Source organism: Thermoactinomyces sp. CICC 10521 (genome assembly GCF_016055135.1).
Taxonomy (GTDB): domain Bacteria; phylum Bacillota; class Bacilli; order Thermoactinomycetales; family Thermoactinomycetaceae; genus Thermoactinomyces_A; species Thermoactinomyces_A daqus.
Genome location: NZ_JAECVZ010000022.1, coordinates 1 through 49,226 on the forward strand (window position 1 = coordinate 1; position 49,226 = coordinate 49,226).

Annotated in this window: 45 protein-coding genes, 1 pseudogene and 1 riboswitch; of the genes and pseudogenes, 33 read left to right on the forward strand and 13 right to left on the reverse strand. The window is 48.3% G+C overall.

The features are described 5' to 3' along the window. Positions 1-139 precede the first annotated feature (139 nt). Positions 140-1,039 (reverse strand): LCP family protein, encoded by a 900-nt coding sequence (locus tag I8U17_RS13555; protein WP_198059546.1) that lies wholly within the window; start codon positions 1,037-1,039, stop codon positions 140-142. A gap of 295 nt (positions 1,040-1,334) precedes the next feature. Here I8U17_RS13555 and I8U17_RS13560 point away from each other — a divergent pair, with 295 nt between their 5' ends. From I8U17_RS13560 to I8U17_RS13595, 7 genes and pseudogenes are all read left to right on the forward strand, one after another. Next, positions 1,335-2,975 carry an acetolactate synthase large subunit gene (locus I8U17_RS13560; protein ID WP_198059547.1) on the forward strand — a complete coding sequence of 547 codons (1,641 nt, stop codon included), beginning with the start codon at positions 1,335-1,337 and terminating at the stop codon, positions 2,973-2,975. Continuing rightward, a pseudogene (locus I8U17_RS13565) lies at positions 2,972-3,297 on the forward strand (aldehyde dehydrogenase family protein); the annotation flags it as partial. The gene I8U17_RS13560 and the pseudogene I8U17_RS13565, both read left to right, overlap by 4 nt. 295 nt (positions 3,298-3,592) lie before the next feature. Next, a complete protein-coding gene (locus tag I8U17_RS13575; RefSeq protein WP_033100366.1) occupies positions 3,593-4,531 on the forward strand; it encodes an SDR family oxidoreductase in 939 nt (312 codons plus the stop codon). A gap of 221 nt (positions 4,532-4,752) precedes the next feature. Then, positions 4,753-5,397, forward strand: a complete 645-nt coding sequence (locus I8U17_RS13580; RefSeq protein WP_033100365.1) for a sugar transferase — start codon at positions 4,753-4,755, stop codon at positions 5,395-5,397. Positions 5,398-5,931: 534 nt separating this feature from the next. Beyond that, positions 5,932-6,041, forward strand: a riboswitch (SAM riboswitch). 78 nt (positions 6,042-6,119) lie between these two features. Then, positions 6,120-7,070: a methionine ABC transporter ATP-binding protein gene (locus I8U17_RS13585; protein ID WP_033100364.1), complete on the forward strand. Its 951-nt coding sequence runs from the start codon at positions 6,120-6,122 to the stop codon at positions 7,068-7,070. A gap of 6 nt (positions 7,071-7,076) precedes the next feature. Next, positions 7,077-7,730 carry a methionine ABC transporter permease gene (locus I8U17_RS13590; protein ID WP_033100363.1) on the forward strand — a complete coding sequence of 218 codons (654 nt, stop codon included), beginning with the start codon at positions 7,077-7,079 and terminating at the stop codon, positions 7,728-7,730. 15 nt (positions 7,731-7,745) lie between these two features. Then, the gene (locus I8U17_RS13595; protein WP_152568508.1) at positions 7,746-8,543 is read left to right on the forward strand and encodes a MetQ/NlpA family ABC transporter substrate-binding protein; all 798 of its coding nucleotides are present in this window, start codon (positions 7,746-7,748) and stop codon (positions 8,541-8,543) included. A 27-nt stretch (positions 8,544-8,570) separates the two neighbouring features. Here I8U17_RS13595 and I8U17_RS13600 read toward each other — a convergent pair whose 3' ends face one another. The 3 genes from I8U17_RS13600 to I8U17_RS13610 form a co-directional block, all read right to left on the reverse strand. Next, positions 8,571-9,215, reverse strand: a complete 645-nt coding sequence (locus tag I8U17_RS13600; protein WP_033100361.1) for a YigZ family protein — start codon at positions 9,213-9,215, stop codon at positions 8,571-8,573. 94 nt (positions 9,216-9,309) lie between these two features. After that, a complete protein-coding gene (locus I8U17_RS13605; protein WP_198059548.1) occupies positions 9,310-10,329 on the reverse strand; it encodes an LCP family protein in 1,020 nt (339 codons plus the stop codon). Positions 10,330-10,597: 268 nt separating this feature from the next. Next, entirely contained in the window at positions 10,598-11,668 is a 1,071-nt protein-coding gene (locus I8U17_RS13610) for an LCP family protein (protein ID WP_198055533.1), read from the reverse strand. Between the two features lie 218 nt (positions 11,669-11,886). On the opposite strand from I8U17_RS13610, the gene I8U17_RS13615 reads away from it, so the two are divergent. From I8U17_RS13615 to argF, 24 genes are all read left to right on the forward strand, one after another. Beyond that, complete coding sequence (locus I8U17_RS13615; protein WP_198059549.1) at positions 11,887-14,184, forward strand: S8 family peptidase; 2,298 nt, start codon at positions 11,887-11,889, stop codon at positions 14,182-14,184. 206 nt (positions 14,185-14,390) lie between these two features. Continuing rightward, on the forward strand, positions 14,391-15,590 hold the full coding sequence (metK, locus tag I8U17_RS13620) for a methionine adenosyltransferase (RefSeq protein ID WP_033100359.1): 1,200 nt from the start codon (positions 14,391-14,393) through the stop codon (positions 15,588-15,590). A gap of 183 nt (positions 15,591-15,773) precedes the next feature. Next, on the forward strand, positions 15,774-16,514 hold the full coding sequence (locus I8U17_RS13625) for a response regulator transcription factor (RefSeq protein ID WP_198059550.1): 741 nt from the start codon (positions 15,774-15,776) through the stop codon (positions 16,512-16,514). Between the two features lie 80 nt (positions 16,515-16,594). After that, entirely contained in the window at positions 16,595-17,023 is a 429-nt protein-coding gene (locus I8U17_RS13630) for a glycosyltransferase family 2 protein (protein WP_033100357.1), read from the forward strand. Positions 17,024-17,100: 77 nt separating this feature from the next. Further along, positions 17,101-18,771 (forward strand): DEAD/DEAH box helicase, encoded by a 1,671-nt coding sequence (locus I8U17_RS13635; protein ID WP_198059551.1) that lies wholly within the window; start codon positions 17,101-17,103, stop codon positions 18,769-18,771. After that, a complete protein-coding gene (locus I8U17_RS13640) occupies positions 18,752-19,495 on the forward strand; it encodes a ComF family protein (protein ID WP_198059552.1) in 744 nt (247 codons plus the stop codon). The genes I8U17_RS13635 and I8U17_RS13640 overlap by 20 nt, the downstream gene beginning before the upstream one ends. An 82-nt stretch (positions 19,496-19,577) precedes the next feature. Further along, complete coding sequence (locus I8U17_RS13645; protein WP_033100356.1) at positions 19,578-19,853, forward strand: HU family DNA-binding protein; 276 nt, start codon at positions 19,578-19,580, stop codon at positions 19,851-19,853. A 486-nt stretch (positions 19,854-20,339) separates the two neighbouring features. Continuing rightward, positions 20,340-21,113, forward strand: a complete 774-nt coding sequence (locus tag I8U17_RS13650; RefSeq protein WP_033100355.1) for a basic amino acid ABC transporter substrate-binding protein — start codon at positions 20,340-20,342, stop codon at positions 21,111-21,113. Positions 21,114-21,423: 310 nt separating this feature from the next. After that, positions 21,424-22,125, forward strand: a complete 702-nt coding sequence (locus I8U17_RS13655) for an amino acid ABC transporter permease (protein ID WP_033100354.1) — start codon at positions 21,424-21,426, stop codon at positions 22,123-22,125. Positions 22,126-22,132: 7 nt separating this feature from the next. After that, positions 22,133-22,855, forward strand: coding sequence for an amino acid ABC transporter ATP-binding protein (locus tag I8U17_RS13660; RefSeq protein ID WP_198055527.1), 723 nt, complete (start codon positions 22,133-22,135; stop codon positions 22,853-22,855). A gap of 215 nt (positions 22,856-23,070) precedes the next feature. Further along, on the forward strand, positions 23,071-23,268 hold the full coding sequence (locus tag I8U17_RS13665) for a cold shock domain-containing protein (RefSeq protein WP_033100539.1): 198 nt from the start codon (positions 23,071-23,073) through the stop codon (positions 23,266-23,268). A 251-nt stretch (positions 23,269-23,519) separates the two neighbouring features. Then, on the forward strand, positions 23,520-24,083 hold the full coding sequence (gene hpf / locus I8U17_RS13670; protein ID WP_198059553.1) for a ribosome hibernation-promoting factor, HPF/YfiA family: 564 nt from the start codon (positions 23,520-23,522) through the stop codon (positions 24,081-24,083). Between the two features lie 190 nt (positions 24,084-24,273). Then, positions 24,274-25,341 carry a non-hydrolyzing UDP-N-acetylglucosamine 2-epimerase gene (gene wecB, locus I8U17_RS13675; RefSeq protein ID WP_198059554.1) on the forward strand — a complete coding sequence of 356 codons (1,068 nt, stop codon included), beginning with the start codon at positions 24,274-24,276 and terminating at the stop codon, positions 25,339-25,341. 245 nt (positions 25,342-25,586) lie between these two features. Next, a complete protein-coding gene (locus tag I8U17_RS13680) occupies positions 25,587-26,807 on the forward strand; it encodes a glycosyltransferase family 4 protein (protein WP_033100350.1) in 1,221 nt (406 codons plus the stop codon). Between the two features lie 135 nt (positions 26,808-26,942). Then, positions 26,943-29,486: a preprotein translocase subunit SecA gene (gene secA, locus I8U17_RS13685; RefSeq protein WP_033100349.1), complete on the forward strand. Its 2,544-nt coding sequence runs from the start codon at positions 26,943-26,945 to the stop codon at positions 29,484-29,486. A 100-nt stretch (positions 29,487-29,586) separates the two neighbouring features. Continuing rightward, a protein-coding gene (gene prfB / locus I8U17_RS13690) for a peptide chain release factor 2 (protein WP_181735394.1) occupies positions 29,587-30,697 on the forward strand; the annotation gives its coding sequence in 2 pieces (ribosomal slippage) (positions 29,587-29,658 and positions 29,660-30,697; 1,110 coding nt in all). A gap of 36 nt (positions 30,698-30,733) precedes the next feature. Then, positions 30,734-31,522, forward strand: a complete 789-nt coding sequence (locus I8U17_RS13695) for an enoyl-CoA hydratase-related protein (RefSeq protein WP_033100348.1) — start codon at positions 30,734-30,736, stop codon at positions 31,520-31,522. A 65-nt stretch (positions 31,523-31,587) separates the two neighbouring features. After that, complete coding sequence (locus I8U17_RS13700) at positions 31,588-32,388, forward strand: hypothetical protein (RefSeq protein WP_198059555.1); 801 nt, start codon at positions 31,588-31,590, stop codon at positions 32,386-32,388. Positions 32,389-32,400: 12 nt separating this feature from the next. Beyond that, a complete protein-coding gene (locus tag I8U17_RS13705) occupies positions 32,401-32,724 on the forward strand; it encodes a c-type cytochrome (RefSeq protein ID WP_033100346.1) in 324 nt (107 codons plus the stop codon). A 333-nt stretch (positions 32,725-33,057) separates the two neighbouring features. Next, a complete protein-coding gene (argC, locus tag I8U17_RS13710; RefSeq protein WP_033100345.1) occupies positions 33,058-34,089 on the forward strand; it encodes an N-acetyl-gamma-glutamyl-phosphate reductase in 1,032 nt (343 codons plus the stop codon). Positions 34,090-34,156: 67 nt separating this feature from the next. Then, on the forward strand, positions 34,157-35,362 hold the full coding sequence (gene argJ / locus I8U17_RS13715) for a bifunctional ornithine acetyltransferase/N-acetylglutamate synthase (protein WP_198059568.1): 1,206 nt from the start codon (positions 34,157-34,159) through the stop codon (positions 35,360-35,362). Positions 35,363-35,389: 27 nt separating this feature from the next. Continuing rightward, complete coding sequence (argB, locus tag I8U17_RS13720; protein ID WP_198059556.1) at positions 35,390-36,190, forward strand: acetylglutamate kinase; 801 nt, start codon at positions 35,390-35,392, stop codon at positions 36,188-36,190. Next, complete coding sequence (locus I8U17_RS13725) at positions 36,159-37,340, forward strand: acetylornithine transaminase (RefSeq protein ID WP_198059557.1); 1,182 nt, start codon at positions 36,159-36,161, stop codon at positions 37,338-37,340. The genes argB and I8U17_RS13725 overlap by 32 nt, the downstream gene beginning before the upstream one ends. A gap of 55 nt (positions 37,341-37,395) precedes the next feature. Continuing rightward, positions 37,396-38,361: an ornithine carbamoyltransferase gene (gene argF / locus I8U17_RS13730; RefSeq protein ID WP_198059558.1), complete on the forward strand. Its 966-nt coding sequence runs from the start codon at positions 37,396-37,398 to the stop codon at positions 38,359-38,361. Between the two features lie 52 nt (positions 38,362-38,413). Here argF and I8U17_RS13735 read toward each other — a convergent pair whose 3' ends face one another. The 8 genes from I8U17_RS13735 to I8U17_RS13770 form a co-directional block, all read right to left on the reverse strand. After that, positions 38,414-40,615, reverse strand: coding sequence for a cell wall-binding repeat-containing protein (locus tag I8U17_RS13735; protein WP_033100341.1), 2,202 nt, complete (start codon positions 40,613-40,615; stop codon positions 38,414-38,416). Positions 40,616-41,435: 820 nt separating this feature from the next. Then, the gene (locus I8U17_RS13740) at positions 41,436-41,582 is read right to left on the reverse strand and encodes a hypothetical protein (protein WP_198055516.1); all 147 of its coding nucleotides are present in this window, start codon (positions 41,580-41,582) and stop codon (positions 41,436-41,438) included. Between the two features lie 729 nt (positions 41,583-42,311). Next, entirely contained in the window at positions 42,312-42,554 is a 243-nt protein-coding gene (locus I8U17_RS13745; protein ID WP_198059559.1) for a hypothetical protein, read from the reverse strand. Continuing rightward, positions 42,517-43,287, reverse strand: a complete 771-nt coding sequence (locus I8U17_RS13750; RefSeq protein ID WP_198059560.1) for a hypothetical protein — start codon at positions 43,285-43,287, stop codon at positions 42,517-42,519. The genes I8U17_RS13745 and I8U17_RS13750 overlap by 38 nt, the downstream gene beginning before the upstream one ends. Before the next feature lie 652 nt (positions 43,288-43,939). After that, complete coding sequence (locus I8U17_RS13755; RefSeq protein ID WP_198059561.1) at positions 43,940-44,206, reverse strand: hypothetical protein; 267 nt, start codon at positions 44,204-44,206, stop codon at positions 43,940-43,942. A gap of 52 nt (positions 44,207-44,258) precedes the next feature. Continuing rightward, positions 44,259-44,621, reverse strand: coding sequence for a ribonuclease G (locus tag I8U17_RS13760; protein ID WP_198059562.1), 363 nt, complete (start codon positions 44,619-44,621; stop codon positions 44,259-44,261). Between the two features lie 533 nt (positions 44,622-45,154). Further along, entirely contained in the window at positions 45,155-45,799 is a 645-nt protein-coding gene (locus I8U17_RS13765; protein ID WP_198059563.1) for a hypothetical protein, read from the reverse strand. Positions 45,800-47,051: 1,252 nt separating this feature from the next. Beyond that, positions 47,052-47,291 carry a hypothetical protein gene (locus tag I8U17_RS13770; RefSeq protein ID WP_198059564.1) on the reverse strand — a complete coding sequence of 80 codons (240 nt, stop codon included), beginning with the start codon at positions 47,289-47,291 and terminating at the stop codon, positions 47,052-47,054. 505 nt (positions 47,292-47,796) lie between these two features. Between I8U17_RS13770 and I8U17_RS13775 the strand changes: the two genes are divergently transcribed. Together I8U17_RS13775 and I8U17_RS13780 are read left to right on the forward strand one after the other, a co-directional pair. Next, positions 47,797-48,192 carry a hypothetical protein gene (locus I8U17_RS13775; protein WP_198059565.1) on the forward strand — a complete coding sequence of 132 codons (396 nt, stop codon included), beginning with the start codon at positions 47,797-47,799 and terminating at the stop codon, positions 48,190-48,192. Positions 48,193-48,280: 88 nt separating this feature from the next. After that, positions 48,281-48,592 (forward strand): hypothetical protein, encoded by a 312-nt coding sequence (locus I8U17_RS13780; protein ID WP_198059566.1) that lies wholly within the window; start codon positions 48,281-48,283, stop codon positions 48,590-48,592. A 275-nt stretch (positions 48,593-48,867) separates the two neighbouring features. On the opposite strand, the gene I8U17_RS13785 is transcribed toward I8U17_RS13780, so the two are convergent. Continuing rightward, positions 48,868-49,113, reverse strand: coding sequence for a hypothetical protein (locus I8U17_RS13785; RefSeq protein WP_198059567.1), 246 nt, complete (start codon positions 49,111-49,113; stop codon positions 48,868-48,870). Positions 49,114-49,226: the final 113 nt, after the last annotated feature.

Sequence of the window (49,226 nt, forward strand, 5' to 3'; positions counted from 1 at the left end):
TCTGGATGAATTCGTCCTGAACATAGAAACCTTCCTTCGGAATGTTTTTTTATACCTTTTCAACAAAAAAGGCTGTTGACCTTCTTTGTCAACAACCTCAGGATGCTTTCGGACCAAAGCATCCTTTTTGCATTTTGTGTCACTCGGTGTATTCCAATTGTTTGGCCAAAATATCGTGAACGCGCCGCACTTCCTGCTGGCTGATCTTAAAGTAATATACCCCGTTGATCATTGCGTCTTCTCCCCGGAAAGTGACGGTCTTGATCCGGTTTCCGGAGATTCCCGCATACAGGTTTTGCAGCTTGATCCACTCGATGGGAGGGATGTCCGTTTTGATATTGTCGCCCAATTTTTCCATGACGTTATCCAGCTTGGTCAGTGAACCCCAATTGGTTCCTTTTTGAAGGATGGCCCGGATCAATTCCTGCTGCCTTTTGATGCGTCCAAAATCCCCGTTCGGGTCCGCTTTTCGCATGCGCACAAAGGTCAGCGCCTGATTGCCGTTCAGGTGCATCGGCCCTTTGGTGAAATGAACTCCTTCATATGTAAAGTCAAAGGGCACTTCTACATCCACCCCGCCCAGTTCATCGACAATTTCCTTTAATCCCTGCATATTGATTTTGACATACGCGTCAATCGGTAAATCGAGAAAATTTTCCACGGTGAGCCGGGTCAGCCGGGCACCTCCGTAGGCATAACTGTGGTTGATTTTCGTTTTTTCTTCCCTTCCCGGGATTTTTACCAAAGTATCGCGCGGGATATTGGTCAGAATCGCTGTTTTCGTTTGGGGATTAATGGCAGCGATCATAATCGTGTCCGATCTTCCGATGTCTCCTTTCCGTTCATCGACGCCCAGAAGCAAGATCGAAACCGGATCATTTGTCAAGGAGACGGCTTCTTGCCTTTTATTCGATTTGATGCGCGTCGAAGGATCATAGGCTCGTCCCATCGCCAGCCAGATCTGATAGGCATAATAGGCAAAAGCGATGACTATGGCGAAAATCAGGACGGAAAGAATGCGCAAAAATCGTCTTTTCAATGTGTTTTCCCCTCACTTGTCCAGATTGTGGCGGCAACGAAGACCGCGCTCATTTTCCATAACCCCACGATCCCACCGGCTGATTGGTTCTGTGCCGATGGCGTTTTATGGCGCCCCTCTTATCGTTATTTTCAATAAATTGAATTTATTTACAGATGGCTTTTTGCATTATAACAAATATTCAGCCAATGATCGAGGATGATTTTTGGAACCTGCATTGAATCCGATCCTGTGTTTTCCGGAAAGCGGCTTCGGAAACAACTAGTAAGAAAGACATCCCAAAGAGGTGTTGGCAATGAATATTGCGGAGGAAATGGTTCAGTCTCTGGAGGAAAAAGGGGTTCGCTATCTGTTTGGCGTTCCCGGGGAAGAAAATATTGATTTTCTGGAAGCGGTACGGAACTCCTCCATTCAATTTATCTTGACCAGACATGAACAAACCGCAGCGATGATGGCAGCGATGGTTGGCCGGTTAACGGGGATTCCCGGTGTTTGCCTGTCCACATTGGGGCCGGGGGCGGCCAACCTGGCGACAGGGGTGGCGACTGCCAATGCTGACGGTCTCCCTTTGATCGCGATTGCCGGGCAGGCGGAGACGAACCGACTGCATCATCCTTCCCACCAAATGGTGGATTTGCCTGAGTTTTTCCGCCCGATTACGAAGTGGAGCACGACGATTCGCCACTCGTCCGCGCCGCGGGAAACCATTGAGAAAGCATTCAACCTGGCCATGAGCGAGAAGCCGGGTGCCGTGTTTATTGAACTGCCGGAAGATCTGGCCGTAAAAGAAGGTGACAGCGTTACCGGGATTGCAAGTGCCCTGGGCAGGGTGGAAGCCGCGGAAATTGACATGAAACGGGCGGCAGAGCAAATCAATGCGGCTGAGATGCCGCTCATTTTAGCCGGAGCGGGCACTCTTCGCGGAAAGGCGAGCCGGGAAGTAGCGGCTTTATCGGAGAAGCTGTGTGCTTCTGTCCTGGAAACGTTTATGGGAAAAGGAGCGGTGTCATGGAGGCTGGACACGCATCTGGCCGCCGCCGGGACATGGGGGCGCGATTGGGCCGATGAAGCGATTGACAAAGCTGATCTCGTGCTGGCCATCGGCTATGATTATATCGAATATTCGCCTGTTCGCTGGAATAAGGAACGCAAACAGGTGGTTCATATCAACTGGCAAGAAGCGGAAGTGGATGCCCATTATCCGGTTGTTGCCAGCCTGATCGGAGATCTGTCATGCAATTTGGCACGCTTGACGGAGCTGGTAAGGGAGCGAACGGCCTTACCGGCTCCGTTTGCCGAGTTGCGGAGGAAAATTCGCCAAGAGTGGGAAGAGGCCGGACAGGACACGGCTTTTCCGCTAAAACCGTCCAAAATATTATATGACCTGCGCGCCGCGATGAATGACGATGATCTCGTTGTATGCGACGTCGGGGCGCACAAGGTCTGGCTCGGGCGGATGTTTCCCGTGTTTGCCCCTGATACGTGTTTCATATCCAACGGACTGGCAACGATGGGGGTTGCGCTTCCCGGGGCGATCGCAGCCAAATTGGTGAAGCCGGAGCGCCGGGTGGTGGCCGTTTGCGGCGACGGCGGATTCCTGATGAATGTGCAAGAGCTGGAGACCGCCGCCCGGCTAAAACTGCCGCTGGTGATTCTGCTGTGGAGAGACGGAGGTTACGGCTTGATCGAGTGGAAGCAGTTGGAAAAGTTCCGCCATTCTCACCATGTGACGTTTGGCAATCCCGATTTTGTCCATTTGGCGCGTTCCTTCGGAATAGAGGGCTGTCGGGTGGAGAAAGGGGAAGAGTTGCGTCCCCTGCTGGAGAAAGCTCTTCATGCGGAAGGGCCCGTTCTGATTGATTGTCCGGTCGATTACAGGGAGAATCTTAAGTTGGAAGAGAAAATCAGATTCGGTTGCGGAGATGAGACAAGATGAGGGAATTCGGATTATTTATCGAAGGCAAATGGGTGTCCGCGAAGTCCAACGCTTTGTTTGATCTGACCGGTCCGGCGACGGGGGAGGTGGCGGGCCGGGTGGTGGATGCCGCTCCCGAGGATGTGAAAAAAGCGACAATGACGCGGCTGATTTTCTTCTGTGGTACAGCGAAGAAGCAAAACGCATTTATGGAGAAACCATTTTGGCCTCCCATCCCCGCAAGCGCCTGTTTGTGATCAAGCACCCGGTCGGAGTTGTCGTGGCAATCACCCCGTGGAATTTCCCGGCGGCGATGATCACTTGCAAGCTTGGCCCGGCGCTGAAGGAGGCCGGCAGGGCCTTGAGGAGCATTTGGGAACGAAATACATCTCCGTCGGGGGAATTTGAGATTATGAACTTGAATATCGGAAAAGGGGAGCAAAAGACTGACCGTTTGCCGGCGGTTGGTCTTTTTTGCGTCCGGGCGAATGGCTGTTGACAGAATTGTAAAGCTTCTATTTATAAGCTCCCTTTGCTTATTATTTGTCCAGTTGGTAAGATTATTTACAGACAAAGGGAGTGTTTTCCGCTTTGTCGAGGGAGAAAAACCAACCTAATTGGAGAGGGGTTTATTGTCGATGAAGGTGTTAGTGACCGGCGGTGCCGGTTTTATCGGTTCGCATATTGTTGATCAGTTAGTGGAAAAAGGGGATCAAGTGGTTATTGTTGACAACATCTCCTCCGGAAGAAAAGAAAATATAAATGAAAAAGCCCGCTTTTACCAAATAGATATCACCGATTCCGATCTGTTGAATGTGTTTGAGCGCGAACGGCCCGAAGCGGTCATCCATCAGGCGGCGCAAATCCATGTTCATACCTCGGTGAAAGAGCCGATGTTTGATGCAACCGTGAACATTTTGGGAACCATTAATCTGCTTGAAGCCTGCCGAAAAACCGGTGTCAAAAAAGTGGTTTATGCTTCCTCGGCAGCGATTTACGGAAATCCCGAATACCTGCCCATCGATGAAAAGCACCCGGTCGCTCCGTTGTCCGGCTACGGCGTGTCGAAATATACACCCGAGCACTACTTCGCGATTTACCGTCAACTTTACGGATTGAATTACACGATTTTGCGCTACGCCAACGTGTACGGCTTGCGACAGGACCCGCGCGGGGAAGGCGGTGTTATCTCCATCCTGGTGGATAAATATCTGCGCCGTGAATCGTTCACTGTTTTTGGTGACGGGGAGCAGACCCGCGATTACATTTACGTGGGAGATGTGGCTCGAGCCAATATTATGGCCCTGTCACAAGGAGATGGTGAAGTGTTCAATGTGGGCACGGGTGTCAGCACATCGCTTAATGAAGTGGTAAAGCGCTTTAATGAGATCGCTGGGTATGAAAACAAGGTGGAATACGGCCCCGAACGGGAGGGGGATATCAAGCACAGCTATTTCAACAATGGAAAAATTCGCCGGGTACTCGGCTGGCAGCCGGAAGTGACACTTGAGGAAGGATTGCGTAAAACCTACGAATATTACCAGGATATCTACCGTAAAATGGACAAAGAAATGTAGAAACTAAAGAGGAATCCGGAGGACACAATTTCGCAACAAGCGGCCCGAAATCCATTCTTTTTTAACAAATCGGCTATTGTTTTTCAGGGCCATCTACAGTATACTTGGTTACAGTAATCGTTGAAACATTACTGTAATGTTACTGTCATTTTTGTAAACTTAACTTACGGACATAAGGGAACTGACCTTTGATCACTATACACAGCAGGAGTGGATAGCGGATGCGTTCAAAAATGGCCTATGAGAGCAATTCGCGCGCGTTTTCGGGCAAAGTTTCCACCTCTTCTTCACTGTACCCCGCTTTTAAGCGCGGTTTTGAGGTTTTCTTTTCGATTGCCCTGTTGATTTTCACGTTACCCGTATTGCTTTTGACCATGATCGCGATCAAGCTGGAATCGCCGGGCCCGGTTTTTTATAAACAAGAGCGTGTAGGGCTTAATGGAAAGACGTTTTACATTATCAAGCTGCGTTCGATGCGGACGGATGCGGAGAAAAACGGGCCGCAATGGGCAGCCAAAAATGACCCGCGCGTAACCCGGGTAGGCAAATTTATCCGCAAGACGCGGATCGACGAGATTCCTCAGTTGATCAATATTTTGCGCGGCGATATGAGCTTGATTGGTCCGCGTCCGGAGCGCCCTGTCTTTACCGAGCAGTTTGCCGAGGAAATTCCCGGATTTAAAAAGCGTTTGCTGGTGAAGCCCGGTTTGACGGGATGGGCGCAGGTAAACGGTGGATATGAGGCTACCCCTGCTGAAAAGTTTGAGATGGATATGTATTACATTCAACATCAGTCTTTCAAAATCGATATGCAAATCCTGTTGCGTACCGTCTGGGTTGTACTTTCCGGTAACGGAGCGCGTTAGGCCAAAAACGGGTGCCAGTCAGGGGCAACCCGTTTTGCGTTTATATTGAACATGAATGATAATTGTCTCTATTTTAAGCATCAGGTGCACCAGCGGCGTTTAAAAACAGAGCCGCAAGCAGTAATAAATCAACAGCCATAACGGGATGCTCAAACAGGAAGCATTCAATATTCCGATCCAAAAGGCTTTGCCGACAACCAGAGTTGTTTCCATGTCGGGCACCTCCATTTAACGGAAGGATGTATCTATATTATACGCCACGAACATGAGGGCTAGTGAGAAAATGGCGTTTTGTTAACGAAATGTAATGTCAGAGTAACAGTTGAGATATGAATGAAAACAGTTATGTTGATTCGATTACCATGCGCGGATCAAATTCATTATTCTGTTTTATGGATCAGGTCCATTGCACCCGCTTGTCCGTTGTTTTCCTGATTTTAGGTAAAGATAAAATAATTTTATTTATTGACTAATAATGTTCTGTGTGATAATTTATATTTCAGTTTGATGATACAATGAAATCAACGCGAATTTCTCTTATCGAGAGAGGGTTAGGGAACAGGCCCGATGACCCCTCGGCAACCATCTGTCCCCGGACAGAAAGGTGCCAATTCCTGCAGGGCAATTGCCCTGGCAGATGAGAGAAGGCGATAACGGCGTTTATCCCCTTTCTGCATCTGCGTGGAAAGGGGTTTTTTAGTGTGATTAAAGGTGGTGAAAAAATGATCGAGATCAATAATGTGATAAAAGAATATCCGGCACGTGGCAAAGGGGCGGCCGTAACCGCTCTTCAGGGAGTTTCCCTCAAAATCGAACGGGGCGATATTTTTGGGATTGTCGGTTACAGCGGAGCCGGGAAGAGTACATTGCTGCGCCTGATCAACGGTCTGGAAACCCCGACGAGCGGAGAAGTCATCGTCGATGGCAAGAATATTTCCGCGTTGAAAACAAAAGAGCTGCGTCAGGCGCGCCAAAAGATCGGCATGATTTTTCAGCACTTCCATTTGCTCTGGTCGCGTACGGTAAGGGATAATGTCGCCTTTCCGCTTGAAATCGCCGGAGTGCCCAAGCAGAAGATCGATGAGAAGGTAAATCACCTGCTTGAACGGGTGGGTTTGGCTGACCGGGCGAATGCCTATCCGTCCCAATTGAGCGGGGGACAGAAGCAACGGGTGGGGATCGCGCGTGCGCTGGCCAATGATCCGGATGTCCTGTTATGTGATGAGGCAACATCGGCTCTTGACCCTGAGACCACGGCTTCGATTTTGCAGTTGCTCAAGGAGATTCACAAGGATACCGGGATTACCCTTGTTCTGATTACCCATGAGATGAGTGTGGTCCGTGCAATCTGCAACAAAATGGCCGTCATGGAAAGTGGCAGAGTGGTGGAGACCGGAGCGGTGGAGCAAATTTTTCAGTCGCCGTCCCATCCATTGACCCGGCAATTTATTTACGGTGTGGGCACAAGCGAAGAGCAGGCAGTCAAAGAAGGCGGCAGAACCCTGTTCGTTTCCTTGGACAAGTTGCCGCAACTGGCGCAAATCGCCAAAGACCGCGGTCTTACCTGCCAGGTGACCGGTGAAGTCAGCGAAGCGGAAGAGAGCATTCAGGTCACACTGTCCGGGGAGAACAAAGAGGTGGAAGAAGCGGTAAATTTGCTTAACCGGAGGTGACAATTTATGGAACAAATAGCCTGGGATCAAGTTTGGCAAGCTACAAATGAGACGTTGTACATGGTCGGGATCTCTACCTTGTTCACTTTTTTGTTGGGAATTCCGCTGGGTGTGCTTCTGGTGGTGACCGATCGCGGTTATTTTTGTGAGAATCGCTTTGTGCAACGAGTGCTGGGGCTCGTGGTAAACATTTTTCGCGCGGTTCCCTTTATCGTCCTCGTTCTTTTCTTATTCCCGGTTGCACAATTTTTGATCGGAACCACTTTGGGACCTACCGCGGCCACCATCCCGCTGATTGCAGGAGCTGCTCCTTTTTATGCACGCATGGTCGAAACTGCGATTCGCGAAATTGACAAAGGCGTGATCGAAGCGGCGCAAGCGATGGGAGCCAGCCGTTTGACGATCATTTGCAAAGTGTTGCTTCCTGAAAGTCTGCCAGCCATTGTTTCCGGCTTGACCGTTACCTGTGTCTCTTTGGTCAGTTTTTCGGCAATGGCCGGGATCGTTGGCGGCGGCGGACTGGGAGATGCCGCTTACCGTTACGGTTTTCAGGGATTCAATAACGGCATGTTGTATTCTTGCGGTCTCATTCTTGTTGTCATGGTGCAAATCATTCAAGTGATTGGCGATGCGATTGCGCGTTATCTGGATAAAAGATAAGGGGTGTGCTAGTTGATGAAAAGATTGTTTTCGGTGTTTCTTGCGGCTGTCCTTTCTCTGGTCGGGCTGACAGCCTGCTCGCAGCAGCAAGAATCGTCCAATACGTTAACCGTTGGTGCCAGCGCCGTTCCCCATGCGGAGATTCTGGAGCACGTAAAACCGATTTTGGCCAAGGAAGGCGTAAATTTGAACATCAAAGTGTTCCAGGATTATGTCCTGCCAAATAAAGCAGTGGAAGAAGGCGATTTGGACGCCAACTATTTCCAGCACATCGTCTGGATGGACACGACCAACCAAGAGAAGGGTTATCATCTGGTCAAAGTCGTCGGGGTTCACATTGAGCCGATGGGGGCATATTCCCATAAGATTAAAAATATTAAAGAGCTGAAAGACGGAGCCACCGTCGCCATTCCGAACGGAACCAGCGAAGTTACCCGCGCACTGCTCCTGTTGGAGAAAAACGGCCTGATCAAATTGGACAATGACAAAGGGGTAAAAACAGTAAACAATATTGTTTCCAACCCCAAAAAGCTGCAATTCAAACCGTTGGAACCGGCAATGCTGCCCCGCGTGATCGATGATGTCGACTTGGATGTAATCAATACGAACTATGCCTTGCAAGCCCATCTGAATCCGACGAAAGACGCCTTGATCATTGAAGGCAAGGATTCCCCGTATGTGAATGTGCTGGCTGTGAAGAAAGGGAAAGAAAACGACCCGCGCATTCAAAAGCTGGCGAAAGCCCTCACTTCGCCTGACACCAAAAAGTTTATTGAGCAAAAATATAAAGGTGCCATCATCCCGGCATTTTAAAGTCTGAGTAACAGAAGAAAGACGCTCTCACTTCTCGTGGGGGCGTCTTTCTTCGCGTTCTTTAAATTCTTGTTTTCCCAGGACGATCTTTGCCTGGCCGTGTGTCCAATCGGTCACTTTTGCAATCAACTGCTGTTCTTCGCCTGCAGGTGTCCAGACGGGCCAGGTGACCACGTCGGTAAATTGCGGCGTTTCCAGCAGATACCCCGTTTTGTGCAGTTCGTGTTCCATCTTTCCCATAAAGGAGTAATCAAAGGTGAGCAGAACTTCCTGGTGCATGATGCGTTCGATGATTCCTGCCGCCTCGATCGCCGCGGCCGCTCCCTGGCTGTAGGCGCGAATCAGTCCGCCGGCCCCCAGCTTGATGCCGCCAAAATATCGGGTGACGACAATGGCCGTGTAGAGGAGGTCTTTGGCATGGATCACTTCCAATATGGGCCGTCCTGCCGTTCCCGCCGGTTCCCCGTCATCGGACGATTTTTGTTGAAGCTCAGTGACCAGATAAGCGTAGCAATTATGGGTGGCATCCCAGTGCTGTTTGGATATGTCATGAATGAATTGAACTGCTTCTTCTTCCGATTCCACCCTTTTCGCCCGGCAGATAAAGCGTGATTTTTGAATGATGATTTCCGTTTCGCCAAAAGATCCAATGGTGCGATATTTTTGGTTCATTTTGTTCACTACCTTCCATAATTTATTATAAAGAGAAAAATGGCCATAAAAAAGAGTGGCGGGTTTTATTTGCCGCCACTTTCTTCCGTACCGTTCACCCCTGTAGGGAGCCTTCAGAGTCAATTGCCGCATTTCCGTCCGGTTCGGGATGAAAATTCAATTGGTCTTGCAAGATCGTGATCACGCGTTGCCGTTCGGATGAATGCAAAATGTCGACATCCCCCACACCGGGAATCCGGTCAAAAGTGACTTTCATTTCAACCGTTTCGATGTTCTCCTTGGGGATTGTCCGATACAGGTTGATCAGGCCCGGGATGTCCGACAGATTGAAACTCATTTCAAAATTGTTCCCGACCGCCTTCATCACATCACCAAAATTTAATAAACCATTGGTGCTGGCAATTTGATCGATCAAGGTTGCGATCACTTCCCGCTGCCGTTCATTCCGCCCCAAATCGCCCCGCGGGTCCTGATGCCGCATACGGACGTAGGCAAGAGCCTCCGCGCCGTTTAAATGATGTTTCCCTGGTTCAAAGTAAACCATCTTTCCGCCGATGGCCCGCTGGTGAAAAGGAAATTTCACATTCACGTCCACCCCGCCAAGGGCATCAACAATGTTTTCAAACCCTTGAAAATTGATCTTGGCATAGGAATCGACCGGAACCTGCAACAGGTTTTCGATTGCTTCTCTCGTGTTTTCGACCGGCCCCACTTTTGTGCCGTAGGCTGCAGACCAGTTGATTTTGCCTTTCATGCCATTAGTGTTGGGGATGGTAACGTACAAATCCCGTGGGATGCTTACCACCTTTACGGACTTATTCTCGGGATTGACGGCGGCCAGGATGAGCACATCGGTGCGCCAGTCCTTGGAGTGCCCCCGCTGGTCGGTGCCGATCAGCAGAACGGTGAACGGATCTTTTTTCATCTCCACCTGTTTTGTCCGCATATCGGATTTGGGCAACTTTTTTCCGCTGTTGGCCGCCAGTGCCCCCCACATCTGCCAGGCAACACTGAATCCCAAAGCGACGCAGACAAGTATGACAATAGAGAGAAGTGTAAGAAAAATACGTTTCCCTTTCTTTTTTTTGACAGGAGACTTTATCTGGTCAGCCATTTCTTTTCCCACCCTGTCTGAGAAGCGAAGTATGAATCCGCATAATATAGATCATTCTATATTATTTATTCGAAAGGTGGCCGGATTTTATATAACTTTTTTCAAAATAAAATGTTACAGTTCGATAAAAGCTTGTAACCCGGAAATGATCCGTCTGCGTGGGGGGAGCGAAATCAGGATGGGAGGGGGCTTCGCTGACCGGTCATCAGGAATCCGGCCTACAACATACGTTCACGAAAACACAAATTTACAAGCAAAAAGCGACAGCTCAATAGCTATCGCTTTCACCGGTTGATTGACCGTTTGACTGATTGGAATCATCGGTGCCAACTCCGGCTCCGGTGGTACCGCCGGGTTGCGGTTTGATTCCCAGTTGCTCAGACATTATTTTATTGATGCGATCCCGTTCGGCCTGGTTCAGGATATCCACATCACCGACACCGGGGATTTTTTCAAACGTTACATTTGCCTGCAGCGTTTCAATGTTTTGTTGGGGAATGCTGCGGTACAGTTCGATCAGGGCAGGGATATCGGTGGCCTGGAAACTCATTTCAAAGTTATTGCCGACTGCCTTCATCACATCGCCGAAATTGAACACGCCTTCTGCACTGGCCATCTTGTTGATCAGTGCGGAAATAACTTCCCGCTGCCGTTCATTTCGTCCCAGATCGCCTTTGGGGTCCTGATGGCGCATCCGGACGTACGCGAGCGCTTCGGAGCCGTTTAAATGGTGTTCTCCAGGTTCAAAGTAAACCATTTTCCCGCCAATGGCTGCCTGGTGAAACGGAAACTTCACATTGACGTCAACCCCGTTGAGAGCATCGACGATATCCTCAAATCCCTGGAAATTGATTCTGGCATAGTAGTCGACGGGAATGTGGAGAACGTGCTCGATCGCCAGGCGGATATTTTGCACCTGACCGACGCCCGATTTGTAACCATAGTAAGGAGCAGCATTGATTTTGGTTTTGACTCCGCCGGAATTGGGAATCTCAGTATAGACATCCCGGGGGATGCTGACCAGTTTGATCGACTTCGTTTTGGGATTGACCGCGGCGAGAATCAGGACATCGGAGCGCCAGTTTGCTGTGTGTCCTCTCTGGTCTGTCCCGATCAGCAACACGGTAAACGGGTCTTTTTGAAACTCAACTTGGGACGTCCGCAAGTCCGATTTGCTCAATTTTTTGCCGCTGTTGGCAAACGCGCCCCAAATCTGCGTGCCGAAGTATGCACCGACACCTAAAATAAGAAGAATAAAGACTGTAAGAATACGAAAAGTCCACTTCTTTTTTCGCTTTTTCCGCACGCGATGAATGCGGCTTCTTTCTACTCTTTCCATTTTAATTCCTCACTTGCCGAAATTTTTTCATACGAACACATTTCACAATGGAAATGATAAAGACAAAGTTCACAGAGGGAAAAAGATTGGAAGAAATGCTTGTAAGGCTTGTAGTAAAACAGAGGTCTACGTTTTTTTATTTTATATAATAAATTCGTAAGTATCTATACATTTCTGCGTATTGTTTTTGAAAATAATAGAACAATTGGTGAGATGATATGCCTTTTATACGTGCTCTCCTAAGCATCCTTCTGCTGGCAGGGTGCTTTTTCCTCCCTGTCACCCGTTACCCGGATTTTGGGAGAAGCCAAACTGAAAAAGTTTGGCAGGAAAACTGGATTGTTGCCTGGCAGCAGAAGGCAGATCCCGCATTTTGGCATCAGGCGGTTTTATTGCGGAAATTTGTGTTGGCAGGCAGTGAAATCGACTTGGTTCGTCCCAAAAAAGGCGTGGATGTGAACAGCTGGCACAATAGTTGGAGCGCTGCCGCCGACGTACGGTACATGCAGCGCGACCGATCTTATCAGCTGAATGAAGGAGGATTGGAAGGAAGAGAACGGGAATCGTCCTTGTCTTTCAGTTACCTGGAGCAAATTCGGGCGTCAGAAGCCTGGAGCAAAGTTCCACCCTCCTCCCCTTCAGACCGTCCGGTGATCGTGGCGGTCATCGATACCGGCGTCGATTTGCATCACCCCGACCTTTCTCCTTTGCTCGTGCCGGGAGTCAATATTCTCAACCGGCAGGAAGCGCCTCAGGATCACTTTGGGCACGGGACAGAAGTGGCCGGGGTGGTAGCGGCGACGTGGGGCGGACTGCGCCGGGAGGGAGCGGTCGGAGCGGGGAAAATCATGCCGATCAAGGTGATGGAGAACGGGAGCGACGGAGAAGTATATTATACAGTTGAGGGGATGGAAGCGGCCATTAAGCGGAAGGCGGATATCATCGTTCTGGCACAGGGCAGCTGGACCTATTCCAAGCTGATGGAAGAGGCGGTGCAGGATGCGGAGAAAAAAGGAGTGTTGGTCGTTGCTGCTGCCGGAAATGCAGAATCCGATCTTAATGGCAACACCGTCTACGATTCGCCTCTTTATTATCCGGCGGCATTTCCCACTGTTCTGGCAGTCGGTTCGGTCAAAAATAACGGGTTGCATGAACCGACCTCCAACCAGGGGGATGGTCTCGATTTGACTGCTCCCGGAAACCGGATTGCCACTACCCGGTTGGGCGGGGGCTTTACCACGGATTCCGGCACGTCATTTGCGGCTCCGCAAGCAGCGGGAGTGGCCGCTCTTCTTTGGCAGCGGCATCGGGATTACACTCCCGGGCAGATCCGGCAACTCCTTAAGCAAACGGCACAAAAGAAACCGGGGGAACCGCGATGGGACCGGCAAAAAGGGTTCGGGATTTTGGATGCTGCCCGGGCGCTTTCCGGCAAGCTGAAACGGGATCCCTATGAACCGAATGATGAGCGTCATCAGGCGATGTCCCTGTCCCTGGATCAGGAGATGGATGCCGTTCTGCGTCCGGGTGACCGGGACTGGTTCCGCCTGGAGTTGCCCTGTCCCGGAACGCTGGTGATTCATCTCAGGCAGAATCGCGGGCATTTTCAAAAAACAAGGTTGTTTGTTGAAAATCCGCAAGAAAAGGATGTCCGCTCCTATCAGTTGCAAGGGATGAACCAGTTGCGGGTACCGGTTGAGAGAAATGACGTCTTTCTGGGATTCTCCTCCCCGGCCGGCGATGTCCCTGTCTCGTACAGCTTTCAGGTAAATTTCATTCCGCGGGCGGATCGTTATGAACCAAATGACCGATTGGCCCAGGCGGCACAGTTGGCGCTTCCGGGGAAGCAGGAAGTCATCGAGGCAACTCTTCACAAGCAGGGGGATCAGGATTGGTACCGGCTACCCCTGCCCCGTTCCGGTGAAGCGGAAGTGAAAGTGGAACCGTTGACTCCGAGGTTTGACCCCGTATTGCTGCAAATGCCGCAAGACGATTGGCACAATTGGAAAATAGATCAACATGGAGCCGGTGAAGCGGAGAGCCTGCGGGTTCCCGGAGGGAAAGGAGATCTGCTGTTTTCCGTTTCCGACTACGGGGGGAATATCATCAGTGAACCTTATCATCTGGTGATAACGGTCCGGCCGGCAATCGGGGATGGAAAAGATCACTCCACTCCGGACAAAGCGGCTTTACTATCTTCGGCCAAGTGGGTGAAAGGGGCATTGGCAGGTGGCGGAATCCCGGACTGGTATGTTATAAGCAGCACCAGAGAAGAGACAGTCACCTTTCTCTATCAGGCGGATCAGCCGGTAAAAAGGTTGGAATGGGCTGTTTATGATCACCATTTCTACGCTCTGTCCGGCGGGACCGTGACGCTGGCGAAAGGAGAGCGATTCAGCCAAACGCTGTCCCTCCCCTCCGGGCGGCATTATATCCGGGTGCGAACGGAAGAGGGTGGCCCGGTTCTCTACCAGATCCAACTCAAAAACAAAAAGTGGAAGAAAAACAGAAGGTGAATCCCCAAAGCAACAGTTGTAATTCCCTATTCTTTAGGTTATTCTATTGATGATGTAGAGACAGGTTCCCTTCACTTGGATAAAGCTTTATTCCAGGCTGGTTGACGGTCTGGCGGGGAGTTTCGAGGATGAACTGATAATCAAAAACCTTTCCTCGATGGGAAGGGTTTTTTATTGCGTCATTTTGCTAGCAAGGAGGAGAATGAATGGGAGAACAAAAACGCAGCCTGTTCACTTCAGAATCGGTTACGGTTGGTCATCCGGATAAAATCTGCGACCAGATTTCCGATGCCATTCTCGACGCCATTTTGGAAAAAGATCCGAATGCTCGCGTCGCTTGCGAAACTTCGGTCACTACCGGTTTGGTGCTTGTGTCGGGGGAAATTTCCACCCAATGCTATGTTGATATTCCGAAGATTGTGCGCCAAACGATTAAGGATATTGGCTATACCCGGGCAAAATACGGTTTCGACTCCGAAACCTGCGCCGTTTTGACCTCTATTGACGAACAATCGCCCGATATTGCAATGGGTGTAGATGTTGCATTGGAAAAACGCGAAGGTTCGATGACGGAAGATGAGATTGAAGCGATCGGCGCCGGGGACCAGGGACTCATGTTCGGGTTTGCTTGCAATGAGACACCGGAATTGATGCCGCTCCCGATCTCATTGGCCCATAAACTGGCACGCCGTCTCCATGAAGTGCGTGTCGACGGTACGCTGGAATACCTGCGTCCGGACGGAAAAACGCAGGTAACCGTTGAATATGAAGGAGATCAACCTGTACGCATCGATACGGTGGTTGTTTCCACCCAACACTCCGAACATGTCGCTTTGGAGCAAATCAAGAAAGATCTCATGGAACATGTGATTTTGCCGATTGTTCCCAAAGAGATGCTCGATGATAATACCAAGTACTTCATCAATCCGACCGGACGATTCGTCATTGGCGGTCCGCAGGGAGATGCCGGTTTGACCGGACGTAAGATCATCGTTGATACTTACGGAGGTTATGCCCGTCATGGAGGCGGTGCCTTCTCCGGCAAAGACCCGACCAAGGTTGACCGCTCAGGAGCCTATGCCGCCCGCTATGTAGCGAAAAACATCGTTGCTGCCGGACTCGCTGACAAGTGCGAAGTGCAGCTTGCTTACGCCATCGGGGTAGCCCGTCCCGTTTCCATCCGCATTGATACGTTTGGCACCGGGAAAGTAAGTGAAGACAAATTGGTCGAATTGACAGAGAAATTCTTTGATCTGCGCCCGGCCGGCATTATCCGCCAATTGGATTTGCGCCGCCCGATCTACCGTCAAACGGCTGCCTATGGTCACTTTGGCCGCACGGATGTCGATTTGCCGTGGGAACGCACGGATCTTGCCGACACCTTGAAAAAAGAAGCGGGGCTTTAAATTTTAGGGCTGAGAAACGAAATCTCAGCCCTTTTTCTTTTTTGATGACTTTTTCTGCCAAATTCCCCGTTCATTCTCTCTTTTTCCTTTCTTCTCGCCTTCTTTTTTGTTTCATAACTGTTTTGTTCGTGGTAAAATTTGAATAAGGGTGAATATTGCGAGAAAGGAGTGACCCCTTTGCCCATGAGGAAGCCGGAGACAGGCCACCTCGAAGGAAGTGAATTTTCAGGTACGGACATCCAACCGCTGATCCGGGTTTTACTGGCAGACCCCGACACCGAATACCGGGAGCAAATTAAAACAGCCATCAAGAGGACAAAGAATATGGTGATGGTGGGGGAGTGTACGGACGGAATTGATGTCCCGCTTCTTTGCGGATCGACCAAACCGCATGTTGCCGTCATCAATCTGTACCTTCCGCGGATCGACGGAGTGGAAGTAACGAACCGTCTTTGTCAAATGGCTCCTCAAACCAAGGTGTTAATCCTTTCTGAGCATGCTGACCCTTATGTTATTGAAACGATTCGTTCCGGCGCTGCCGGGTATATGTTAAAAGATATGAAAGTAGAGCCCATCATTGAAGCGATTCGCGTGATTGCACACGGGGGCGTGTATATTCACCCGATCATGATGGGAAGACTGGTGAACGAATTTCGAAGATTGAGCCGAATGGAAGGGAGTATTTGTTATCATTACGCTTTGACTCCTTCCATCCCGTGGCAAGAGGTTCTCACCTATCGGGAAATGGAAGTTTTACGATTAATGTCACAGGGTAAAAATAATCGAAGTATCAGTGAACATTTATTTATCAGCGAAAAAACTGTTAAGAACCATGTCAGTAATATTCTTTATAAACTGAATGTTCAAGATCGGACGCAGGCGGTTTTGCTCGCGATGAAGTATGGATGGGTTCAATTGATTTGAAAAGAGCCTGTTATCAGTCGAGGTCTGTGTCACAGTCCCTACCTTTTTGGCATAAGATATAAAGAAGGAGGGGCAATACGATGGAACTTTGGGTTCTGTGGAGTGTAGCCCTTTATATTGTCATGTTTTATCTGGCAAAAAAGTTGTCCCATTATTTCGGTAATTATTATCACAACAAAGCCGTGCACTTGGTCATGATCACCAAAAACAGCCAGCATTCCGTCGAGTGGATGATTCGCTCTTACCATGTTTCCAACAAGTCAAAAAGGAAAAAAGCAGGCAAAATTACCTGCATCGACGTGGGCTCGACCGATGATACGCTGTTGATCCTCGAGCGGTTAAAACAGCGCTATCCCAATCTGGAGATCGTTCGCATCACCCCTGGTGAAGGAGCGGAAGAGCGAATCAAGGAATGGCTTGAGTCGAAGAGGAACAGTACGGAAAAATGGCTTGTGCTCGACCTGCGGGATTCGGATTCCTCACAGGATACGGAACGGAGTCTTGCCTGAAAAAAAGCCCCGGGGATGTGATCAGCCGTCCCTTGGGTTTTTTTCTTGATGTCCACTGGAAAAAAGAGGGATTTTTGATGAGGTTCTGTTTTTACCGATTGGAAGGAGAAGCCGATGGAAGGATGAGTATCGCGCCGGAAGTCGACTTTTTCCATTGGCAAGAGCAAGGAAAGCAAATCGCGGAAATGATTGAATCGTCATCGATTGGACAAGAATTTGCCGGGAACCGGGGAAGAAAGAACGCTTTCGGTCCGGCACTGCGGGAAGCGCCCATGATGGGAGAAGAAATGACCGCGGTGCGCGAACTGGCGGCAGAGATTCACCCGCTGCTGGCCGGAAGAGTGCTGCTGTGGGAAGAAGTGGAGCGCCTTCTTCGCAAATACGAAAAGTGGCCTGGCTCCTTCCTTATGCGCCGGGCCTTGCAATGGCTCAGCCTGTCGGGAATGGCGGACATCAGACCGGCTGTTCGCTCTGCGGGCCCGCCGGTCACCTGGAAGTGTGAACGGTGCGGATACCGGGGGCCGCTTCTCAGGCAAACTCCTTGTGCGATCTGTGGGGAAAGATGCGTCGTTTGCGAGCATTGCCTGTTGCTCGGTCGGGCGAGAACCTGCTTTCCGCTGTTTATCTTTTCTCCTCCGGACAATCGCACGTTTGCCGGTTCTGAAATCGCTTGCCGGACTGCTCCGCTGACAGAAGCCCAGGCCAAAACAGTGGAGAGAATCAGGGCGAACCTTAGCCAACACAGGCAGGTTCTGGTCTGGGCGGCCACCGGCAGCGGCAAGACGGAGATGATGATGACGATCGTGGCGGACTGGCTGAATCGGGGAAAAAAAGTGTTATGGGTTACTCCGCGCAAAGATGTGGTGTTGGAATTAAAGCCCCGTCTGGAAAAGGGATTTGCCGGCAGAAGGGTGATCGCTCTCTACGGCGGATCAGCCCAAACGCTGGAAACGGGTGAGTTGGTGATTGCCACGGCACACCAAGCCCTGCGCTTTTATCGGTCGTTTGAGCTTGCGGTGGTCGATGAAGTTGACGCATTCCCCCTCTATGGCAACAGGGCGTTGGAGGAGGGAATCGGACGGGCGCTTTCACCCGGGGCAAAGAAAATTTTGCTGACTGCCACTCCCCCGCCGGAATGGAAGGCGCTCGGGCGCAGAGAGATTTTACCGACAGTTTTGCTGCCGGTTCGCTACCACGGTTATCCTATGCCTGAACCGGCCTTGAAGCGGGAGTGGCGGCTTTGGCAGAAGATAAGCAAGAGGAAACCGATCCGTCCGCTTTCCGCCTTTTTGCGTCAGGTGGTGGAGCGGAAAGGACAAGCCTTTCTCTTCGTGCCGCGGGTGGAAGACGTCAGCCGGGTGTTGCGCTGGATGAAATGCTGTGAGCCGGACTTTTACCGAGAGGCCCGGGGTGTTTTCGCCGGCGATTTGCAGCGGGAACAGACGGTGCGCCATTTTCGGGAGGGCAAATGGCGGTTTCTGGTGACGACGACGATTTTGGAGAGGGGAGTGACGGTTCCCGCGATCCATGTTGCCGTCATCGGTGCAGATCATCCGGTGTTTACGGCGGCGGCGCTCGTTCAGATGGCGGGCAGAGCAGGAAGATCATCTTCCTACCAGGAGGGAGAAGTATGGTTTTTGACCGATGAAAAGACGGATGCCCAATTGCGGGCAAAAAGGGAGATTAAATGGTTAAATGATTGTGCGAAGAAAGAAGGATTTCTCAAAGATGGGGCGTATAATCTTTGAAGGAGTATGGTCGTCTCTCTTTTCCCAGCCTCCCACTTGCGAGTTTTGTACGGCATTCGTTCGCCGCCCGTCTCCGTTTGCTCCGGTGCGGGAGAGAATCTGTTCCACCTGTCTGGCGGGAGTTGAACTGATTTCCGGGCCGTTTTGCCCCGTTTGCGGGCGGAAGCAGGAGGCTGGTGCTGATCATCTTTGTCCCGATTGCCTGCGTCTTGCCGAAGAAGAGCGGATTGTAAACCGCAGTCCTGTGGTTTACAGCGGAAAGGCAAAAGAATGGGTGTCGTTGTTCAAATATCGGGGTAAAGAAAGTTTGGCGACACCGATGGGCCGGTGGATGGCAGAGGTGGTTCAAACCCATTTTGCTCATACGGGAATATCGGTGATCACCTTTGTTCCATTACATAAGGAGAAGAAAGCGGAACGCGGATTCAACCAGTCGGAACTTCTGGCCCGCGTGATCGGTGCAAGGCTTGGGTTGCCGGTTTTGCCTCTGCTGGGAAGAGAGAAAGATCTTGCTTCACAAAGCAGGCGCAATCGGCAGGAACGCCTGCTCGCTCTGAAAGGAGCATTTCAAATTGAAGGTGAAGGTTGTGAGAAATGCATACGGGACCGAACAGTTCTTATTGTTGATGATGTGTATACGACAGGCACAACGCTGAGGGAGTGTGCCAAACCGCTGCTGGTATCAGGAGCAAGCCGAGTTTACTCGGTCACGTTTGCTAGATAAAAAGAGTATAGAAAAGGAAAAACTCGTCAACACCAATAGATAGCATCCCTTTTAAGACTATCGGTTTGAAGGAGAGTTGAAAATGAATAAAACGGAATTGATAGAACGCGTTGCCGAGAGCACGGGCAAAACGAAAAAGGAAGCGGGAATTATCGTCGATTCGGTATTGCAGACGATCTCGGAAGCGCTTAGCAAAGGGGAAAAAGTAACCCTGATTGGCTTTGGAAACTTTGAAGTGCGCGAACGTGCTGCAAGAACCGGCCGCAACCCGCAGACCGGCGAGGAGATTGAGATCAAAGCCAGCAAAGTGCCCGCTTTTAAAGCCGGTAAACAGTTGAAAGACTTGGTGAACCAGTAAGATTCATCATTTGCTGAGGCCGCCGTTTTCGGAAGAAAACCGGAGACGGCGGTTTTTATTTGTGACTGTTTGATGAATTGCATTTAATACTGACATTGTTTTATAATAAATCTAAAACTTAATAATAGTTTGTACTCATATTTTTTGAAATTTAAGGTAATAAGAGAGAGGTTATGTGTACAAATCGGGATCATTCCCTTCCTTTAAGATGCGATATTACGGGATTGTAAAAAAGGGAGCATACAATTGCCGAAAGAGATCAAATTTAACGGCACTAATGACAAAATTTTCTAAAAATATTCCGGTTATTCTCCTTTGGCAAAGTAATTTTGCCTGGATCTGACGGATGAGGATGGGATCTCCTGAAATCTGGTAAATAAAAACGAATTGAATAAATATACATTTATACTTATAATAATTACATCATAATGAGAAATGATGATTTTTATTCCGGTAATGGTGAAAAGTTGAAAGGAGAGAAAAAACATGAAGAAGTGGCTTGGCATGTTGCTCGCGTCCGTGGTCGCCGTTTCCTTTGTCCTGACCGGGTGCACGAATAAAAATACGGATAACAGTGTGATTCAGATCGGGACGAATGCGGAGTTTCCGCCATTTGAAAAATTGGAGGGGGACGGGAAGATTACCGGGTTTGATGCCGATCTGATTCAGGCCATCGCCAAGGAAGAAAACCTGAAGATCAATTTTAAACATTACGGCTGGGACCAGATGCTTGACGGCGTTTCCCGCGGGAAGCTCGATGCCGGGATGGCGGCGATCACCATTACGCCTGACCGCAAGAAAAAATATGATTTCAGCATTCCTTATTTCGATGCCAAACAATTGATTCTGGTACCGACCTCTTCCCATGTATCATCGCTGAAACAGTTGAACGGAAAACGGATCGGAGTGCAAACGGCCACAACCGGAGAACAGGTTGTGCAGGAGATGTTCGGCAAAACCTATTCCGGGCTCAAGGGATATGATGATATTCCGTCTGCCGTTCATGATCTGGAGCTCGGGCGACTGGATGCGGTGGTCGTCGATAACGCCGTGATCATGGAATATATCAAAAAGCTGGGCCAAGGCAAATACAAGATTGTTGAAGATCCTTCAATCAAGACGGAACAGTACGGGATTGCCGTGCACAAAGGCAACCAGGCCCTGCTGCAAAAGCTGAACGACGGATTGAAAAAAGTAAAAGCGAACGGAACGTATGACAAGATTTATCAAAAATATTTCGGGACGGAACCGCAACAATGATTCGAAACGCTCGCATCTTTTGTCGGTTGGGAACTCCTGGCCGACCGTCAGGGCTCGGGAAGGTCAGGGGAACCAGCGATCTTACCTGGCAACAAATTTTTATATAAAAATGGAAACAAGTGCAAAATAAAGAATTCATTAAATATGAATGCATTAACACACCCCTTGTCCATTTTCTGTGGATAACTTGTGGATAAATAGTGGACAAATTGTGTATATCCCTGGGTTGTGGATGTTGTGGATAATGTGGATAACTTTGTGAATAACTCGAAAAACAATGATTTGCAGATAAAGGGGTTTGTGGATAACAATGGATCAACTTTTGAACGAACTCGATTGGTCAGTCATTGTCCAGTACAAAGATTTGTTTATCCGAGGTGTTGTGACCACAATCGAATTGACTGTGGTTGCCATATGCATCGGGCTTTTGATCGGACTCATTTTGGGTTTTATGCAGATTTCGGGAAAAAAGTGGCTGGTCATACCAGCGAAGCTTTATGTCGATTTGTTTCGGGGAACACCTCTTTTCCTGCAGATTCTTACCATTCATTTTGCCGTGTTGCCGACGTTGTTTGAAGATATTCTCGGCTTGGAGACGCCGGATGCCATGGTTTCCGCTTTCGTTGCCTTGTCGATGAATGCCGGGGCTTACATCTCGGAAATTTTTCGCGGCGGAATTCTTTCCATCGAAAAAGGGCAAATGGAAGCAGCGCGTTCACTGGGGATGACCTATGCCCAGGCGATGCGCCTGGTGATCCTGCCTCAGGCGGTCAAACGGATGCTGCCACCGCTCGGAAACGAGTTTATTGCACTGTTAAAGGATACGTCCCTGGTTACGGTCATCGCGGTCAATGATATTACCTATGCAGCATTTGTCACAGCGAAAAACACATTTGTGCGCTGGTCGCCGTATATCGCGGCCGGTGTGATGTATCTCGTCCTGACCCTGATTCTCTCCCGCATTGTCTTCCACTTGGAAAAACGGTTTAATACGAGCAGCAAGAAGGGATGATTGTCCAGTGATCACAGTAGAAAATCTGAATAAATATTTTGGCGACCATCATGTGTTAAAAGAGATCAATGTACAAATTCAGGAGAGAGAAGTGGTCTGTGTGATCGGGCCCAGCGGTTCGGGGAAAAGCACGTTTTTGCGATGCCTGAATCTGCTGGAACGGGTCAGTTCGGGGCGGATCGTGGTCAACGGGTTCGATTTGACCGATCCAAAGACGGATATCAATCGGGTTCGCACGGATGTGGGAATGGTTTTTCAGCAGTTTGAACTGTTTCCTCACAAAAAGGTACTGGATAATATCACATTGGCGCCGATTCACGTTCGCAAGATGGAGAAAGCCGAGGCGGAGAAAAAGGCCCTGGCTCTGCTGGAGAAAGTGGGGTTAGAGGAGAAGGCGGACGCTTATCCCGGAGAGCTTTCCGGCGGCCAGAAGCAGAGAGTGGCCATCGCGCGGGCATTGGCGATGGAGCCGAAACTGATGCTGTTTGACGAGCCGACTTCCGCCCTTGATCCGGAGATGGTCAAGGAAGTGCTGGATGTCATGAAACAGTTGGCGGGGGAAGGGATGACCATGGTCGTCGTCACGCATGAGATGGGATTTGCTCGGGAGGCGGGTGATCGCGTTCTGTTTATGGATGACGGAAAAATTCTGGAAGAGGGAACACCGGAGCAAATTTTTGAACAGCCTCGCCATGAACGGCTCAAATCATTTTTAAGCAAGGTGTTGTAGGGATGACTTTTGGCCGGGTTTTTGGTATAATTCTCACAGAGTGTGAAAACACTTAAAACTGTGATACGAGTGAAAACTCGTTAAACAGAAGGTTTGGACGGTATTTCCTTTCAGGAAGCTTGTTGCTGTTTCAGCGGCAATGCTGTTCTATTTTTCCCGGCATGAGCGTTTCTTATGCCGACCATTATCTGAATTTAAGAAGGGACTGTGTTTGCATGCAAGGCAAAGTCAAGTGGTTCAACGCGGAAAAAGGTTACGGGTTTATTGAGCGCGAAGGCGGAGAAGACGTTTTCGTTCACTACTCTGCGATTCAAATGGAAGGTTTCAAAACATTGGAAGAAGGACAAGAGGTTGAATTTGAAATCGTGGAAGGTTCGCGTGGACCACAGGCTGCGAACGTTGTGAAAAAGTAACATTCCAAACCGAAAAAAAACGCTCCCCGGATCTTGGACCTGGGGAGCTTTCATTTTTGCTGAAAGTGTGAAAATGCATGCGGTCCGGATCGTGTCACCCTCTCAGATTGCCGGGTTTTTAATCCGGATTATCCTGGTAAAAATTATGGTAATTTTTGGTGTAATTTTTTATCGAAGTTTGTAAAAAAAAGAGGAGGAATTTTTTTTAAATGAGGGAATAGATAGAGTACAAAGCGGAAGGAGGATTCTCTATGAGATATGTCATCCGTGGGAACAATTTCCAAGTGACTGATGCGCTCAAAGACTTTGCTGCACGAAAACTCGGGCGGCTCGAAAAGTATTTCGATTCCTCTCCGAATCAGGAAGCAGAAGCTCACGTTGCCATGAGTGTAATCAAGGATCAGCACAAAGTCGAAGTGACGATTCCGTATCCGGGCTTGCTTTGCCGCGCGGAGGAATCGAGCGAGGACATGTACGCATCGGTCGACTTGGTAGTTGAAAAATTGGAGAGACAGATTCGCAAGTATAAAACCCGAGTGAATCGTAAATCTCGCCAGGATGCAAGCTTCCGCAACAACTGGAAAGAAAGCGCATACAATGAAACGGCTGTCACGGCAGTGACCGAGGAAGAAAATGACCTGAAAGTGGTCCGGACCAAACGGTTTAACCTGAAACCGATGGGGACGGAAGAAGCGATTTTGCAAATGGACATGCTGGGTCATAACTTCTTCGTATTTACCAATGCTGACACAAACCTGATCAACGTGATCTATCGCCGCAAGGACGGCAAATATGGTTTGATTGAACCGGAGTGATTCAAATACGGAAAATTCACCCTGTCAGGGTCTAAGAAGGGAGTTGGGGAAAAGCCCCCAACTCTTTTTTGATGGAGTTCCCGTGAAGAATCGGTGATTTTTATTGCAGGGAGGCTTGCCTGTGGTATGATAACTTCGTATATAGATCAGGTCTCCTGGTGAACAGGAAAGGTGCAGGGGGTTTAACAAGATGAAAATATTGACAGTGGTTGGAGCAAGACCGCAATTTATCAAAGCGGCTCCGGTTTCCCGCGCGATTCGCAAACAAGCGGATGAGATATTGGTACATACGGGTCAACATTACGATAAATCAATGTCGGATGTCTTTTTTTCCGAACTCCATATTCCGGTTCCCGATTATCATCTGCATGTCGGTTCAAAATCCCATGGCGCGCAGACAGGGGAGATGCTGTCCCGGATCGAGGAAGTGATTCTGAAAGAAAAACCGGATTGTTTGCTCGTCTACGGGGATACCAACTCGACTTTGGCGGGAGCGCTCGCGGCCAGCAAGCTTCATGTTCCCGTCGCACACGTCGAAGCGGGTCTGCGCAGTTTCAACAAACGGATGCCGGAAGAGATCAACCGGATTCTCACCGACCATGTATCTGAGTGGCTCTTCTGCCCGACGCAAACGGCAGTCAACCATCTTGCCACCGAAGGCATCCGCCGGGGAGTTCACCTGGTTGGCGATGTGATGCTGGATGCGGTGCAGTACAACAGCAGATTGGCGAATGAAAAGTCCGGCATATTGAAAGAACTGAACATAAAGACCGGGGAATATATCCTGATCACCCTTCACCGAGCGGAAAATACCGACGATCCGGCCCGTTTGTCGCAAATCATTTCAGCGCTCAACGAACTTCCGCTGCCGGCAGTCCTTCCACTTCATCCCAGGACGAAGGGCAAAATGGCACAAATGGGCCTTGCCATTACCAATCCGAACGTCAAATTGATCGAACCTGTCGGCTATCTGGATATGCTGCAGCTGGAGGTCAATGCCAAAAAAATACTGACCGATTCCGGCGGAGTGCAGAAGGAAGCGTTTTTTGCCAAAGTTCCGTGCATTACCATGCGTGACGAAACGGAGTGGACAGAAACGGTTGAGCTGGGTGCCAACCTCCTTGTCGGGGCGGATCAGTCGAAGATTCTTGATGCAGTGGACAATTTCACCGTTGATTTTACCAGGATGAAAGACGTGTTCGGCGACGGGCGGGCATCGGAGAAAATCACAGATCAACTTCTGAAAGACCTTGGCTGACCGGAGCAGGCCGGGGCCCCATTTTTGACCGGGCCGCCGGCCTTTTTTTGGAAAAAGAATATCCGAAAGATTTCACTAATATTACATTGACCGTTTTTTGTTTCATGTTAATGTAATATAGTAACCGGAATGTTACAAGCAAGTGCTGTATTTGCAGGAATAGAAGAAGTCAACACGGCTGAAGTTTATAGCGATCTCATAAAATGAATCTAAATGGATTGTCCAGAAGTAAGGAAGTGAAGAAGTTGAGAATTTGGTTAGCGAATCATTATGCGGTTCCTCCCAATATCGCCGGGATTACCCGCCACTATGAATTGGCGCGGGAGTGGGCGACGGAAGAAAAAGCGGATGTCACGCTGTTTCTCTCCAAATTTGTCCATCCTCGCCGCACCTTCGTCACCGCAGAGGAAAAAAACGCCCTCGACAAGGTTCCGGGACTGAATCTGAACTGGCTTTGGTCCTATCCCCATAAAACCAACGATTTCAAACGGATCATCAATATGGGGAGCTTTGCCGCCATCTTTTTTCTGGCCGGATTGTTCAAACGGAGACCCGATGTGTTAATCGCTTCTTCGCCTCATCTGTTTACCGCATTTTCCGGATGGATGCTGGCAGCGTTAAAGCGGTGTCCGTTCGTTCTCGAGGTTCGGGATCTGTGGCCTGATTCGCTCATTAAAATGGGCGGCCTGAACAACAAACACGTCATCAAACTGCTCACTTGGATGGAATTGTTTCTCTACCGGAAAGCGGATAAAATCATCGTGCTGACCGAACATCAGCGCAAATTTATTGCTGATAAGGGCATTGATCCGGATAAAATCGAGCTGATTCCCAATGGGATCGTCGTCAGCTCCTGGAAGCCGGACCCGTCCAAGCGGGCAGAGTTCCGCCGGAAAATGGGAGTGCCTGAAGACGATTTTGTGGCCATTTATACGGGGGCGCACGGGCCGGCAAATGCCTTGCAATACGTGGTGGAAGCGGGCCGCTATCTCGATCCGGGCATTTCCATCGTACTGATCGGTGACGGCCCGGAAAAGGAGAAGCTGATCAGGCTGAAGCGCGAAAAAGGGCTGGATAATGTTTATCTGCTCGATCCTGTTCCAAAAGCAGAGATTTTCGATTATACGCAAGCCGCCGACGTGGGGATTATCTCCCTGGCTGACAATGAAGTGTTCCGCGGTGCCCGGCCCAACAAACTGTTTGATTACACCTTTATCGGATTGCCGATTGTGACCACGGTTGACGGAGAAGTGCGTGAAATCGTCGAGAAAAACCGGGTCGGGCTCTTCGCCGGGGCGGAGAATCCGGAAGGATTGGCTGAAGCCATTAAAACCGTGCGTTCGTATTCACAGGAGGAGCGCGAAGAGATTAAAAAGAACGGACGCGATTATATCGATCGCGAAGGGGATCGCAAGAAATTAGCACACCGTTTTTATACGATCCTGCAAAAGCTGGTGCGCCGCTAAACGCTTTTCCAGGCGTAAAAAGTGAAAAAACGGACGAAATTTGATAAACTAATTAATGTGGGCTTTTATATTCATCGAGATCATACAAGAATCTCTTGTTTCATATAAATCCAGCTTAGGTAGGAGATGATGAAGGTGTTGCAAGCCCTTCGAAAATTGCTTGATCCGCAAGAGAGGCAATTGAAGAAGTTTTTTGCCCTTGCTGATACGATCGATTCGTTGGAGCCGTCGATGCAGGTTCTTTCCGACGAAGAACTCCGGGCAAAGACGGATGAATTTAAGAATAGGCTGGAAAATGGAGAGAGCTTGGACGATTTGTTGCCGGAGGCGTTTGCCGTTGTGCGTGAGGCGGCGAAACGGGTGCTTGGCATGCGCCATTTCCGCGTGCAACTGGTTGGGGGAATGGTGCTGCACCAAGGCGATATCGCCGAGATGAAAACCGGGGAAGGGAAAACGCTGGTATCGACCCTGCCGGCATACCTCAATGCGCTCACCGGCAAAGGCGTGCACATTGTGACCGTCAACGATTACCTGGCCAAACGGGACCGTGAATGGATGGGACAGGTTTTTGAATTCCTGGGTCTTACGGTCGGACTCAATCTGCCGCAGATGAGCCCGGATGAGAAACGGGCCGCGTACCAGGCGGATATTACGTTTGGAACGAACAATGAGTTCGGCTTTGACTATCTGCGTGACAACATGGTGCTCTATCCCGAACAATTGACACAGCGCGAACTGAACTATGCGATCATCGATGAAGTGGACAGCATCCTGATCGATGAAGCGCGGACGCCACTGATTATCAGCGGTCAGGCCAACAAAGCGACAGATCTGTATTATACGGCCGACAAAGTGGTTCGCCGTTTGAAAAGAGACGAAGATTATACGGTGGATATCAAGACAAAACAGGTTGCGCTTACCGAAGACGGCGTGAAAAAGGTGGAGGGTTTCCTCGGTGTGGATAACCTCTACGATATGCGCAACATCACGCTGAACCATCATGTGCAGCAGGCGCTGAAAGCCCATGTCCTCATGAAAAGGGATGAAGATTATGTGGTCAATGAGGACGGGGTTGTCATCGTGGACGAGTTCACCGGCCGCCTGATGTACGGACGCCGGTACAGCGACGGCTTGCACCAGGCGATTGAGGCAAAGGAAGGTTTGCAGGTGCAGCGGGAGAGCATGACTCTGGCCACCATTACGCTGCAAAACTATTTCCGCCTGTACAAAAAACTGTCCGGGATGACCGGGACAGCCAAGACAGAGGAAGAAGAATTCCGCAAAATCTACAATATGGACGTTTATCCGATTCCCACCAATCGCCCGATGGCCCGCAAGGATTTGTCCGATGTTCTGTATAAGACGGAAGAGGCCAAATTTAATGCAGTCGTCGAGGAAATCGCCCGACGCCATGAAAAAGGGCAACCCGTTTTGGTCGGGACGGTATCGATTGAAAAATCGGAACGGCTTTCCCGAGCGCTCAAAAAACGGGGAATTCCGCACGAAGTGTTAAATGCGAAAAACCATGCGCGTGAAGCCGAAATCATTGCCCGGGCCGGACAGCGGGGAGCGGTGACGATCGCCACCAACATGGCCGGTCGGGGAACGGACATTGTTCTCGGCGAAGGAGTGGCCGAGCTTGGCGGGTTGCACGTGTTGGGAACGGAACGCCATGAAAGCCGCCGCATCGATAACCAGTTGCGCGGGCGTTCCGGCCGGCAGGGAGACCCCGGTTCATCCCAGTTCTTCCTCTCTTTGTCCGATGATTTGATGCGCCGGTTTGGGGCGGAGAACCTGGAAAACATGCTGGAGCGTCTGGGACTGCCGGATGATCAGCCGATTGAAGGAAAAATGTTCAGCAAGGCGGTGGCCAACGCACAGCGCAAGGTGGAAGCCAACAACTTTGATGCCCGACGCTGGGTATTGCAATATGACGACGTCTTGAATCAGCAGCGGGAAATTATTTATAAACAACGGCGGGAAGTGCTGACCAGCGATGATTTGAAAGATGTCGTTCTCGGCATGGCAAAATCGACGATTGAAAATGTCGTGGGCATTCATACCGCGGAAGAGCTGGAAGAAGATTGGGATCTGGAAGCGATCGTCGATTACGTTGAATCAAATCTGCTTCCGGAAGGACGCATTGATGAGGAAGACCTGGAAAACAAAGAGCCCAAGGAAATCATCGAACTCATCTATGACGAGGTTGTCCGCCATTATGAAGAGAAGAAAGAGGAAATGGGCAACGAGCGGTTGCAGGAATTCTCCAAAGTTGTTATCCTGCGTACTGTCGACCGCAAATGGATGGATCACATCGATGCGATGGAGCAGTTGCGTCAGGGGATTCACCTGCGGGCCTATGGCCAGGATAATCCGCTTCGGGCTTATCAATTCGAAGGCTTTGCCATGTTTGAGGAAATGGTGAAGGAGATTCAGGAAGAGGTTATCAAGTATGTCATGAAGTCCGTGATCCGTGAAGAAGAAGAGCTGGAGCGGGAAGAAGTGGCCATCAATGCCGTCGCGCATTCCGGGGGATCGGAAGAGGGAGTGGCGCCCAAAAAGCAGCCGATTCGCCGAAATGATAAAGTGGGCCGCAATGAACCCTGTCCGTGCGGAAGTGGAAAGAAATATAAAAACTGCTGTTTAAAAAACGAAAAAGCAGTTCCAGCAAACCGGTGAGGCAGGGGCTTTACCCTGCCTCTTTCGGTGATAGTGTTTTTTTCTTTTTCATATATAATAAAAATGTTTCAGGAACAGACTTGAGCATGAGGTGATTGATGTGGAAATGAGCGAAGTGAAACAGCATTTGTCCAATACAGCCAAGCAATTGGCGGATATCAGGGGGTCTCTTTGACCTCGATCAGAAAAAGGAACGATTGACTGCACTGGAAGAGAAAATGGCTTCCCCTTCGTTTTGGGATGATCAGGAAGAAGCCCAAAAAGTGATTGATGAAATGAAACAGCTCAAAGAGCTGACAGAAACGATGCAGAAACTGGAGGAAAAGCAGGAAGAGGCGCAGTTGATGCTCGAACTCTTGGCCGAAGAAGGGGAAGATGAGGCGATGGGCGAAGAGTTGGAGCGGGAATTGCGTGAGCTGAAAAAGGAGATCGACGCCTTTGAGCTCACCCTGATGCTGAGCGGGCCTTATGATCGCAATTCGGCCATCCTGGAACTGCATCCGGGGGCCGGGGGAACGGAATCGCAGGATTGGGCGGAGATGTTGCACCGGATGTACGTCCGCTGGGCGGAAAAAAGCGGGTACAAAGTGGAAACACTGGACTATCTGCCCGGTGAAGAGGCGGGAATCAAAAGTGTCACGCTGCTCATCAAGGGAATCAATGCTTACGGCTATCTGAAGGCAGAAAAAGGGGTGCACCGGCTTGTCCGCATCTCGCCGTTCGATGCGTCCGGCCGCCGGCATACTTCCTTTGTTTCTGTCAATGTGATGCCGGAGATTGACAATGATGTGGAAATCGAAATCCGTCCCGATGAGCTGAAAATCGATACCTATCGCTCGAGCGGGGCAGGCGGCCAGCACGTCAACACGACCGATTCGGCGGTAAGGATTACCCACATTCCAACCGGGATCGTCGTGACCTGCCAGTCAGAACGCTCGCAGATCAAGAACCGTGAGCGTGCGATGAAAATCCTTAAGGCACGTCTTTATGAACGCCAGATGGAAGAACAGCAGAAGGAACTGCAAGCCCTGAAAGGGGAGCAGACCGAAATCGGCTGGGGCAACCAGATTCGCTCCTATGTTTTCCATCCGTACAGCATGGTGAAGGATCACCGCACCCAGACGGAAACGGGAAATGTGCAAGCGGTGATGGATGGAGAACTTGATCCGTTTATTGAGGCTTATCTGCGTAAGTTGATGAACAAAGGATAAAAAGAGCCTGAAAAAGAATAGAGGGGTGACCGGTTCATGTCCGATTGGAAAAACGTCCAAGTGGAAAAAGGGGATGCCTGGGCACTTGTCACATTTAACCGTCCGAAAGTGTTAAATGCGCTCAACCGGGAATTGCTGGAGGAACTGGACGCTGTCATTTCTTGGATTGAGCAGGATGAGGAGATTCGTGTTTTAATTATGACAGGCAGCGGTGAGAAAGCATTTGTCGCCGGAGCAGATATCACGGAGCTGCGCCGGATCCCGTCCGCTACGGAAGCGGAGCGCCTGGCCGCATTCGGGCAACGGTTGTTCAGCCGGATTGAAAGCTTGCCGATTCCGGTGATTATGGCAGTGAATGGCTATGCTTTGGGTGGAGGATGTGAATTGGCGATGGCCGGTGATATCATCCTCGCTTCTGATCGTGCTCGCTTTGGCCAGCCGGAAATCAACTTGGGCGTTATTCCCGGATATGGAGGGACACAGCGTCTCGCCCGCCGTGTTGGCACAGGAACGGCGAAATACCTGTGCATGACGGGTGAGATGATCGATGCGCAGGAGGCCGCGCGCCTCGGTTTGGTGCAAAAAGTGGTTGCGGCCGATCAGCTTCTGGACGAGGCGAAGCGATTGGCAAAACAGTTGGCGCAAAAAGCGCCGATTGCTCTTCGGTATATAAAGAAAGCCATTGATATCGGAACAGAAACCGATCTTTCTGCCGGACTTCATTTGGAGGCTTCTTATTTCGGGTTGACCTTCAACACCGATGACCGGGCAGAAGGAATGGATGCTTTTTTGGAAAAAAGACCTCCCCGCTTTACGGGCAAATAGAGTTCGGCAGTTGGTTTCCCTGCTCGTCATTGGTCGGGGAGAATGGGAAAAGGAGGTAAAAGTCGATGGATTTTATTATGGAAAATCCGCAGATTGCGGGTGTAGCCGCCCTGGTAATCGTCCTGATTCTGATTGTCGTGATCAGCTTGATTGTCAGCAAAAAGCGAAAGCGGGAAGTGGCAGAACTGGAACAGATGTTTCCGGAAGGAAGTTTGGGCAGTGAAGATATGAAAATCTCCGTTGAACAAGTGCGCCGTTCCACGTTGAGACGGGAGAAGATGAAGAAGAAGCAGCAGTATATTCCGCGCGAACGGCCAACCGAGCCGCTGCCGGATGAAGATAAAGAAATCATTGTGCGTGACAGCCAAGTCCTGAGCAAGCAGAGCAAACCGGATCGGAAACGGGAAGACAGAGCGGAGAAAGAGAAAGTGGAACGAAGCCGGTCTTCCCGTCTGTCTTCTGTGTCAAAATCAGCGTCAAAAGAAAAAAGCGAAGAACAGCCGAAGCTGGACAAGCTCTACGAACAGGTTGAAGACAAAGAAAAGTCTTTTGCCATCCGGACGAAAACACGCAAGGCGAACCATGAAGAAGAAACGGAAAAACTGGAATCGCCCAAGAAGAAAAAACCAATGGCGCCGCAGAAAGCCGATTCCGAACAGAAGGGCGATTCTTTGGAAAACCGCCGTTTATACAAGCGGAGCCTGTTAAAACCCGATCGCGGGCGGGAAAGCAAAGATCTCGGCAAAGCGACCTTGATTGATACACAGATGTTTACGACAGACGAAATCGCTGCGGCGATGGATGAAAAAGAAAAAAGCTCCTCACGTTCCAAACAGGAATCAGGTAAAAAATGGTTCTCCAAGTAAAGGGTGAGTCGGGTGAAATATAAATTCCTTTTGGCGACAGGGGCAGCTGCAGCCCTCTTGCTGGCAGGATGCAGCACCGCCGGACAGGAACAGCAACAGCAAAGCAGCAGTGCGGCGGATACACCGCAGGAAGTGTTCGCCAATAACTGTTCTGCCTGCCATGGCGGCAACCTGCAAGGGGGATATGGCCCGAGCCTCCAGAAAATCGGCAGCAAATTAAGCAAAGAGCAGATTATGCACGTGATCGAAAACGGGCAAGGGCAGATGCCGCCGCAAACGCAAGTGCCCAAGGAAGCACGGGAAAAGCTGGCCGAATGGCTGTCGCAGAAAAAATGAGGATTTCACATAAGAGGGACCCGGGTCGGCCATCTGCCTGAAATACACAATCGTATTTTGAATTTCGAATCTGACGGCAAACAGAAGAAAGAGATCGGGGATGGCTGGCAGGGGCCGAACGCCGGCTTTTCAGTCGAAGGAGATCGGTGATATTCTGCACCGACCTTTGCGATCAAGGAGCCGGGAGCAAAGAGAATACCAACCGGACTTTATACATGTTGTACCACCTAAAAACGGTGGTCTTTTTTTATGGAATGGTTGAATAAATATTAATATGATTGTATAATGATACATAACTTGCAAAGGTCGTTCCAAAAAAAGAGGTGCAATCAATTGAAAACAGCAGTGATTGGCTCCACCGGCTACGGAGGAGTTGAGTTGATCCGCCTGCTGGCGGCACACCCCCATTTTGAACTGACGAAACTGATTTCAACTTCAAAAACGGGCGAAGCGCTGGATCAGGCGTTTCCGCATTTGCGGCATTTGGGATATGCCTTTTCCGGATTGAATGTGGATGAATTGGCGGAACAAGTCGATCTTGTCTTTTTTGCCACTCCCGCCGGCGTCAGCGGCAAATACGCTCCCGCCCTTGCGGAACGGAACGTGATCGTGGTCGACCTGTCCGGGGATTTTCGTCTGGGCGAGCCGGAGGTTTACGAAGCGTGGTATGGGAAAGAAGCCCCGCCCCGTACCTGGATGGAGAAAACGGTGTACGGTCTGAGCGAGTGGTTTGGCGACCGGCTGCCGGAAGCACAGTTGATCGCCAATCCGGGTTGTTACCCCACGGCTTCGCTGTTGGCGCTTCTGCCTTTGCTGAAGGAAAAAGTGATTGATCCGGCCATGGTCATCATCGACGGCAAATCCGGCGTATCCGGGGCAGGGAGAAAGCCGGGGCTGGCGACATTGTTTTGCGAAGTGAATGAAAATGTTCGGCCGTATAAAGCGGACCGTCATCAGCATACGCCGGAAATGGAGCGTTTCGCGGAAATCTGTGCCGATTCACCGGTGCGCATCCGGTTTGTTCCCCATTTGGTGCCGATGAATCGCGGAATTCTGATCACCCTTTATGCAACCAACTTGAATAATTATACAAACCGGGATCTGTTTGATTTGTATTGTGAGACCTACCAAAACCGGCCTTTTGTCCGTGTGTTGAAAGAAGGTTGGCCGGAGACCAAGGCGGTGCAGGGGAGCAACTTCTGTGACATCGGCTTCCATGTGGATGAGCGAACGGGAAGCATTGTTGTGATGGCGGCCATTGACAATCTGATGAAGGGGGCGGCCGGCCAGGCAGTGCAAAACGCCAATCTTCGTTGCGGCTGGCCGGAGGAGAGCGGGCTGACCGGGATTCCGCTGTATCCGTAAGAGAGAAGACCAGGAGAAAAGGAGGAGAAGAGAAGTGGAGACAATCAAAGAGCGCGTGCAGAAGCAGATGTTTTCCGTGGCTTCCGATGCAAAAATCACATTTCCAAACGGGTTTGTCGCTGCGGGAATGCATGCCGGCATCAAGCGGAAACGCCCGGATTTGGGATTGCTTGTTTGCGAAGTGCCCGCCTCCGTGGCCGCTGTTTATACGACCAACGCTTTTCAGGCAGCTCCGCTGAAAGTGACACAGGAGAGTCTCGGGGCCGGGCGGCGCATTCAGGCAATTGTGGTCAACAGCGGGATCGCCAATGCCTGCACGGGACGAAAAGGGTTGGAAGATGCTTATCAAATGAGGAAAAAGACGGCCGATTTGCTGGGGATTCCCGAGCATTTCGTTGCTGTCGCCTCGACCGGAGTGATTGGTGAATACCTGCCGATGGAGCGGGTGGAACAGGGACTGGATCAATTGGTTCCCCGGTTGCAAAAAGGGGACGACAAATTTGCCCAGGCGATCTTGACAACCGATACGTGCACCAAACAAGTGGCGGTAGAACTTCAGATCGACGGAAAGTGCGTCAGGATTGCCGGTGTGGCCAAAGGGTCCGGGATGATCAAGCCGAACATGGCCACGATGCTCGCTTTTATCACCACCGATGCCGTCATCGACTCCGATGTGTTGCAATCCCTTTTGTGGAAAGAGACCGATCTCTCTTTTAATATGATCACCGTCGACGGTGACACCAGCACCAATGACATGGTGATTACGATGGCCAGCAATTTGGCCGGCAATCAGCCCCTCGGCCGCAATCATCCGGAGTGGAACCAGTTTCGTGCCGCATTTGCCTATGTGTGTGAAGAGCTGGCCAAAATGATCGCGCGCGACGGAGAAGGGGCGACCCGGCTGATCGAAGTGAAGGTGGCGGGAGCCGGGTCCGATGAGACTGCGCGGAAAGTGGCCAAGGCGGTCGTCGGTTCCAATCTGGTAAAAGCGGCCATCTACGGCGCGGATGCCAACTGGGGACGGATCGTTTGTGCAGCCGGTTACGGTGCGCCCGATCTGAATGCAGACGCGGTGGAAGTGCGTCTGGGAGAGATTCCGGTTGTGCGTGAGGGACTTCCTCTTCCCTTCGATGAGTTGGAAGCGGAGAAGGAGCTCAAAAAAGAGACGGTGAGGATCATCCTCGATCTGCATCAGGGAAATGGGTGCGCGACCGCCTGGGGATGCGATTTGACCTATGAATATGTCCGGATCAACGCCAGTTATCGCACGTAGTCCGCAGGGAACGGAAGGAGAGTATCAATGGGAAAAGTGATCGTCGTCAAGGTTGGCGGAAGTGTTCTGGAAAATCTCGATCCCGGATTTTTTGCCGGCTGTGCCCGAATGCAGAAAACAGAGGGGCTCTCGCTCGTGATCGTTCATGGAGGGGGCCCGTTTATTTCCCGATGGATGGAGCGAATCGGCAAAAAACCCGCCTTTGTTGACGGACGCCGCGTTACGGATGGGGAAACGCTGACCATTGCTGAAATGGCCCTGGCCGGACAGGTGAACAAGGAACTGGTTTCGCGATTTGCCCGTGAGGGAGTGGCGGTGCTGGGATTGAGCGGAGTCGATTTAAACCTGTTACAGCTTGAACCGGAAGATCCGAAGCTGGGGTATGTTGGTAAGGTGACCGCTGTCCATGCGGAACGGCTGCAAACGATTTTGCAGCAAGGATGGTTGCCGGTCATCGCCTCTCTCGGAATCGACGGGCAAGGAAAGGTTTTGAATGTGAATGCGGATGAGGCGGCAGAGGCAATCGCCCGGGCGCTTGGGGCGGAACAACTGGTCATGGTCAGCGATGTGGATGGCGTCTACATCGAAGACACTTTGCTTTCCCATATGAATCCGGCGATGATCGAAACTTATATTGCCCAAGGTGCGATTACGGGGGGCATGATCCCCAAAGTGCGCTCGGCCGTTCGCTCTCTGGAGGGGAGTGTCAGGGAAGTGAGGATTGTCAGCGGCAAAAAAGCCGGCATATTTGACCCCGTTTCGGGAACGCGGATTTTGAAAGAGGGGGTGGACGAACATGTCGCTCTTTCCCACATACGTACGCCATAATGTCCGTTTTGTAAAAGGAAACGGGGCGGTTTTGGAAGATGATCAGGGGAAAACGTATCTCGATTTTGCTTCCGGAATCGGGGTTACCAATCTCGGGCATAATCATCCGCGGATCAAGCAGGCCTTGCTCGACCAGGTCGAAGCAGTTTGGCACACTTCCAATCTGTTTCAAGTGCCGGCACAGGAAAAAGCAGCGCAGCGTCTGACCCGCCTGACCGGTCTGGGAGCGGTTTTTTTCTGCAACAGCGGAGCGGAAGCAAACGAAGCGGCAATCAAACTAGCCCGGAAATGGGCGCAAGAAGCCAAAGTGATCAGTGAACCGGAGATTATCACTTTCCAGGGGTCTTTTCATGGCCGTACCCTTGCCACCTTGACGGCGACCGGCCAGGACAAGGTGAAACATGGGTTTTCCCCGCTCCCGCGCGGATTTCGCACTGTTCCCTTCGGCGATCTGGAGGCGGTGAAGCAGGCGACAGGAGCGACGACCGCTGCCGTTCTGCTGGAACTGGTTCAGGGAGAAGGTGGAGTGCGCCCGGCTGATCCCGATTTTATCGAGGGGCTGTCCGCGTGGTGCAAGGAGAAAGAGATCTTGCTGATGGTGGATGAGGTACAGACCGGAATCGGCAGAACGGGAGCGGCATTTGCTTTTCAGACGTACGGTCTGAAACCTGACGTGATCACGGCTGCCAAGGGATTGGGCAACGGCTTCCCGATCGGAGCGATGATCGCTAGGGAAGAATTGAAACCGGTGCTGGGCCCGGGAACACACGGTACCACATTTGGAGGCAACCCTCTGGCGACTGCGGTGGCCGCTGCCGTGCTGGCTGAGCTGGAGGAGACCCCGATCCTGGAAGAGACAAAAGCTAAGGGTGAACTCTTTGCCCGGCTTTTGACCGATGAACTGTCGGGGTTGCCGGGGATGGTTTCCGTGCGGGTGAAAGGATTGATGGCCGGGGTGGAGTTTGACCAGCCGGTGGCCCCGATCATCACAGCGCTTCTCGGAAAGGGGCTGGTCACACTTCCCGCCGGAGAAAAGGTGCTGCGCCTGTTGCCCCCGCTGATCGTTACGGAGGATCAGATCAGAAGAGCGGTTCATCTTATAAAACAAACCTGCCTGGAGAGGTTTGAGCCCGCAGGCAGCGGTCGATAAGCAAGATCACCGGAAGAGAGTGTGAGAAGCCAACGGAACGAGGAGGAAACAGATCATGTCATTTGCTTTGAAAAAAGACCCATTGGCACGGCTGAAGGGGCAGGATTTTCTCAGTCTGCTGGACTGGTCTCCGGACGAGGTTTCCGAACTGCTGAAGCTTACGCAGAATGTGAAGAAAAACAAGGAAGCATGGCTGGAACAGGCGCCGCTGAAGGGGAAAGGAATCGCGATGATCTTTGACAAACCGTCGACCCGCACCCGCGTCTCCTTTGAAGCGGCCGTTCACGGCTTGGGCGGATTCACATTGCAACTGCGCCAGGATGAATTGCAGCTCGGCCGTGGGGAATCCGTCGAGGATACCGCCCGCATTTTATCCGGATATGTGGATGCCGTCGTCATTCGCACGTTTTCCCACGAGATGGTGGAGCAATTGGCAGAAGCCGCATCCATCCCGGTGATCAATGCATTGACGGATCGGTTCCATCCCTGCCAGGCAGTGGCCGATGCCTTTACGCTGTTTGAACAAAAAGGGAAGTTTTCCGGGGTGAAACTGGCCTATATTGGAGACGGAAACAACGTTCTTCATTCCCTCATGATGGTGTCCGCGTTAACAGGCATGCACCTGTCCGTCTCCACACCGGCCGGATATGAGCCTGACACTGCCATTTGGCAAAAAGCAGAGGAGATCGCCCGATCCACAGGAGGAACCCTTTCATTCCATTCCGATCCGGCGTCCGCCGTCAAAGAGGCCGATGCCGTTTATACCGACGTCTGGGCCAGCATGGGGCAGGAGGAAGAAAAAGAGTTGCGCGCGGAAGTATTTGCCGGCTACCAAGTGAATGAACAGCTGATGGCCCAGGCGAAAAACGATGCAGTCTTTATGCACTGCCTCCCCGCCTATCGTGGTCTGGAAGTGACGGAAGCGGTGATCGACGGTCCGGCATCCATAGTCTTCCGGCAGGCGGAAAACCGTTTGCACGCCCAGAAGGCTTTGCTCATCGCCTTGTTGGGAAACGCATAGGACAAGAAAAAAGCCGCTCTCGAAGATAGAGACCGGCTTTTTTCATGAACGTTTACTGGTTGACCATATAGCTGGAGATTTTTTGCTCAACGGCGGTGGAAACGGATGCCGTTCCGCCGAGAATATATCCTTTTTGGAACACCGTTTGATGAGCAGACAGATAGTTGTCTACCGGGGTCGGCAATGAATTTGGCATGGTCAACAAGATCGGTGACTGGGTCAGTCCTGCAAGTGGCCCTCCGGACAGGGCGTCAGGGAATGAATCGCCGCGGGCAAAGACGATCGAGGACGGTTTGACATTGAAATAGTCGGCCAGGTTGACTCCCACCTCAAAGCGGTTGGCTCCGCCGATGCGCACAACCTGTTTGCCCATTTGCTCCAATTGCGCTTTTACATTATCCGAAACCGTTCCAGGACCGCCGACGATTATATATTCATTGATCTCCGGATGTTCGGAAATAAACGCTTTTGTCTCGTCGGGGATCGAATCGGTCAATACTTGCAAAATCGGCATGCCGTTTTGCCCGGCGATTCCCGATGCCGACAGCGCATCAGGGAAAGTGAGACCGCTGGCGATAAACGCTTTTGTTTGCGTTCCGCCGTCGACCACCTGATCAGCCACGGAAGCGGAAACTGCGAAGCGGTTTGGACCGGCAATCCGTTCAACATCAGTGATTCCAAGATTGTGGAGCTGTGTTTCCACATTGGCCGAAACGGAGCCCGTTCCACCCAGGATGATCACCTTGCCCGGTTTGCGCCTTTGTAATTCCAATTGAACCTGGGTTGGCAGAGAATCGGTTGTGGTCAGCAAGATCGGCGATTTGTTTTTGGCAGCCAACGGACCTCCGGAAAGCGCATCGGTATAAAGATCGCCGCGGGCCAAAAGCACCGTATCCGATGAAATGTTGAGAGCTGACAATTCTTGGCTGACATTGGACGACACTTCATAACGGTTTGCCCCGGACAGCCGTTTTAAGTTCGGGTTGACACTGGCGGCATCGATCGCTGCTTTCACATCCTTGCGAATGTTGGGAAGATCGTTATAAACATAGTCCCCTGGACATTCAGTGCCAGGTGTGTATTTGGAATCGCGGTGGCCGGCGATGTTTGGCATATTGTAGTCCACTTTTGGCACACTGGGGTCGTTGTAGGGATAATCCCGCACAAAATCCGATTTGCCCACCGGATTGATGTTGTTGATTGATGCTTCATAGGCAAGCAGTTTCACCAGCGAGTCGCGAATGTTTTTCGGAAGCGGTGCGTCCTGGTAGTTACCCATTAAAGAAACGGAGAAACCTCCGTAGTTAAAGGCATAGGTTCCTGCTCCGACAACGCCGTTGCTCAGCACTTCATCGTCTTTTCCTTTACGCCCTTCATAGATCCGTCCATCACTGCCGATGATGGCGTTATAACCGATATCGCCCCAACCGCGCGTGACAGTGTGGTAATAGTAAATGGAGCGAATACGTGCCGCCGGATCAGGATCATCGTTTGGCGTATCCGTATGGTGAACGAACAGGTGCGTCACCGGATGATATTCACGCGGCCAGGTCTCAACTCCGTCTTTAAAGCGCAGCGATTCGTCAGCCCCCCACTCTGCCCGGGAGACGACATCAGGCTTGTTCACTGCGGCATCGACTTTATCGAAGAGGATTTCCCAGAACGGCTTTTTGGATACGATTTTTTTGCCGTCGCGCGAGTTAATAAAGGTTACTTTGATATCCTTGATCCGTGGCAAAACTTTTTTGTTTCCGGTAAGATGGACTCGGTATTGCAGGTAACGTCCGTTTCCGGCATAAATCAAGTCGCTGAATGTTTCCTCCTGATTTGGATGAGGACCTACATCATCCGATACTTCGGCCACTTGCCAGTCGGACCATTTTTGCCCGTCCGCAGAGAAGCGAACCTCCACCTTTGTATTCCGGGCGCCAAGATCCTTGTTTTTCGACCGGTTTTTCCAGTGGATGCCTACATCGGTAAACACAATCTTCGACTTGATCACGGGCGAAGTATAGACGGCTGTGTCATCAGCTTGTCCAACTGTAAGTACCGCCTGCTTTCCTTCCGTTTCCATCTTGATGTTTTGCTTTTTCCCGTTGAAATCGCTCTGCAATTGATCCCGTACATCGCTCGCCATCACTTTGACCACCGGCGGATTAGCCCAAGTGGAAGGACAGACTGGAAGGGAAAAGGCAATTGCTGCGGCTACACCTGAAGCCAAAAGGATGCCCCGTCTGTTTTTCAATCCGGCCATAGCGTTCCTCCTCAGAGAAAAAAAGGATGTTGTACAAATAGATGGAATAGCCGAGCTGGAATAACACCAGTTGCAAACCCGAACTGTCCTCTATCTGCAGAAATGGAAATTTTCCATTGCAAAATATTATTCGAAAAACTTAAAAGAGAATCAGCGTCTTTTTAACCGCTATTTGTGAACAATTATTTAAGATTGATTTGTTTTTATTTCCGATATATTTTCAATACAAGAGCTGTTTATTCAGATTAATTCCGGCCGTGAAGACATTGGCATCCGTGCTACCCGTCAGGGCCGAGACATCTCCATGACTGTCTAATTGGTATAAATATGTTTTCCTACTAAATCGAAAATCATGGTTTTTAAAATCACTTTTAATTACTTTTGCTATTTTCTTTACTCCTTTTCTTTCGGATCAAATTAAACAACAAACGTTCATTAATTGCGATAATGAATACACAATGAACATGACAATAATCACTAATGCATGAAAGAGAGAAAGAAAATACTTTTGACCAGAAAAGCTCTTCACAAGATCTTCAACAGAGCTATATAACATTCGAATATAAAAAGGACCTAAAATAATTAACCTGATCAAAAGGTTTTTGCTCTTTTCCGCCCATTTCCAGAGGAGGATGGTGATCATGGCCGTAGTGATTAAAATTGTTATGAGTATTCCCGGGTGTTTAGACGTTGTGAAAATTTTGGGTCAAGTGTGCGCAACCTGATAAGAAGTACTAAAGCAAAATTAATTGAAAAACAGAAATGGTGTAGTACCAGTACACTTATAACAATGACTCATTTATTTTTCTATTTATCATTATTAAATAATCCCGGATTTAATAGGTTTTATAAGAAAGATTAGAATGGCAATCACGGCAAAGATGACCGCAACAATAAGGAATGTTTTTTTCTCTACTACTCTTTCCTCCATAATGTAATCTATTCCATAGCTAATGGCTGCTAACATGAAGTTGCTTCCTAATAAATAGTCAATCCATGGAGGTGTAGTATCAGTAATACTAAAATATATAAAAGTCAAGTAACAGGGTAAAAAGAGCCAATTCAATATTGTTTTTATCCTGGATAAATACATGAATGCATTACCTCAGTTGGGATTCTGATCCATGTACTAGCTTCACCCTTCCATGTATAAAGGGCAGTTATTGGCCATATTCCACAAAAACCTCTGACTTCTTTGCAGGCGAACAGTCAAACATATCAATCTGTACGAATGTCCTCCTTCAATTTCTTTATAAAAAATACCGCTAAATAAATTTCACTAAATAATAGGAAAAGGTCATCGAATAAAGAATTATATTCCTTTTTCGCAAAATAAAGCGATATCTCCATCCAGATATTCGAAAAACAAAGATAAAAGAGAAACCAAATATAATAGATCAGGACCATTATTATTCCTAAACGGGTTTTCAAAGAACCGGCAAAATATAAAATAATGATTACTGTCAAAACAATAATCCCTATCAAATATAGGAAGCTTACAAAAATGTCATCCATCATCAACGCTCACCTTACCTCGAAATGTCAGTTAGACACGGCCTGTTTTGGGCCGTGTCTAATCATTCGACTAATTGCCAGTCTAAGAATCCTCGATAGTACCCGGGCCATTGTTTTTTAAGGCAGCTATCATAAACTGATTGAAGCCTGTTTTCAGCCGCGCTACCAACGTAAAGTTCTACTATCCCTGCCGAAACATGGCGTATAGCGTATGCCAGGTAACGGCCAACCATCGAATGACCATTTGGATCAATATTGTATTTACAGGATGGTTTGCTGTATAAACATACTTAAACTCAACGGCATCGTAGCGGTAGCCCGCGTACGTATAGGGGTTTACCACTGCACCCGTCTGGTCGACGAGGTTGCCGTAGTTGCCATTGCTGTCATTGGTTTGGTACGTCGTGATGGCGTCCGGAACCACTTTTCACACTTAACTTTGATGTTACTGATGTGTCCCTTTTGCAAACTTTGGGACGGGATTTCATTGCGAAACGGTGTCTCAAACAATGAAGCTCATATTCTTTTAAAACCCATGGAAAATACAATTCAGCTTCCAATCCATCCATACTAGAAAAATACTCCGAAAGCTTGACAGCCTGTTCAAATGTAGAAATCAAACCTTCTGAATTAAGTATAATCCCAAAACGGGGAAGTTCTTCTTCAAGACCATTACATAAAAAAGAATGAAGGACGCATGAGTCATACCCCAAGACTTCATAACCCAGAAATTTCCCTTTATCATTTAGAAATCTTTTTCGAGCTAGGCATTTACTTATTCCTTCTCCATTAGATAAATGGTAATCGAGAAAATCTTTTACGAACTCAACTTTCAAACCAATTCCAATACATCTCAATTTTGGAAAAGGAAATAAAAATTTTCGATAAAATTCTCTTGCTGTTTCTAAATCAAAGAATACGTCTGGCCAACCCATTTGATCACTTTCCACTTTTATACCCATCCATTTCTTGCGAATTTCAATTATTTCTTTATTCATATCTTGATTGTATTTTGCAAACCAATTAAATCCATTAGGATAAGTAGTGCTAATGCAAGAGCTTACAGACAATATAGTGGATGGAACTATATCAGTGTTCACATAACTTGGCCTTGCCTGCTGTTCTATTAGAAAATATCCTCCACAATAATAACTCATTATTCACTGCTCCTTAAATTATTTAAGAAAAATATTTTTTGTTATAATCGGAGCCAGCGAATTAATAGTTGCTGGTCTAAAAGATTCATTTAGATTGCAAGTAATAAAGTAATACAAACCGGTTTCTTGGCATAACGATAACCTGCGTAGTATAGGGATTGACGACGGTGCCCGTCTGGTTGACGAGGTTGCCGTTGACGTCGTAAGCATCGTTCGTGAACGCAAAGATCTGCTATTTAAACCAATCAATTATTTTGCACATACACATAGATTTCCAATGCCAAGATCCCTATTCCCAGCAATATGAATAAGGCACGTGTCACATACCATGGCAGAAGGCTCAAAATGAAAATGATTAAGTCACCAAAAAAATTAATACCTTGTAGGCTTGGTATTTTTGTATTTTCGTCGAATTTAAATCCTATATATATATATATATATATATATATATATAAATAATATGCCTATTAAGAAGAAAAAAATATAGGCCCACATCCTGGCTCAAATCCCCTTTCGGATCTCGTCTATAGTGAGAGGGGCAACTCTTACCCCTTCTGCTACTTTCTTTTCCGTTCAATATTTGTGATTTTTTAGGGATCTTTACAGCTTAAAGAAGTGTACTATTATTAAATGAATCCTGATTTAATCGGTTTTACAAGAAGAATTCGATCACCGTTCCGTCCGATCGGGTTTCTTTGATCCGTTGGTCGAGAGCATCATATTCGTGAGACGTCGTTTTCGGCGGGTTGATGCTGTCCGTTTCGGTCACGGAGGTGATCCGGCTCTTGTTGTCATACGCATAAAGATAGCTGTAGAGCAAGGTGCCGTATTTGTCAAAGATGTCCCGTTCCATCAAGTCTCCGGCGCCGTTGTAGCGGTTGAAGGTCATGTTGCCGGCGGCTGTTTTGCGGCGGGCCACCTGGTCTTGCTTGTTGTAGTTGAAGTAGGATTATTGACACTTTTACAGGTGGCTAATTATGAGCATATTTTACTTGTGCAAAAAGAACATCAATAATAATCCATAGCATTGGAAGTAAAAATAGAATAAAAAGGATAATAAAAATAACGAAACCAGTCTTTTGCCACAGTTCCTGTTTTTCCTGGAATTCCTCCAGGTCTCGCCAATTGCCTTTTTCCCATGCCCATTTACTTCCTTTAGCTCCTAATATAAATGGAACCATAATCCAACCGATAACAGGGAAGAAAACCCATAAAGAAAAATAGACCCGATGGAAAATCCCACAAATAAATGTAAGAAAAAAAGCGCCCCAATTCCATTTTTTCAATGCAATCTTTAATTCATTGTCCGTTTTTTGACTTGATTCTATATGCATTTATAGTCCTCCATATTTAAATAGACATATAGCACTCATAGTCTTCCCTATGAGTGCCTAAAAATCTATATTCTTATTTGGAAGGTTCTTTGCAAATATCTTGTATAAAATCCAAGACCTGTAATTGAAATTGTAGCTGTGCCAACTTTTTGGTAACTTTACATTGGGCTAGTATCAAGTGGAGCAATTACAAACTTCTATCACTACGTACCAATTTGAGGTTGTTTTACATTGGCTCGTTGCCATTGTTCCTAATATAAGGAATACAGGATTTAATATTTACTGCTGATTTCTTTTATTCTGTAGTAAAAATTTTTTATCAATATAATAGAAATAATCGCAATGGGTTCCCATTGAAAAAATCTACTTGCAAAAATAAGCCATGAGCCAAATAAAATAACCAACGCCCATAAATATTGAACCGGCTTTATTCAATCAACCTTCAAATAAATCATTCGCACTCCTAGTGCTCAAATTTATTTGAAGACTTTAAAGATCTTTCCCTCTTAATTTTTGACCCCAAATCTTACGTATTAGCGTAAAAACTGGGGATTCATAACATCGATCAGTTGGTATTTCTTTTTTTCTTTGATTGAGTTATTTTTAAAATGTATCTTGATAGTTAAGTAATCCGTTATAGTGATCACCATTTCATTATTGGAAAAAAACAGCAAGGTCACTCCTCTGATTGACATTTTTGCCGTAATCTTGAACTCCTCGAAATTTTCAACAACGGCTCCTCTGTAATCTTTTCTTAAACTGGGCGGTTGCTGGATGATCTGATGACTCAACAACAGGTTTTCGTATTGCTCAAAATCGTATTTCATCCACTCATTTTCATCTGGATCATATCCATTGAAAAACCAATCCTGTTGTAAGGAAGGAGTGACGATCGCGGATCCGTCAGGAAACAAAAGATGTTTCCCGATATTCAACCAGTCAAAGAAATCATTTTCCAATCGAAGCCAGTCTTCCGCGGAAAATGAAGGATGAGCATGCGGATTATGAACAGCTTCAATCCCCCAGGAATGATAGAACTCTTCAACTTGGTGCTGTTTTAAAATTGCTTCAGGCATTCCCAATAATAATGGCTCTGTGCCATTTCCCTCATTGTCCCAATCAAAAAAGGAGTACCGGACCAAGTTTTTTAAAAGTGTGTTTGTATTTAATCCTTTCATTGCAAGTCTACCCACCTGTTAGTTAACAAAGAGCTAGAGTCGTTGTTAACTATTTTGATGAAATTTCCTTCGCCATCCAAAGATGCTGTCAATTTCTTATTCGGCATCTTGGTTTAATTTCAAGCCGGCTTTAATCATTTATTTTTTGACACTTTTAAATCCTTCATAAAATTAGATGGTATTGTTGGGTTCGAAAACAGTGATGAGTCAATACACAAAAATTACTATTCGTAAGAAGAATTTTATGAAACCAACAAGCGGCTTTTCATTACATCCTTGGTATCCAAGCTCGTTTGCGACAAAGCATGCTTTGCAAACGAGACGAGTTTCGTTATTCAGTTAGTCCAATGTTTGGTTAAACGCCTGCCTATTTTGGCAAACACAACTTCGAACTTGATCAATTTAAACCTTTTTAAAGCATTTGATAAATAATTATTTAATAAAACTAAAATGAAAGTAATGCTAAAAATAGCAAGTCCCAACAGACCTGCACCATAGTCCTCGGAATCTACAGGAGATAAAAAGCTAAGTAAATAAGTAAAAAGAAAATAATAGATTGGGTAAGAGAAGAGGGTCAGAAATAGTGTAAAAGATCGAGAAAATGATCGATCCCTGCATTTTTTTATTGTGTAGATGAAACAGAAAATAACAGGAATAATAAATATGCAGCAAGATAAATAAAAATTTTCTTACAATTCATAGATGTGAAAACTCGAAATAGCGGACAAACAGTACAGTACAGCAATTAGTTGAGTAGTCCATATGTTTTTCATATTATTATCCTTTAATTTTATATTGGTGTGGTTTACTGTCTACCGGTAAGCCACATTCTCTGTAATCAACTGGTCATCAGGTTTTCGTAAAAAAAGGAAATTACAATCCGCCAGACCTCAGTATTTGATTAATCAACACGAGAAGTATTGATCTTGGCGACAGTAATAAACCCGTTTTCCACTACAGAAGCGTTATCAACAGACTTGTATTTTGTTACTTGTATTTCTTAATAACGACAATCATCATCCATATGAATAGCCCGCAAAGAAAGAGGCTTACTAACATAGCGAAGAATTGAAAGATGATAGTACCCCAAGCAATACTCAACTGGTTCACCTCACCGTCATATTTTAATTGCCCACTGAATCATGGGTGGGTTGGATAATACGTCCTTCCGGATCAGGGGTCTTGGTTTCATAGTTGCCATCGCTGTCGTAGGTATGGTACGCAGATACTCTAATTTAGAAAAAATCTTTCATCATTCAAAATATACAATTACCCCCATTACTATTCCGAATAAAAAAAATAGCAAACCAATACCTATAAAATTATATCCTCCAAAAAAAACGTCTAACAAAAAACTGACTAATAACGGTAAGTCGTGTGAATCTTCATATTTTTTGTTGATCCTTGATCCAAACCCCCAAAATACAATTACACCTATAAGACCAATCGTAATCAGAGCAACCCCGATAATATGTAGTACAAATTTATTCATATACATTCCTTATCTTTTTGGATAACAAGACCTCATTTACCACTAAAACATTAAGGTAAATGAGGTCTTCTATTTTTACATTTATCGTCGCTGAGCTAATCGCAAATAGTAAATCCCTAAGTTAAGATGCTTTATGACTGAATATATCCGGACATACCTATAGACAAAAGATATAACAGTTAAGGCATCTAGAGTTGTAATTACATTAAAGGTTTCAGCAGAAATAAGAAGCGTAGAAGCCAAAAATCCCAAGGTCCATCTTACTGAGCGTTTACGAATATTAAGTTGCCAACCCCATACTATATTAAATAAATTCCATACTGCCAAAGATATATGCCAAAAACCAATCTTTGCTAATCTCCATGAAAATCTGCTATTTGGATCTATATTTAAAATAGGGTTGTTCTCTGTATAAACATACCTATTCAAACTCAACGGCTCATCATCAAACCCTTGGAACGTATCCCTTTCAAAAATCTCCCCGTATCCGGAAGATACGCCCGGCTTGTTCACGGATTATGCCGGAACCATCACACTGGAAGCCGGCAACAAGATCAAGGCTTGGCTCATTGACGGAGAAGAGGTCAAATCCTATACCGAGATCAAGCGTGAGGCGATTGAATACATCAGCCAAATGGCGGAAACGTATCCGCAAGTCGCTTCCCAGTTGAAAGAGTTGGAGCAGAAGAAAAAAGAGGAGATTGGGATTTGGACGTACCAAGAAGTGATGGATTACAAAGCGCGAATCGAGAAAGCGGAACCCGCTTTGTTGAGCAAAAAGATTATTGCCTTGGCGAAGAAACAGCCGGAAGTCGCCGACAAGGTGAAGCAGATGCAAGAAAAACTGGGCAAGAAGTTTGATCAGTTCACCTTGGAAGAAATGCGCCAAGTCTTAGCTTAAAAAAAGGGGAGGAAAAGATCTTATCCGTCTCCATGTTTCAGCCATGATCAACGGGAGGGGGAAACCCCTCCTCACTGGAGGTGACATCATGAAAGAGCGACTCAGCCGATACCTTCGTGAATCGGAGAAGAAGACGAAGGCGGAAGCGCTCCTGTGGCTGCTGCTTCATGTTCAGAATCAACCGCTTCTGATTCTGGATGAAGCATTGGCGCAGGAATGGGGCTGGACGGCAGAAGCGGTCATATCGTTTCTGGAGGAGCTCCACCCGGATTTCGAGGTGGATACAACCAGAAAAGGTTGGCTCGTGATTCAACAATTCGTTGAACAGAACCAGTTTGTATTCCCAACAACCCAAGCGAAGTTAACCAGGGGTAAGTTCGGAGATACGTGTAAAATATAAAGTTTGAAATAGAATTTTTTCCAAATCGCAATAACACCGGTTACCTTGACGTTTTACGGAAAAGGAACCGGTTATTTCATGCTCACTATGCCACGATGCCCATTGGCAAGATTAGTTGTGGTTTTGAGGGCTCGGGTGCGTTGTCCATGTTAATTATATAGTCACCAAAGCGCTTAATGTGACTGGTCATGTAAGAGCTTAAAGCGGCCACAGCTTCACTTTCAATGCCGTATCCTTTAATAGGGTAAGGGTGCTTTTTTGTAATTCGTTTGGATTTACTTTTTTTGGCCTTTGAATAAAAGATAAAGTGTATCGATAAGCTGCATAATTACAAACACAGCAATATATTTTCCGATTGACCATAAAGTAATATATACTACTACTGAACCAATTAGCACACAAATAACCAGTGTCCAAATAGATTTTTTAATAAAAGCCCATATAGAGATGGCTATTGAGATTGCAAAAATTATTAATGATAAAGGACCAGCGATGTCCCAAAAGTCATACCCATAGCCCATGCCCTCAACTCCTAGATCAAGTCCAAAATTATGTGTAAATTTCCACGGTCAGAAAAAGTCGGCGTTCAACTTATGCGTGTGACTTTTGGCTGAGGTTTTTCTTTGGATTTTCG

Coding starts and splice junctions, on each gene's coding strand:
- argF (WP_198059558.1), top strand. CDS start 37,396: ATGTCATTTGCTTTGAAAAAAGACCCATTGGCACGGCTGAAGGGGCAG.
- I8U17_RS13615 (WP_198059549.1), top strand. CDS start 11,887: ATGCCTTTTATACGTGCTCTCCTAAGCATCCTTCTGCTGGCAGGGTGC.
- I8U17_RS13580 (WP_033100365.1), top strand. CDS start 4,753: ATGCGTTCAAAAATGGCCTATGAGAGCAATTCGCGCGCGTTTTCGGGC.
- I8U17_RS13595 (WP_152568508.1), top strand. CDS start 7,746: ATGAAAAGATTGTTTTCGGTGTTTCTTGCGGCTGTCCTTTCTCTGGTC.
- metK (WP_033100359.1), top strand. CDS start 14,391: ATGGGAGAACAAAAACGCAGCCTGTTCACTTCAGAATCGGTTACGGTT.
- I8U17_RS13750 (WP_198059560.1), bottom strand. CDS start 43,287: ATGAGTTATTATTGTGGAGGATATTTTCTAATAGAACAGCAGGCAAGG.
- I8U17_RS13600 (WP_033100361.1), bottom strand. CDS start 9,215: ATGAACCAAAAATATCGCACCATTGGATCTTTTGGCGAAACGGAAATC.
- I8U17_RS13650 (WP_033100355.1), top strand. CDS start 20,340: ATGAAGAAGTGGCTTGGCATGTTGCTCGCGTCCGTGGTCGCCGTTTCC.
- I8U17_RS13700 (WP_198059555.1), top strand. CDS start 31,588: ATGGATTTTATTATGGAAAATCCGCAGATTGCGGGTGTAGCCGCCCTG.
- I8U17_RS13560 (WP_198059547.1), top strand. CDS start 1,335: ATGAATATTGCGGAGGAAATGGTTCAGTCTCTGGAGGAAAAAGGGGTT.
- I8U17_RS13610 (WP_198055533.1), bottom strand. CDS start 11,668: ATGGAAAGAGTAGAAAGAAGCCGCATTCATCGCGTGCGGAAAAAGCGA.
- I8U17_RS13645 (WP_033100356.1), top strand. CDS start 19,578: ATGAATAAAACGGAATTGATAGAACGCGTTGCCGAGAGCACGGGCAAA.
- I8U17_RS13665 (WP_033100539.1), top strand. CDS start 23,071: ATGCAAGGCAAAGTCAAGTGGTTCAACGCGGAAAAAGGTTACGGGTTT.
- I8U17_RS13740 (WP_198055516.1), bottom strand. CDS start 41,582: ATGTTAGCAGCCATTAGCTATGGAATAGATTACATTATGGAGGAAAGA.
- I8U17_RS13605 (WP_198059548.1), bottom strand. CDS start 10,329: ATGGCTGACCAGATAAAGTCTCCTGTCAAAAAAAAGAAAGGGAAACGT.
- I8U17_RS13725 (WP_198059557.1), top strand. CDS start 36,159: ATGTCGCTCTTTCCCACATACGTACGCCATAATGTCCGTTTTGTAAAA.
- I8U17_RS13575 (WP_033100366.1), top strand. CDS start 3,593: ATGAAGGTGTTAGTGACCGGCGGTGCCGGTTTTATCGGTTCGCATATT.
- wecB (WP_198059554.1), top strand. CDS start 24,274: ATGAAAATATTGACAGTGGTTGGAGCAAGACCGCAATTTATCAAAGCG.
- I8U17_RS13780 (WP_198059566.1), top strand. CDS start 48,281: ATGAAAGAGCGACTCAGCCGATACCTTCGTGAATCGGAGAAGAAGACG.
- I8U17_RS13770 (WP_198059564.1), bottom strand. CDS start 47,291: ATGAATAAATTTGTACTACATATTATCGGGGTTGCTCTGATTACGATT.
- I8U17_RS13735 (WP_033100341.1), bottom strand. CDS start 40,615: ATGGCCGGATTGAAAAACAGACGGGGCATCCTTTTGGCTTCAGGTGTA.
- I8U17_RS13630 (WP_033100357.1), top strand. CDS start 16,595: ATGGAACTTTGGGTTCTGTGGAGTGTAGCCCTTTATATTGTCATGTTT.
- I8U17_RS13590 (WP_033100363.1), top strand. CDS start 7,077: ATGGAACAAATAGCCTGGGATCAAGTTTGGCAAGCTACAAATGAGACG.
- I8U17_RS13695 (WP_033100348.1), top strand. CDS start 30,734: ATGTCCGATTGGAAAAACGTCCAAGTGGAAAAAGGGGATGCCTGGGCA.
- I8U17_RS13585 (WP_033100364.1), top strand. CDS start 6,120: ATGATCGAGATCAATAATGTGATAAAAGAATATCCGGCACGTGGCAAA.
- I8U17_RS13765 (WP_198059563.1), bottom strand. CDS start 45,799: ATGAAAGGATTAAATACAAACACACTTTTAAAAAACTTGGTCCGGTAC.
- I8U17_RS13625 (WP_198059550.1), top strand. CDS start 15,774: ATGAGGAAGCCGGAGACAGGCCACCTCGAAGGAAGTGAATTTTCAGGT.
- hpf (WP_198059553.1), top strand. CDS start 23,520: ATGAGATATGTCATCCGTGGGAACAATTTCCAAGTGACTGATGCGCTC.
- I8U17_RS13655 (WP_033100354.1), top strand. CDS start 21,424: ATGGATCAACTTTTGAACGAACTCGATTGGTCAGTCATTGTCCAGTAC.
- argJ (WP_198059568.1), top strand. CDS start 34,157: ATGTTTTCCGTGGCTTCCGATGCAAAAATCACATTTCCAAACGGGTTT.
- argB (WP_198059556.1), top strand. CDS start 35,390: ATGGGAAAAGTGATCGTCGTCAAGGTTGGCGGAAGTGTTCTGGAAAAT.
- I8U17_RS13785 (WP_198059567.1), bottom strand. CDS start 49,113: ATGGGCTATGGGTATGACTTTTGGGACATCGCTGGTCCTTTATCATTA.
- I8U17_RS13640 (WP_198059552.1), top strand. CDS start 18,752: ATGGGGCGTATAATCTTTGAAGGAGTATGGTCGTCTCTCTTTTCCCAG.
- I8U17_RS13635 (WP_198059551.1), top strand. CDS start 17,101: ATGAGGTTCTGTTTTTACCGATTGGAAGGAGAAGCCGATGGAAGGATG.
- I8U17_RS13760 (WP_198059562.1), bottom strand. CDS start 44,621: ATGCATATAGAATCAAGTCAAAAAACGGACAATGAATTAAAGATTGCA.